This is a genomic window from Dechloromonas sp. CZR5 (genome assembly GCF_008711155.1).
GTDB lineage: Bacteria > Pseudomonadota > Gammaproteobacteria > Burkholderiales > Rhodocyclaceae > Azonexus.
Window position 1 is genome coordinate 1 of sequence record NZ_VUYQ01000005.1, and the last position, 57,671, is coordinate 57,671.

Annotated in this window: 49 protein-coding genes and 1 pseudogene (1 of these 50 running past the window's edge); 26 read left to right on the forward strand and 24 right to left on the reverse strand. The window is 62.9% G+C overall.

Features of this window, described 5'->3' with window-relative positions; all coding sequences use genetic code 11:
- From F1002_RS13700 to F1002_RS13720, 5 genes and pseudogenes are all read left to right on the forward strand, one after another.
- Window positions 1-168, forward strand: a pseudogene (locus tag F1002_RS13700) (electron transfer flavoprotein subunit alpha/FixB family protein); the annotation flags it as partial.
- A 27-nt stretch (window positions 169-195) separates the two neighbouring features.
- Window positions 196-1,974, forward strand: a complete 1,779-nt coding sequence (locus F1002_RS13705; protein WP_150429621.1) for an acyl-CoA dehydrogenase C-terminal domain-containing protein — start codon at window positions 196-198, stop codon at window positions 1,972-1,974.
- A gap of 3 nt (window positions 1,975-1,977) precedes the next feature.
- Complete coding sequence (locus F1002_RS13710; RefSeq protein ID WP_150429622.1) at window positions 1,978-3,621, forward strand: electron transfer flavoprotein-ubiquinone oxidoreductase; 1,644 nt, start codon at window positions 1,978-1,980, stop codon at window positions 3,619-3,621.
- A 110-nt stretch (window positions 3,622-3,731) separates the two neighbouring features.
- Window positions 3,732-4,046 (forward strand): DUF485 domain-containing protein, encoded by a 315-nt coding sequence (locus F1002_RS13715; RefSeq protein WP_150429623.1) that lies wholly within the window; start codon window positions 3,732-3,734, stop codon window positions 4,044-4,046.
- Entirely contained in the window at window positions 4,043-5,710 is a 1,668-nt protein-coding gene (locus tag F1002_RS13720) for a cation acetate symporter (protein ID WP_150429624.1), read from the forward strand. The genes F1002_RS13715 and F1002_RS13720 overlap by 4 nt, the downstream gene beginning before the upstream one ends.
- Window positions 5,711-5,796: 86 nt before the next feature.
- Here the strand turns inward: F1002_RS13720 and clpX are convergent, their stop codons facing one another.
- From clpX to F1002_RS13760, 8 genes are all read right to left on the reverse strand, one after another.
- On the reverse strand, window positions 5,797-6,789 hold the full coding sequence (clpX, locus tag F1002_RS13725) for an ATP-dependent Clp protease ATP-binding subunit ClpX (RefSeq protein ID WP_150429625.1): 993 nt from the start codon (window positions 6,787-6,789) through the stop codon (window positions 5,797-5,799).
- A 76-nt stretch (window positions 6,790-6,865) separates the two neighbouring features.
- Window positions 6,866-7,123, reverse strand: coding sequence for a cell division topological specificity factor MinE (gene minE / locus F1002_RS13730; RefSeq protein ID WP_150429626.1), 258 nt, complete (start codon window positions 7,121-7,123; stop codon window positions 6,866-6,868).
- A 1-nt stretch (window position 7,124) separates the two neighbouring features.
- Window positions 7,125-7,940, reverse strand: coding sequence for a septum site-determining protein MinD (gene minD, locus F1002_RS13735; protein ID WP_150429627.1), 816 nt, complete (start codon window positions 7,938-7,940; stop codon window positions 7,125-7,127).
- A 39-nt stretch (window positions 7,941-7,979) separates the two neighbouring features.
- Complete coding sequence (minC, locus tag F1002_RS13740) at window positions 7,980-8,759, reverse strand: septum site-determining protein MinC (protein WP_191090411.1); 780 nt, start codon at window positions 8,757-8,759, stop codon at window positions 7,980-7,982.
- An 86-nt stretch (window positions 8,760-8,845) separates the two neighbouring features.
- Complete coding sequence (locus F1002_RS13745; protein WP_150429629.1) at window positions 8,846-9,085, reverse strand: DUF2789 family protein; 240 nt, start codon at window positions 9,083-9,085, stop codon at window positions 8,846-8,848.
- Window positions 9,086-9,182: 97 nt separating this feature from the next.
- A complete protein-coding gene (gene fumC / locus F1002_RS13750) occupies window positions 9,183-10,619 on the reverse strand; it encodes a class II fumarate hydratase (protein ID WP_150429630.1) in 1,437 nt (478 codons plus the stop codon).
- Between the two features lie 68 nt (window positions 10,620-10,687).
- Complete coding sequence (locus F1002_RS13755; RefSeq protein ID WP_150429631.1) at window positions 10,688-11,257, reverse strand: DUF1415 domain-containing protein; 570 nt, start codon at window positions 11,255-11,257, stop codon at window positions 10,688-10,690.
- Between the two features lie 122 nt (window positions 11,258-11,379).
- Window positions 11,380-11,721 (reverse strand): amine oxidase, encoded by a 342-nt coding sequence (locus tag F1002_RS13760; RefSeq protein ID WP_150429632.1) that lies wholly within the window; start codon window positions 11,719-11,721, stop codon window positions 11,380-11,382.
- A gap of 287 nt (window positions 11,722-12,008) precedes the next feature.
- Here F1002_RS13760 and gpmI point away from each other — a divergent pair, with 287 nt between their 5' ends.
- The 6 genes from gpmI (at window position 12,009) to F1002_RS13790 (ending at window position 17,896) form a co-directional block, all read left to right on the forward strand.
- A complete protein-coding gene (gene gpmI, locus F1002_RS13765) occupies window positions 12,009-13,649 on the forward strand; it encodes a 2,3-bisphosphoglycerate-independent phosphoglycerate mutase (RefSeq protein WP_150429633.1) in 1,641 nt (546 codons plus the stop codon).
- 28 nt (window positions 13,650-13,677) lie between these two features.
- A complete protein-coding gene (locus F1002_RS13770) occupies window positions 13,678-14,553 on the forward strand; it encodes a YihY/virulence factor BrkB family protein (RefSeq protein ID WP_150429634.1) in 876 nt (291 codons plus the stop codon).
- Between the two features lie 171 nt (window positions 14,554-14,724).
- On the forward strand, window positions 14,725-15,522 hold the full coding sequence (locus F1002_RS13775) for an amino acid ABC transporter substrate-binding protein (protein WP_150429635.1): 798 nt from the start codon (window positions 14,725-14,727) through the stop codon (window positions 15,520-15,522).
- 93 nt (window positions 15,523-15,615) lie between these two features.
- On the forward strand, window positions 15,616-16,269 hold the full coding sequence (locus F1002_RS13780; protein ID WP_150429636.1) for an amino acid ABC transporter permease: 654 nt from the start codon (window positions 15,616-15,618) through the stop codon (window positions 16,267-16,269).
- 4 nt (window positions 16,270-16,273) lie between these two features.
- A complete protein-coding gene (locus F1002_RS13785) occupies window positions 16,274-17,026 on the forward strand; it encodes an amino acid ABC transporter ATP-binding protein (protein WP_150429909.1) in 753 nt (250 codons plus the stop codon).
- A gap of 111 nt (window positions 17,027-17,137) precedes the next feature.
- Window positions 17,138-17,896, forward strand: coding sequence for a TerC family protein (locus tag F1002_RS13790; protein WP_150429637.1), 759 nt, complete (start codon window positions 17,138-17,140; stop codon window positions 17,894-17,896).
- 6 nt (window positions 17,897-17,902) lie between these two features.
- On the opposite strand, the gene F1002_RS13795 is transcribed toward F1002_RS13790, so the two are convergent.
- From F1002_RS13795 to F1002_RS13810, 4 genes are all read right to left on the reverse strand, one after another.
- The gene (locus tag F1002_RS13795; RefSeq protein WP_150429638.1) at window positions 17,903-18,454 is read right to left on the reverse strand and encodes a DUF1439 domain-containing protein; all 552 of its coding nucleotides are present in this window, start codon (window positions 18,452-18,454) and stop codon (window positions 17,903-17,905) included.
- 32 nt (window positions 18,455-18,486) lie between these two features.
- On the reverse strand, window positions 18,487-21,483 hold the full coding sequence (locus F1002_RS13800) for a hybrid sensor histidine kinase/response regulator (protein WP_150429639.1): 2,997 nt from the start codon (window positions 21,481-21,483) through the stop codon (window positions 18,487-18,489).
- Window positions 21,484-21,486: 3 nt separating this feature from the next.
- The gene (locus F1002_RS13805; RefSeq protein WP_150429640.1) at window positions 21,487-22,317 is read right to left on the reverse strand and encodes a phosphate/phosphite/phosphonate ABC transporter substrate-binding protein; all 831 of its coding nucleotides are present in this window, start codon (window positions 22,315-22,317) and stop codon (window positions 21,487-21,489) included.
- Between the two features lie 95 nt (window positions 22,318-22,412).
- Window positions 22,413-23,426, reverse strand: a complete 1,014-nt coding sequence (locus F1002_RS13810) for an AraC family transcriptional regulator (RefSeq protein ID WP_223879610.1) — start codon at window positions 23,424-23,426, stop codon at window positions 22,413-22,415.
- Between the two features lie 196 nt (window positions 23,427-23,622).
- On the opposite strand from F1002_RS13810, the gene icmF reads away from it, so the two are divergent.
- The 3 genes from icmF to F1002_RS13825 all read left to right on the forward strand — a co-directional run bounded on the left by icmF (window position 23,623) and on the right by F1002_RS13825 (window position 31,305).
- Window positions 23,623-26,886: a fused isobutyryl-CoA mutase/GTPase IcmF gene (gene icmF / locus F1002_RS13815; protein ID WP_150429642.1), complete on the forward strand. Its 3,264-nt coding sequence runs from the start codon at window positions 23,623-23,625 to the stop codon at window positions 26,884-26,886.
- Between the two features lie 184 nt (window positions 26,887-27,070).
- A complete protein-coding gene (locus F1002_RS13820) occupies window positions 27,071-29,863 on the forward strand; it encodes a cache domain-containing protein (RefSeq protein WP_150429643.1) in 2,793 nt (930 codons plus the stop codon).
- A 113-nt stretch (window positions 29,864-29,976) separates the two neighbouring features.
- Complete coding sequence (locus F1002_RS13825) at window positions 29,977-31,305, forward strand: M48 family metalloprotease (protein ID WP_150429644.1); 1,329 nt, start codon at window positions 29,977-29,979, stop codon at window positions 31,303-31,305.
- 63 nt (window positions 31,306-31,368) lie between these two features.
- On the opposite strand, the gene F1002_RS13830 is transcribed toward F1002_RS13825, so the two are convergent.
- Window positions 31,369-32,043 (reverse strand): Crp/Fnr family transcriptional regulator, encoded by a 675-nt coding sequence (locus F1002_RS13830; protein ID WP_150429645.1) that lies wholly within the window; start codon window positions 32,041-32,043, stop codon window positions 31,369-31,371.
- A 177-nt stretch (window positions 32,044-32,220) separates the two neighbouring features.
- Here F1002_RS13830 and F1002_RS13835 point away from each other — a divergent pair, with 177 nt between their 5' ends.
- The 8 genes from F1002_RS13835 (at window position 32,221) to F1002_RS13870 (ending at window position 41,185) form a co-directional block, all read left to right on the forward strand.
- Window positions 32,221-34,188 carry a long-chain fatty acid--CoA ligase gene (locus tag F1002_RS13835; RefSeq protein ID WP_150429646.1) on the forward strand — a complete coding sequence of 656 codons (1,968 nt, stop codon included), beginning with the start codon at window positions 32,221-32,223 and terminating at the stop codon, window positions 34,186-34,188.
- Between the two features lie 14 nt (window positions 34,189-34,202).
- Window positions 34,203-34,985 carry an ABC transporter ATP-binding protein gene (locus F1002_RS13840; protein WP_150429647.1) on the forward strand — a complete coding sequence of 261 codons (783 nt, stop codon included), beginning with the start codon at window positions 34,203-34,205 and terminating at the stop codon, window positions 34,983-34,985.
- A 12-nt stretch (window positions 34,986-34,997) separates the two neighbouring features.
- Window positions 34,998-35,927, forward strand: coding sequence for a branched-chain amino acid ABC transporter permease (locus tag F1002_RS13845; RefSeq protein WP_150429648.1), 930 nt, complete (start codon window positions 34,998-35,000; stop codon window positions 35,925-35,927).
- Between the two features lie 18 nt (window positions 35,928-35,945).
- Complete coding sequence (locus tag F1002_RS13850) at window positions 35,946-37,022, forward strand: branched-chain amino acid ABC transporter permease (protein ID WP_150429649.1); 1,077 nt, start codon at window positions 35,946-35,948, stop codon at window positions 37,020-37,022.
- Between the two features lie 56 nt (window positions 37,023-37,078).
- A complete protein-coding gene (locus F1002_RS13855) occupies window positions 37,079-38,410 on the forward strand; it encodes an ABC transporter substrate-binding protein (protein WP_150429650.1) in 1,332 nt (443 codons plus the stop codon).
- 53 nt (window positions 38,411-38,463) lie between these two features.
- Window positions 38,464-39,279: an ABC transporter ATP-binding protein gene (locus tag F1002_RS13860; RefSeq protein WP_150429651.1), complete on the forward strand. Its 816-nt coding sequence runs from the start codon at window positions 38,464-38,466 to the stop codon at window positions 39,277-39,279.
- Window positions 39,280-39,431: 152 nt separating this feature from the next.
- Complete coding sequence (locus F1002_RS13865) at window positions 39,432-40,661, forward strand: phenylacetate--CoA ligase family protein (RefSeq protein WP_150429652.1); 1,230 nt, start codon at window positions 39,432-39,434, stop codon at window positions 40,659-40,661.
- Between the two features lie 14 nt (window positions 40,662-40,675).
- On the forward strand, window positions 40,676-41,185 hold the full coding sequence (locus F1002_RS13870) for a hypothetical protein (protein WP_150429653.1): 510 nt from the start codon (window positions 40,676-40,678) through the stop codon (window positions 41,183-41,185).
- Window positions 41,186-41,212: 27 nt separating this feature from the next.
- On the opposite strand, the gene F1002_RS13875 is transcribed toward F1002_RS13870, so the two are convergent.
- The gene (locus F1002_RS13875; RefSeq protein WP_150429654.1) at window positions 41,213-42,400 is read right to left on the reverse strand and encodes a CaiB/BaiF CoA-transferase family protein; all 1,188 of its coding nucleotides are present in this window, start codon (window positions 42,398-42,400) and stop codon (window positions 41,213-41,215) included.
- A 130-nt stretch (window positions 42,401-42,530) separates the two neighbouring features.
- Between F1002_RS13875 and F1002_RS13880 the strand changes: the two genes are divergently transcribed.
- Window positions 42,531-43,100 (forward strand): hypothetical protein, encoded by a 570-nt coding sequence (locus F1002_RS13880; protein WP_150429655.1) that lies wholly within the window; start codon window positions 42,531-42,533, stop codon window positions 43,098-43,100.
- A gap of 38 nt (window positions 43,101-43,138) precedes the next feature.
- Here the strand turns inward: F1002_RS13880 and F1002_RS13885 are convergent, their stop codons facing one another.
- From F1002_RS13885 to F1002_RS13895, 3 genes are all read right to left on the reverse strand, one after another.
- Window positions 43,139-44,083: an FHA domain-containing protein gene (locus tag F1002_RS13885; RefSeq protein ID WP_150429656.1), complete on the reverse strand. Its 945-nt coding sequence runs from the start codon at window positions 44,081-44,083 to the stop codon at window positions 43,139-43,141.
- A 151-nt stretch (window positions 44,084-44,234) separates the two neighbouring features.
- Window positions 44,235-45,095, reverse strand: a complete 861-nt coding sequence (locus F1002_RS13890; protein ID WP_150429657.1) for an SPFH domain-containing protein — start codon at window positions 45,093-45,095, stop codon at window positions 44,235-44,237.
- 25 nt (window positions 45,096-45,120) lie between these two features.
- Window positions 45,121-45,564, reverse strand: coding sequence for an NfeD family protein (locus F1002_RS13895; protein WP_150429658.1), 444 nt, complete (start codon window positions 45,562-45,564; stop codon window positions 45,121-45,123).
- A gap of 107 nt (window positions 45,565-45,671) precedes the next feature.
- Between F1002_RS13895 and F1002_RS13900 the strand changes: the two genes are divergently transcribed.
- On the forward strand, window positions 45,672-46,568 hold the full coding sequence (locus F1002_RS13900) for an AEC family transporter (protein ID WP_150429659.1): 897 nt from the start codon (window positions 45,672-45,674) through the stop codon (window positions 46,566-46,568).
- A 50-nt stretch (window positions 46,569-46,618) separates the two neighbouring features.
- Here the strand turns inward: F1002_RS13900 and F1002_RS13905 are convergent, their stop codons facing one another.
- Window positions 46,619-47,113 (reverse strand): PhaM family polyhydroxyalkanoate granule multifunctional regulatory protein, encoded by a 495-nt coding sequence (locus F1002_RS13905; RefSeq protein WP_150429660.1) that lies wholly within the window; start codon window positions 47,111-47,113, stop codon window positions 46,619-46,621.
- Between the two features lie 168 nt (window positions 47,114-47,281).
- Between F1002_RS13905 and F1002_RS13910 the strand changes: the two genes are divergently transcribed.
- Window positions 47,282-47,947, forward strand: a complete 666-nt coding sequence (locus F1002_RS13910; RefSeq protein WP_150429661.1) for a response regulator transcription factor — start codon at window positions 47,282-47,284, stop codon at window positions 47,945-47,947.
- Here the strand turns inward: F1002_RS13910 and F1002_RS13915 are convergent.
- From F1002_RS13915 to F1002_RS13940, 6 genes are all read right to left on the reverse strand, one after another.
- A complete protein-coding gene (locus F1002_RS13915) occupies window positions 47,917-49,716 on the reverse strand; it encodes an ATP-binding protein (RefSeq protein ID WP_191090412.1) in 1,800 nt (599 codons plus the stop codon). The two genes, F1002_RS13910 and F1002_RS13915, sit on opposite strands and share 31 nt — an antisense overlap.
- A gap of 36 nt (window positions 49,717-49,752) precedes the next feature.
- A complete protein-coding gene (locus F1002_RS13920) occupies window positions 49,753-50,022 on the reverse strand; it encodes a hypothetical protein (protein WP_150429663.1) in 270 nt (89 codons plus the stop codon).
- Window positions 50,023-50,028: 6 nt separating this feature from the next.
- Window positions 50,029-50,778, reverse strand: coding sequence for a trans-aconitate 2-methyltransferase (locus tag F1002_RS13925; protein ID WP_150429664.1), 750 nt, complete (start codon window positions 50,776-50,778; stop codon window positions 50,029-50,031).
- Between the two features lie 9 nt (window positions 50,779-50,787).
- Window positions 50,788-54,231, reverse strand: coding sequence for an indolepyruvate ferredoxin oxidoreductase family protein (locus tag F1002_RS13930; RefSeq protein WP_150429665.1), 3,444 nt, complete (start codon window positions 54,229-54,231; stop codon window positions 50,788-50,790).
- 121 nt (window positions 54,232-54,352) lie between these two features.
- Window positions 54,353-55,738, reverse strand: a complete 1,386-nt coding sequence (locus F1002_RS13935; RefSeq protein WP_223879611.1) for an FAD-binding oxidoreductase — start codon at window positions 55,736-55,738, stop codon at window positions 54,353-54,355.
- The gene (locus tag F1002_RS13940; protein WP_150429667.1) at window positions 55,735-57,033 is read right to left on the reverse strand and encodes a GNAT family N-acetyltransferase; all 1,299 of its coding nucleotides are present in this window, start codon (window positions 57,031-57,033) and stop codon (window positions 55,735-55,737) included. The genes F1002_RS13935 and F1002_RS13940 overlap by 4 nt, the downstream gene beginning before the upstream one ends.
- A 122-nt stretch (window positions 57,034-57,155) precedes the next feature.
- On the opposite strand from F1002_RS13940, the gene F1002_RS13945 reads away from it, so the two are divergent.
- On the forward strand, window positions 57,156-57,671 hold the beginning of the coding sequence (locus tag F1002_RS13945; RefSeq protein ID WP_150429668.1) for a branched-chain amino acid ABC transporter substrate-binding protein. The gene runs 891 nt beyond the window's last position; 516 of the gene's 1,407 nt are visible here — the first part of the coding sequence; it begins with the start codon at window positions 57,156-57,158; the stop codon falls past the right edge of the window.

Here is a 57,671-nt window from a genome sequence, read left to right on the forward strand (position 1 = left end):
ATCGCGGTCGGTATCTCCGGGGCCATCCAGCACCTGGCCGGCATGAAGGACTCCAAGGTCATCGTCGCCATCAACAAGGACCCCGATGCTCCGATCTTCCAGATTGCCGATTACGGGTTGGTCGCCGACCTTTTCGAAACCGTTCCCGCCCTCGTGGCAGCCGTCTAAACCAAGAACATCCAGGAGATAACCCGTATGAGTACCTATATCGCCCCGATCCGCGACATGCAGTTCGTCCTCAATGAAATCGCCGGTCTTGAAGAAATTTGTGCCCTGCCGGGCAACGAGGAGTGCTCGGTCGAACTCGTCGAGTCCATTCTCGACGAAGCCTCCAAGTTCGCCACCGGCGTGCTCGACCCGATCAACAAGGTCGGCGACCAGACCGGTCACGTCTGCAAGGACGGCGTCGTCACTACCGCACCGGGCTTCAAGGAAGCCTACAAGCTGTTCGCTGAAACCGGCTGGATGTCCATGCCCTTCGACCCGGAATACGGTGGCCAGGGTCTGCCGGCCGTGGTCTCGATGGCCGTCAATGAAATGTGGAAGGGCGCCAACATGGCCTTCGGCCTGTGCCCGATGCTGACCGGCGGCGCCATCGAAGCCATCGCCCACCACGCTTCGGACGAACTGAAGCAGAAGTACCTGCCGAAGATGGTCGAAGGTACCTGGACCGGCACGATGAACCTCACCGAGCCGAACGCCGGTTCCGATCTGGCCGCCATTTCCTCGAAGGCCAAGGCGGTTGGCGACGGCACCTACCTGGTGAGCGGCACCAAGATCTTCATCACCTGGGGCGAACATGACGTCGCCGAAAACATCATCCACCTCGTGCTGGCCCGCCTGCCGGATGCCCCGCCGGGACTGAAGGGCATCTCGCTGTTCCTGGTGCCGAAGTTCCTGGTCAATGACGACGGTTCTCTCGGTGCCCGCAACGACCTGATCTGCGCCTCGATCGAACACAAGCTCGGCATCCACGGCAGCCCGACGGCGGTCATGTCCTACGGCGAGAAGGAAGGCGCCATCGGCTACCTGATCGGCGAAGAGAACAAGGGCGTCGGCTACATGTTCACGATGATGAACCATGCCCGCGTCAACGTCGGCCTGGAAGGCGTCGGCATCGCCGAGCGCGCTTACCAGCATGCCCTGTGGTATGCCCGCGAACGTGTGCAGGGCGCCATCATCGGCGACAAGTCCGGCGAGAAGAAGACCATCCTGCATCACCCGGATGTCCGTCGCCTGCTGATGGACTGCAAGGCCCGCACCGAAGCCATGCGCACGCTGGCCTACTACGGCGCCGCCAACATCGACAAGGCGCATGCCGGCGACGCCGCCGCGCAGGCTCGTATCGACCTGCTGACCCCGGTCATCAAGGGCTGGAGCACGGAGCAGGGCGTCGAACTGTCGTCGACCGCGCTGCAGGTCTTCGGTGGTGTCGGCTTCGTCGAGGAAACCGGCGCCGCCCAGTACTACCGCGATTCGCGCATCACCACCATCTACGAAGGCACGACCGCCATCCAGGCCAACGACCTGGTCGGCCGCAAGCTGGCCCGCGAGAAGGTGCCGGGCGCCGCGATGAAGACGCTGATCGCCGAAATGTCGGCCGATGCCGACGCCATTGCCGCCAACCCGCAGCTGGCCAACATCGCCGCCAACCTGAAGGCCGGCATTGCTGCGCTGAACAGCGCCTCTGACTGGATCCTGGCGACCTATGCCAACGACCCGGCTGCTGTACATGCCGGCTCCGTGCCCTTCCTGAAGCAGACCGGCATCGTGGTCGGTGGTTGGCTGATGGCCAAGTCGGCAGCGATTGCCGCCAAGCATCTGGCCGATGGCAGCAGCGACGACTTCTACAAGGCCAAGCTGGCCACCGCCGAGTACTTCGCCACCCACCAGCTGCCGTTCGCCGCTGCTTATGCCGCCGAAGTCATGGGCGGTGCGGCATCGACCCTCGGCCTGGCCGAGAACCTGTTCTAAGCCATGACGATGCGTACCGATCGCGATGCGATGGAATACGATGTCGTGATCGTCGGCGGCGGCCCCTCGGGGCTGTCGGCGGCGATCCGCATCAAGCAGCTGGCCGAGCAGAGCGGCAAGGAAATCTCGGTCTGCCTGCTCGAGAAGGGCTCCGAGATCGGTGCCCACATCCTGTCCGGCGCCGTGCTGGAGCCGCATGCCCTGAACGAGCTTTTCCCGGACTGGCAGGAGCGCGGTGCGCCCCTGAACACGCCGGCCGGCGAGGATCGCTTCCTGTTCCTCACCGAAAGCGGTTCGTTCAAGCTGCCGACCCCGCCGCAGATGTCCAATCACGGCAACTACATCATCAGCCTGGGCAATCTGTGCCGTTGGCTGGGTGAGCAGGCCGAGGCGCTGGGCGTCGAGATTTACCCGGGCTTCGCCGCCGCCGAGGTGCTCTATCACGAGGACGGTTCGGTCAAGGGCGTCGCCACCGGCGACCTGGGTATCGGCAAGGATGGCCAGCCCGGCCACAATTTCCAGCCGGGCATGGAACTGCATGCCCGCCAGACCATTTTCGCTGAAGGCTGCCGTGGTTCGCTGACCAAGGAGCTGTTCGGCAAGTTCAACCTGCGTGACGGCATCGATCCGCAGACCTACGGCATCGGCATCAAGGAACTGTGGGAAATTGACCCGGCCAAGCACCAGCCCGGCCTGATCGTGCATACCGTCGGTTGGCCGGTGGATTCGGCGACCTACGGCGGTTCCTTCCTCTATCACCTGGAGAACAACCTGGTGGCGGTCGGCTATGTCGTCGGCCTCGACTACAAGAACCCGTGGCTGTCGCCGTACGAGGAATTCCAGCGCTACAAGACGCATCCGGCCATCCGCGGCTTTTTCGAAGGCGGCCGGCGCATTTCCTACGGCGCCCGCGCGCTGTCGGAAGGCGGTTACCAGTCGGTGCCCAAGCTGCATTTCCCGGGTGGCCTGCTGGTCGGCGATACCGCCGGCTTCCTCAATGTGCCGAAGATCAAGGGCACGCACATGGCCATGGAGTCCGGCATCGTCGCCGCCAAGGCGGTGTTCGAGCACCTGTTCAAGGAAGGCGCCGGGGCCGAGGTCACTGAATACGGCGAGCAGATCAAGCAGAGCTGGCTGTGGGCCGAACTGTACAAGGTCCGCAATATCCGCCCGGCCTTCAAGTGGGGCCTGCTCGGCGGTCTGGCCTATGGCGCGATCGACACCTTCCTGTTCGGCGGCAAGGCACCGTGGACCATGCGTCACCACGACGACCACAGCCAGCTGGGCGACAAGAACGCCTATCCGAAGATCGACTACCCGAAGCCGGACGGCAAGATCAGTTTCGACCGCCTGTCCTCGGTGTTCCTGTCAGCCACCAACCACGAGGAAAACCAGCAGACGCACCTGCGTCTGAAGGATGAGTCGGTGGCGATCTCGGTCAATTACGCCAGGTACGGTGCGCCGGAAACGCGTTATTGCCCGGCCGGCGTGTACGAAATCCTCGGCGAGGACGAGGGCAAGCCGCGACTGCAGATCAACGGCCAGAACTGCCTGCACTGCAAGACCTGCGACATCAAGGACCCGACCCAGAACATCAACTGGACGGTGCCCGAAGGTGGCGGCGGGCCGAACTATCCAAACATGTAAGACCCGACAGGGTGACTCCGGGACATCCGGGTCGCCCGGTCAAAACATATAAAACCAAGAGAACAGCAAACAACTTTCATTCCTATTCATTGGGGTTTCGAGGAGGATTCATGTCTCAACAAAATATCCAGGCGAAGATTCGGAGCAATCCGAAATTTGCCGAACTGGTCGGCAAGCGCACGCGCTTCGCGATCATTCTTTCGCTGGTGGTGCTGGTGCCGTATTACAGCTTCATGATGGTCACTGCCTTCAATCCCGGCCTGCTGGCCAAGCCGCTGGCCGAGGGGTCCGTGATGACCTGGGGCTGGCCGCTGGCCGCCCTGATGGTGGTCGGCGGCTGGCTGCTGACCGGCGTTTACATCAGCCGTGCCAACGGCGAATTTGACGACCTGAACCAGCAGATCCTGAAGGAGGCCCAGAAATGAAGCGCTCCCTCATCGCCCTGTCCGCCGGCCTGCTGATCGCCGGCCTGGCCATCGCTGCCCCGGGTGCGCTCGACGGCGTGCAGAAGCAGCCGCTCAACGTCAGCGCCATCGCCATGTTCATGGTCTTCGTGATTGCCACCCTCGGCATCACCAAGTGGGCGGCCGGCCGCACCAAGTCGACGGCCGATTTCTATACGGCCGGCGGCGGCATCACCGGCTTCCAGAACGGCCTGGCCATCGCCGGTGACTACATGTCGGCGGCGACCCTGCTCGGCCTGACCTCGCTGGTCTACGCCAAGGGCTTCGACGGCTTCATCTATACCGTCAGCTTCTTCATCGGCTGGCCGATCATCCTGTTCCTGATGGCGGAGCGCCTGCGCAACCTCGGCAAGTTCACCTTCGCCGACATCGCCTCCTACCGCCTCGACCAGAGCCGCATTCGCACCTTCGCCGCCTTCGGTTCGCTGACCGTCGTCTGCTTCTACCTGATCGTGCAGATGGTCGGCGCCGGCCAGCTGATCCAGCTGCTGTTCGGGCTGGAGTACAACATGGCCGTGGTCTGCGTCGGCATCCTGATGATGGTCTACGTCACCTTCGGCGGCATGGTCGCCACGACCTGGGTGCAGATCATCAAGGCCTGCCTGCTGCTCGGTGGCGGTACGGCGCTGATGCTGCTCGCCTTTAGCCAGTTCGGCTTCTCCTTCGAGAACCTGTTCGGCCAGGCGGTCGCCGCCCACAAGGCCGGCATCAAGATCATGGCGCCGGGTTCGCTGATGGCCGATCCGGTATCCGCCGTGTCGCTGTCCTTCGCGCTGCTCTTCGGCACCGCCGGCCTGCCGCACATCATGATGCGCTTCTTCACCGTGCCGAACGCCAAGGAAGCCCGCAAGTCGGTCTTCTACGCCACCGGCTTCATCGGCTTCTTCTTCCTGGTGGTGATCATCCTCGGCATCTCGGCCATCGTCATCGTCGGCCAGAACCCGGCCTTCTTCGAAGGCGGCCAGGTCGGCGGCAAGCTGATCGGTGGCGGCAACATGCCGGTCATGCACCTGGCGAAGTCGGTCGGCGGCGACATCTTCCTCGGCTTCCTGTCGGCCGTGGCGTTCGCCACCATCCTGGCCGTCGTGTCCGGTCTGGCCCTGGCCGGTGCTTCGGCCATCGCCCACGACCTCTACGCCCGCGTCATCAAGAAGGGCGAGGCGACCAGCGCGCAGGAAATGAAGGTTACCAAGATCGCTTCCGTCGGTATCGGCCTCACCGCCATCGCCCTCGGCATCCTGTTCAAGGACCAGAACATCGCCTTCCTGGTCGCCCTGACCTTCGGCGTTGCCGCGTCGGTCAACTTCCCGGTGCTCATCCTGTCCATGTACTGGAAGGGCCTGACTACCCGCGGCGCACTGTGGGGCGGCATTGCCGGCCTGGTGTCCGCCGTCGGCCTGGTCGTCCTGTCGCCGGCCGTCTGGGTCAAGGTCCTGGGCAATGCACAGGCCGTGTTCCCGTACGACCATCCGGCCATCATCTCGATGACCCTGGCTTTCGTCGTCACCTGGCTGGGTTCGGTGACCGACAAGAGCGCCCGTGCGGCCAAGGAAGCCGAGGCTTTCGAGGAGCAGTACATCCGCGCCCAGACCGGGCTCGGCGCTGCCGGCGCGCACGCGCACTAAACGACTCTGCGGGAGAGACTTCGGAGAACAGCACCGTTGTCTCATACCTTTCGGGAGCCTTCGGGCTCCCTTTTTTTTGCCCTGCGCTAGGCGCTCAGTTTGGGCGGTTCGAACAGCGAGTTGATCGTCACCCGCTTGATTGCCGGGTGATCCGGCACGGCGTACATCACATCGACCATCATTTCCTCGAAGATGCCGCGCAGGCTGCGGGCGCCGGCCTTGTATTCGATGGCCAGCCCGGCGATCTGGGCGAAAACCGGCGTTGCCACCTCCAGCGTCACGCCGTCGGCTGCCAGCATGGCTTGGAACTGCCGGTAGATGGCGTTCTTCGGCTCGGTCAGGATGCGCACCAGCATGTCCTGCGTCAGATCGTGCAGGCGGGTGACGATGGGCAGGCGGCCGGCGAATTCCGGAATCAGGCCGAACTCCAGCAGGTCGGTCGGCTTGATGCGGGCATTCAGGCGTTCGAGGATTTTCTGGTCGTCGCCGCCCTGGGTGGCGATGAAACCGAAGGTGTGCGTCCTGGTCAGGATGTGGTCGAGGCCGACAAAGGCGCCGCCGCAGATGAACAGGATGTGCGTGGTGTCGATGTGCCGGCCGTCCTTGAGCTTGACCGGCGCCCCTTCCATGATCTTGAGCAGGGCATGCTGGACGCTTTCGCCGGAGGTGGCGCGGCTCTGGCCGTCCACCGCCTTCAGCTTGTCGACCTCGTCAACGAAGACGATGCCTCGCTGGGCCTTGGCGAGGTCGCCGCCGGCCCGGTCGAGCAGGCGATGCAGGATGGCCTCGATCTCGTCGCCGACGAACTGCGTCTGGGCCAGCGAGGTGGCGTCGGCGGTGACGAAGGGCAGATCGAGGATGCGGGCCAGCGTTTCGCAGAGCAGGGTCTTGCCGGTGCCGGTTGGGCCGATGAGCAGGATGTTGCTCTTGGTCAGTTCGACGCTGTCCGGGTTGCGGCCGGCCATGCGCCGGAAATGTCCGTAGATGGCGACGGCGAGCGTTTTCTTGGCCGTCTCCTGGCCGATCACGTGTTCGTTGAGGCGGGCGACGATTTCGCTGGGCTTGAGCGCAATGGACATCGGGGCATTCCTTGACGGTAATGCCCCGATGCTATGCCGGTTTGGGTCGGCGGGTAAAGACGCCGGCGCTTTTAGATCAGCTCTTTTCCGGCAGCTCGATCTTCACTTCGAGCACTTCATAGCGATCCTGCTTTTCCAGCGAAACGCGGATGTCGTCCGGATTGACCTTGACGTACTTGGAGATCACGGCGATCAGTTCGCGCTGCAGGTCGGGCAGGAAGTTGGGCGTGCTGCCGCCGCCGTCCCGTTCGTGGGCGATGATCAGTTGCAGGCGTTCCTTGGCGACCTGGGCCGTTTTCGGCTGGTTGCCGAACAGTTTCTGGAGCCAGGACATGTCACTTGCCTCCGAACAGGCGCTTGAGCAGGCCCGGCTTGACGTAATCGACGAAGCGCAGCGGCTGCTCCTCGCCGAGGAAACGGGAAATCACGTCATGGTAGGCTGCGGCGGCATCGGTATCCTTCTGGTGGATGACCGGCGAGCCCTGGTTCGACGCCTGCAGCACTTCCTCGGATTCCGGGATGACGCCGATGATGGGCACCCGCAGGATTTCCTGGATGTCCTTGTACGACAGCATTTCGCCGGCCTCGACGCGGGTCGGGTTGTAGCGGGTGATGAGCAGGTGCTCCTTGACCGGCTCGCGGCCCTCGATGGCGCGCCGCGACTTGGCCTGCAGGATGCCGAGGATGCGGTCGGAGTCGCGCACCGAGGAGACTTCCGGGTTGGTCACGACCAGCGCCTCGTCGGCGAAGGTCAGGGCCATCACGGCACCCGATTCGATGCCGGCCGGCGAATCGCAGACGATGTAGTCGAAGCCCTGGTGTTCGAGTTCCTTGAGCACCTTCTCGACGCCTTCCTCGGTCAGCGCGTCCTTGTCGCGCGTCTGCGAGGCGGGCAGCACGTACAGGTTGTCGCAGTGCTTGTCCTTGATCAGCGCCTGGGTCAGCGTCGCTTCGCCGTTGATGACGTTGATCAGGTCATAGACGACGCGGCGTTCGCAGCCCATGATCAGGTCGAGGTTGCGCAGGCCGACGTCGAAGTCGATAACGGCCGTCTTGAAGCCGCGCTGCGCGAGGCCGGTGGAAAAGCTGGCGCTGGTGGTGGTCTTGCCGACCCCGCCCTTGCCGGAAGTCACGACGATGATTCGGGTCACGTTGGGTTCTCGCTGGGAAGTTATTGGATTGGGATAATTTTACCTGAGCGCCAGCGGATCGACTCTCAGGGTCGGTTCGTCGTCGCCGCTCAGGCTGACGGTGGCCGGCTGGCGGGCCAGTTCAGGCGGCACGCCGGCTTCGAAAGTGCGGTACAGGCCGGCCACGGAGACCAGTTCGGCCTCCAGGCTGGTCGTGAAGATGCGGGCGTTGCGGTCGCCGCTGGCGCCGGCCAGGGCGCGGCCGCGTAACGGGGCATAAACGTGGATGTTGCCGTCGGCGATCACTTCGGCACCGGCGCTGACCATGGCGGTGACGATCAGGTCGCTGTCCTTGGCGTAGAAGCGCTGGCCGGAGCGCAGCGGTTTGTCGAGGGTTACCGTGCGCGGCACGGCTTGCGGCGCGGGCGGCGGTGCAACGGCCTGAACGGGCACGGCGACCGGCGGCGGAGCCGGGACCGGTTCGGGCGCGGGTTCGGGGGCCTTGGCACGCGTCGGGCGGCTCAGGGCGCCGGCACTGATTGCCGGCAGCCCGGCCTGTTCGGCGGCGGCGGCCAGTTCGTCCGGCAGACCCAGCGTGGCTGCAGCGTGCAGGCCGGAGGCGCGCAGCAGCTGGCGGATGGCGCCCCAATCTGCCGCCGCCGGCAGGTTTTCGGCACCGCTGAAATCCAGCACGGCGAGGTCGTTTTCGAAAAAGTCCGGGCTATTGCCGGTCAGTTCGGCCAGCGCGGCATGCAAGGCGGCGATTTCGGTGGTGCGGATTTGCGCCTGGATGATCTTGAGCGCGGTGCCCTTGAATTGAATCGGTGAATCTTTGGCCATGCCTGCTGCTTGTGCTGCGAAAGGGAGTGGATTATCCCACAGGCGTGGACCGAGATGTTTTTTCGGCGCTGGGCGGGGTGCCGCAGCTAATGGCGGGTGTGCAGCTCGGTATTCAGCACATCGACGATTGCGGCCCATTCCGCGTCGTCGAGGATGGCTTCGCGCAGGAAAGTGGCCTGCGAGGCACTCCAGAAAGCCGCTTCGTGCAACAAGGTCGCGCCGGGCAGCGGGCTATGGCTTTCGATGAAGCGGGCAATGGCCGGCATGTCGTCGGCTTGGCCCAACTGGGCAAACAGGCTGGGCATGTCGAGGGGCGAGCGGTTCATGGCGGTCTCCTTTTCCAGTGGGCATGTCGCCCGTTTCCATGGAGATCAGAGTCCATTGACGTCGAGTGGTTCAGCGTGATTTTGTGCAAACCACCGGTTATGCCTCAGGGGGCTTGCCGAGCATGGCGGTCGGATCGAGCCAGCGCCCCAGTTCCGCTTCCGTCGCGTAGCCAAGGGCCAGGGCGGCTTCGCGCAGCGTCCGGTTTTCGCGGTGCGCCCGTTTGGCTACCTCGGCCGCCCGCTGGTAGCCGATATGCGGCACCAGTGCGGTGACCAGCATCAGCGAGCGTTCGAGATTTTCGGCGATGCGCGCCGGCATCGCCTCGATGCCGCGGGCGCAATGCCGGTCGAAGCTGCGCATGCCGTCGCCAAGCAGGCGGATGCTTTGCAGCACGTTGTGGGCGATCAGTGGCTTGAACACATTCAGTTCGAAATTCCCGGATGCGCCGCCCAGGCCGATGGCCACGTCATTGCCGATGACCTGGCAGCAGAGCATGGTCAGCGCTTCGCATTGGGTCGGATTGACCTTGCCCGGCATGATCGAGCTGCCCGGCTCGTTTTCCGGGATGCTTAGTTCGCCCAGCCCGGAACGCGGGCCGGACGCCAGCCAGCGCACGTCGTTGGCGATCTTCATCAGCGCCACGGCCAGCGTTTTCAGCGTGCCGTGCACGGCAACCAGCGCGTCGTGGGCGGCCAGTGCGGCGAATTTGTTGCCGGCGCTGGTGAAAGGCAGTCCGCAGTCGCCGGCGAGGATGGTGGCGACCCGGTCGCCGAAACCGGATGGCGTGTTCAGTCCGGTGCCGACTGCCGTACCGCCGATGGCCAGCGGGTACAGCGCGGGCAAGGTGGTGGCGATCAGCGTCCGGGCCTGCTCGAGCTGGGCGGCGTAGCCGGAAAACTCGTCGCCGAGGGTAAGCGGGGTGGCGTCCTGCAAATGCGTGCGGCCGAGCTTGACGATGCCGGCGAAGTCCTGCGCCTTGCCGGCCAGGGTCGCCTGCAGGTCGGCGAGGGCGGGTAGCAACTGCCGGTTGATGTCGAGCGCGGCTGCGACGTGCATGGCGGTGGGAAAGACGTCGTTCGACGATTGCCCCCGATTGACCTCGTCATTGGCGTCGAACAGGCGCTGCACCCCACGTTCGCCGCCGAGCAATTCGGAAGCGCGGTTGGCCAGCACTTCGTTGAGATTCATGTTGGTCTGGGTGCCGGAACCGGTTTGCCAGACGGCGAGGGGAAATTCGCCATCATGCCGGCCGGTGAGGATTTCGCCGGCCGCCGTGGTGAGCGCCGCCGCCTTGTCCGCTGGCAGCAGACCCAGTTCGCCATTGACCCGGGCGCAGGCGCGCTTGACCAGAGCCAGGGCATGGATCAGGTTGCGCGGCATGCGCTCGCTGGAAATGGCGAAGTGTTCGAGCGAGCGCTGGGTCTGTGCGCCCCACAAATGATCGGCGGGGACTTCTATGCTGCCGAAACTGTCACGTTCGGGGCGGGTTGCACCGGGGTGAGCGATATTGCTGGCGGTCGGGTAGTGACGCATGGAGCGGCTCCTCGCGGTGATCGGCATACTTCACCATAGTCGCTCGCCTCGGCGCCGGCCATGCCGGTTTACCCCAACCAGAGCTTGCGCCAGCCTTCGTGGCCGAGCTTTTCCATGGTTTCGATATTGCGCTCGAAAATGTCGGCTGCGTCGGGAAAAGCAGCCACGGCGCGGTCGATGCTGCTTTCGCGCAGCAGGTGCAGCATCGGGTAGGGCGCGCGATTGGTGTAGTTGGCAACATCGTCCGGCTCGCTGCCGGCGAACTCGTATTGCGGATGCAGGCTGGCGATCTGGAACACGCCGTCGTAGCCGTTGTTGCGGATCAGCGCCTCGGCTTCGGCTAGGAAGAAATGGTAGTCGAGGAAATCGCTCATCACCTGCGGGTGGATGAGCAGCGTGGTGTCGAGTTGATCGGCGTCGGTATTCGCCAGCAAGGCCAGTTCGTTTTCCAGCTCGGCCAGTAATTCGTCGGCGCTCATCGCGGTGCTCAGCGCATAGCGGATTTGTTTCTTGACGAAGACGCTCTTGGCGAAGGGGCAGAGGTTGAGGCCGATCACCGCCCGTTCAAGCCACAGGCGCGTGGCAGAGAGAATGGGTTCGGCGGCATCTTCGGCGCACGGGAAAAGGACAGCGGACATGACAGGGCTCGGCTCAGCGCTTGATGAAGGCCGGAGTCTAGCAGTTGGTACAGGCTTCCGTGTGCCGCCGGAAAGACAAAAGCCCCGGACCGGGTCCGGGGCTTTTGTCGGGGTGTGCTTGCTTAGCGGGTGACGGGGGCCGGCGAGGCTGCCGGTGCGGGGGTAGCAGCCGGCTTGGCTTCGCTCTTTGCGCCGGCCTTTTCGACCTTGGCCATCTTGTGGGTGTGCTTTTCATGCTTCTCGTGAGCGGCATGCTTTTCGGCCTTGGCTTCGGTCTTGGCAACTTCTGCCTTCACCGGTTCGGCGGCCTTCGGTGCCTCGACCTTCTTTTCGGCCGTAGCCGGTGCCGGGGCGGTGACCTTGGCTGCCGGGGCAGCGGTAGTGGCCGGTGCGGCGGCGCCTTGAGCAAAGGAGGCGGAAGCGAAGCCAGCAGCAACAGCCAGAGCGATAACGGTCTTGATCATTTTGAATCTCCTAAACAGGTTGTTGTTTCGTTTTCAGGTGCTGCGACATTGCAGCGCCATGAGCCGAATAACGCGCCCTGTTGGCGTTCGGATGTCAGTGCGAATGTAAGGCTGTGTATCGCTGCGTGACCGAGTTGTTTCCAGCCCTGTTACATGTGCTGAGGCTACTCGCCGGGATTGGCTGGCGTCGCCTGGTTCACGATGCGGTGCGGTGCGACGAGGTAAAATAAACGTTTTCCCAACACGCCGCCGTCATGTCCGGCCGGCTTTTTTGCAGGAAACACGCCATGTTGCAGAAGCTCTCCACCTTCGCCGGCATTCAAGGCCCGGTCGTCACCATCGTGATGGACGGCTACGGCCTGCCCAAGACCGATGTCGGCAGCGCCATCGCCGCCGCCCGGAAGCCGACTCTCGACCGCCTGTTCGCCAACTACCCGAACATCCGCCTGCGCGCGCATGGCACGGCCGTCGGCATGCCATCCGACGACGACATGGGCAACTCGGAAGTCGGCCACAACGCCATCGGTGCTGGCCAAGTCTATGCGCAAGGTGCTGCACTGGTGTCGAACGCCATCGGCAGCGGCGACATCTGGCAAGGCTCGGCCTGGCAGGAAATCGTCGCCGGCGCCAAGGCCGGCCGCAGCGTGATCCATTTCATCGGTCTGTTCTCCGACGGCAACGTGCATAGCCACATCGACCACCTGAAGGCCATGGTCGAGCGGGCCAAGGCGGAGGGTGTCAAGACCGTTCGCATCCATGCCCTGCTCGACGGTCGCGACGTACCGGAAACCAGCGCGCTGGACTACGTGGTGCCCTTCGAGGCCTTCCTCGCCGAGATCAGCAGTGGCGGCTTCGATGCCCGCATCGCCTCCGGCGGCGGCCGCCAGTACATCACCATGGACCGCTACGACGCCAACTGGGCGATGGTCGACAAGGGCTGGAAGACGCACGTGCTGGGGCAGGGCCCGCAGTTCGCCAATGCCACCGAGGCGGTCAACGGCATGCGCGAACGCCATCCGGGCACCATCGACCAAGACCTGCCGGAATTCGTCATTGCCGACAACGGCCAGCCGATCGGCACCGTCGAGGACGGCGATTCGGTCGTTTTCTTCAACTTCCGCGGCGACCGCGCCATCGAAATCACCCGCGCCTTCGTCGAGGCCAGCTTCGACAAGTTCGACCGTGTGCGCTACCCGCAGGTGACCTTTGCCGGCATGCTGCAATACGACGGCGACCTGCAATTGCCGAAGCGCTTCCTGGTCGCCCCGCCGGCGATCAAGGACACCTCCGGCGAATGGTTCAGCAAGCTGGGCATTGCCCAGTACGCCTGCTCGGAAACCCAGAAGTTCGGCCACGTGACGTATTTCTGGAACGGCAACCGCTCCGGCAAGTTCGAGGGCGAAACCTGGGAAGAAGTGCCGAGCGACGTGGTTCCCTTCGAGCAGCGGCCGTGGATGAGGGCCGCCGAGATCGCCGACGCGATGATTGCCGCCATCCAGTCCGGCCGGTACAAAACCCTGCGCTGCAACTTCGCCAACGGTGACATGGTCGGCCATACCGGCAACTTCGAGGCGGCACGCATCGCCGTCGAGGCCGTCGACCTGTCGCTGGCCCGCGTCCTCAAGGCCATCGATGCAGCCGGCGGCGTGGCGCTGATCACTGCCGACCATGGCAACGCCGACGAAATGTTCGAACTGGACAAGAAGACCAAGCAGCCGGCGATGAACAAGGACGGTTCGTTCAAGGCCAAGACGGCACACACGTTGAACCCGGTGCCGCTGATCCTTTACGACAACGTGTCGGGCGGCAAGCTGGGCCTGACGCAGACCGAAACCTGCGGCCTGTCGAACATCGCGGCGACCATCGCCAACCTGCTCGGCTACGAGAAGCACGCGGCTTGGGACGATAGCGTGCTGGCGATCAAGTAAGGCGGTGCTTGACGAGGGCGGCGCGGCCATGAAGGAAGCTTCCGAGCACGACCGGGTGGTGCACGTGGTCCGCCACCCGGTCGCTTTCGGACTGCGGGTGCTCAAGGCTTTCATGGCCAATCAGGGTCTGTTGCTGGCTGGTGCGGTGGCCTATTACGCGCTCCTGTCGCTGGTGCCGCTATTGATCCTGACCGTGTTCGCGCTGTCGCATGTGGTCAGCGAGGCCGATCTCTTCACGGTACTCGGCCGTTATCTCGAATGGCTGGTGCCCAGCCAGTCGCAGGCGGTCTTGGCCGACGTGTCGGCTTTCCTGAACAACGGTCTTGGCGTTGGCGTGCTGTTGATCGGGACCATGATCTTCTTCAGTTCGCTGGCTTTCTCCGGGCTGGAGAAAGCGATGTGCATCATCTTTTCGCATCGCGGCCGGGAAAAACCGCGCCATGCGCTGGTATCGGCCATCCTGCCCTACTGTTTCGTGCTGCTGCTCGGCGTTACCTTGCTGGCGGTCACGCTGGCCTCGGCCATGGTGCAGGCCGTGGCGCGGGAAAGCATTGATCTGTTCGGCCACCGCTGGAGCCTTGGAGGGCTCTCCGGCACCCTGTTCTATGCGCTGGGTGTGCTGATCGAAACGCTGGTCCTGGCCGGTCTTTACCTAGCCATCCCGGTCGGCCGCACGCGCATCAGCCATGCACTGATCGGCGGCTTCAGCGCCGCCATCCTGTGGGAAATCCTGCGCCACCTGCTGGTCTGGTATCTCGCCCATCTATCCAAGGTCAGCATCGTGTACGGCTCGCTGACGACCGCTGTCGTCGCGCTGTTCTCGATGGAGTTGGCGGCCACCCTGCTCTTGCTCGGGGCGCAGGTGATCGCCGAATACGAGCAGTTGCAGAAATCGCCAGCCTGATTCATGACGGTGCCATGCAAACGGCCCGTGACCGGCGGGCCGGTGAAATTCGATAAGGGTTTTTACGGTTGTAAGGCCGAGGCGATCGCGGGAAAATGCTTCTTTGGCTTCGCTGCGGCGTGATCGATATGAAGCAGGCAAGCCGACCAACACATACTGGATGAACCGCCCATGAAAAAGACCTTTTCCCTGCTGCCCCTTGTTTTCGCCCTGGCCCTGAGCGCTTGCGGCAAGAAGGAAGAAGCGCCGGCCGCTGCCGCGCCCGCGCCGGCTCCCGCTGCGGTCGCCAAAATTGTCGTCGGCCTCGACGACAATTTCCCGCCGATGGGCTTCCGCGATGAAAAGGGTGCGCTGGTCGGTTTCGACATCGACCTCGCCCGTGAGGCCGCCAAGCGCCTTGGCGCCGAAGTTGAGTTCAAGCCGATCGACTGGAACGCCAAGGAAGCCGAACTGGGCGGCAAGCGTGTCGACGTGTTGTGGAATGGCCTGACCATTACCGAACCGCGCAAGGAAAAGATTGCCTTCACCGCGCCTTACCTGGAAAACCGCCAGATCGTCATCGTCACCGCCCAGTCCGCCGTCAAGACCAAGGCCGATCTGGCCGGCAAGGTGATCGGTGTGCAGGAAGGCTCCAGCGCTGTCGAGGCCATCGACAAGGACCCGGCCGGCAAGACCGTCAAGCAACTGAAGAAATTCGGCGACAACGTCACCGCCCTGATGGACCTGACCGCCGGCCGCCTCGATGCGCTGGTCGTCGATGAAGTCGTCGGTCGCTACTACACCGCCAAGAAGCCGGGCGAATACGCCATCCTCGACGAACATTTCGGCACCGAGGAATACGGTGTCGGCGTGCGCAAGGGCGATGCCGAACTGCTCGGCAAGATCCAGAAGGCCATGGACGAGATGAAGAAGGACGGCGCGGCCGCCCGTATTTCGAACCAGTGGTTCGGCAAGGATATTGTCAAGTAAGCGTCAAACAAACACGCTCCGCAGGCCCGGCCGGTGATTCCGCCGGGCCCTTCCGGGTAGCCTGCGGGTCGCCCGATTCACTGGCGACAGGCCATGGATTACATCTTGAACATCATGGGTCCCCTGCTGGAGGGGACGGCGGTCACGCTGCAGGTCTTCGGCGCGACGCTGGTGCTGGCCGTTCCGCTCGGGCTGGCGCTGGCGCTGATCCGGCTTTCCCGCTTCCGTGCCGCGAGTACGGCGGTGGCCGGCTACGTCTGGCTGATGCGCGGCACGCCGCTGATGCTGCAGATGCTTTTCATCTACTTCGCGTTGCCCTTCGTGCCGGTGATCGGCATCCGCCTGCCGGACTTCCCGGCCGCCATCGTCGCCTTCGTGCTCAACTACGCTGCCTACTTCGCCGAGATTTTCCGTGCCGGCATCCAGTCGGTCGGGCGCGGCCAGTACGAGGCGGCGCAGGTGCTCGGCATGAGCCGGGCGCAGACCATGCGGCGCATCATCCTGCCGCAGATGGTCAAGCGCATTCTGCCGCCGATGAGCAACGAGACCATCACGCTGGTCAAGGACACCTCGCTGATCTACGTGCTGGCCATGAACGATCTGCTGCGCGCCGCACGCGGCATCGTTCAGCGCGATTTCACGACCATGCCGTTCGTGGTCGCCGGCGCGTTTTATCTGGTCATGACCCTGCTGCTGACTTGGGGTTTCATGCGTCTGGAGAAGAAATATGCCGTCTACGACGACTGAACCGATGATCCGCGCTGCCCACCTGCACAAGCGCTTCGGCGATCACGAAGTCCTGAAGGGCGTTTCGCTGGAAATCGGAAAGGGCGAGGTCGTTGCCGTGATCGGTCCCTCCGGTTCCGGCAAGAGCACCTTCCTGCGCTGCCTGAACCAGCTGGAGCGCATCGACCGCGGTGAAATCGTCATCGAAGGCGAAACCCTGGTGACGACGGATGCGAGCGGCCGCTGCCGCTATGTGCCGGACAAGGAAGCACGCCGCATCTGCGCCAAGATGGGCATGGTTTTCCAGCACTTCAACCTGTTCCCGCACCTGAGCGTGCTCGGCAACCTGATCGAGGCGCCGATGACGGTCAAGGGGCTGTCCCGCGAAGCGAGCGTGCCGGTGGCCGAGGAACTGCTGCGCAAGGTCGGGCTGTTCGCCAAATGTGACGCCTATCCGTCGCAGTTGTCCGGCGGGCAGAAACAGCGCGTGGCCATCGCCCGTGCCCTGGCCATGGCGCCCGACATTATGCTGTTCGACGAACCCACCTCGGCGCTCGACCCGGAACTGACCGGCGAAGTGTTGCGCACCATGCGCCAGCTGGCCGACGAGCACATGACCATGCTCGTCGTCACCCACGAAATGGCCTTCGCCCGCGACGTGTCGACCCGCACGGTGTTCATGGATGGCGGCGACATCGTCGAGGCCGGCGCACCCGGCGATCTGTTCGGTAATCCGCAGCAGCCGCGTACACAGGCTTTCCTGAACCATATGCGCTGATTCTTGAAAACACTTCGAGATTTTCGAAGTGTTTTTTTATGTCGGACAGGCTGTGTCGGACGCTTCCTGTCCGCATAAAATGCGCGGGTTCCCATTCAGGCCATTCCCGCCATGTTCGAATTTCTGCTCTCTCCCGAAATCTGGATCGCTTTCTTCACGCTGACTGCGCTGGAGCTGGTCCTCGGTATCGACAACATCATCTTCATCTCCATCCTGGTCGACAAGCTGCCGAAGGAAAAGCAGGAGATCGCCCGCAAGATCGGCCTGTTCCTGGCGATGTTCATGCGCATTGCCCTGCTGCTCGTGTTGTCGTGGATCGTCGGCCTGACCGAACCGGTGCTGACCCTGTTCGGCTACGGCATTTCCGGGCGGGACATCATCCTCATCCTCGGTGGCCTGTTCCTGATCTGGAAAAGTACCGGCGAGGTGCACCAGCTGCTGGAAGGCGAAGAGGGCAGCGAGTCGGCCAAGGTCGCTTCCAGCTTCGCCGGCGTCATCGCCCAGATCATCGTCATCGACCTCGTTTTCTCGCTCGACTCGATCATTACCGCTGTCGGCATGGTCAGCCAGGTGGGTGTCATGATCGCCGCCGTCATCGCCTCGGTCGGCCTGATGATGGTGTTCGCCAAGTCGATCGGCGACTTCGTGTCCAACCACCCGACGATCAAGATGCTTGCCCTGTCCTTCCTGGTCGTTGTCGGCGTCGTGCTGATCGCCGACGGTTTCGGCCACCACGTACCGAAGGGCTACATCTACTTTGCCATGGCCTTCTCGGTCGGCGTCGAGATGCTCAACATCCGCATGCGCAAGAAGACGGTCAAGCCGGTCGACCTGCGCGAGCCGTATGCGCGGGAGATGGGTGTCGACTGAGGTCGTTCAGACCGGGGAGAGAACTGCCGTCACTCGCCCCGGTTCGATGCGGATGGAGCGCAGCAGCCAGCGCGCCGCCTTTTCCTGCAGTGAGCCGTCTTCGCGCAGGACATAGACCGGCTTGCTGCGGAAGTAGGCGGTCATCAGCTGGGTGATGGCCTGGCGGGCCATGGGTTCGGCTTCGCGCGAGATGCCGACCGATTGCACCGAGTTGGCGACCGGATTTTCCAGATAGAAGGCCTTGGCGTTGTCGTCGTAGCGCAGGCCGGAAGTGCCGAGCACATCGACCGGAACCGGCGGGTTGCCGAGCAGGGAAATCTTGAGGCGCGCTGCGACGCTTGCCTTGCCTTCTGGTTCGCCGAGGTGGATTTTCGGCGCTTCGATCAAGGCGACGACGATCATGCCGTTACCGTAGCTTTTCTGCATGCCACCGCTTTTGTCGACCTGCGCCTGGATGTCGGCCTCGGAGAAGTGGATTTCCTTTTCCAGCAGCCCGGCACTCCAGACGGAGCCAGCGGCCAGCAGCGCTGTCGCGAACAGGGTGAAGCGGAGTTTCATGCCTTCAACGTCGAGGAGGGAGGAGATGCCGCTCAGTCTACCTCAGGGAGCAGGGCGAGTGCCTTTTCGAATTCGAAGTTGCCGATCAGTTGGCCCAGCTTGTTTGCCGTCGCCTGTCCGAGGATATCCTTCAGCGCGGCGTGGTGTTCGCTGACGTAACGCTGGGCGCTCATTTCCCCCGTCGATAGCTGCAAACGGAGTTTTTCCAAGACCCAACGATTGTTTGCCTCCACGGGTCTTTCGCTGCTATCGGACTCGCGGCGTTCGGCATGAAGGAGCGAGTCGAGCTGGGCGGTCAGTGCCTCCTGCGATGACTGCAGATAAGGCAGCAACTGGCGCGCAACCAAAGGCGCATCCGGTTGTTGCAGTTTGAGCGGAAGTTCGATGGCGTTGGCAATCTTGTTGACCTGCGTGGCGCCGATATTCGCCGATGCGCCTTTCAATGCGTGGGCGATGTTGCGCGCATCTTCCTGATTGCCGTTGTCCAGCGCCTCGGCTATCCGATGGGCGTCGTCAGCATGGGTGGCGATGTACAACTCGAGCAGACGTCTGTAAAGCGTCAGTTTTCCGGATACGACGTGAAGGCCGGCCGGAACGTCCAGTTCGTCGATTCGATCCAGAAGCGCGCGGAATTGCCCTTCGTCGGTTAACGCCGCCGCTGGCGGAGCATCGGATGGCATCTTTGCCCGTATCGGGGTGCGAATCCAGTGGCATAGCGTCGCATAGAGCTTCGCGGGATCGATCGGCTTGGCGATATGGTCGTTCATGCCGGCGCCGAGACAGGCATCGCGATCTTCGTTGAAGGCGTTGGCCGTCATGGCCAGTATGGGTGTCGCAGTCCGTTCCGGCAGCAGGCGGATGGCGCGCGTGGCTTCAATGCCGTCCATCATCGGCATCTGGATGTCCATCAGGATCAGGTCGTAGTCGTTGGCGGTTGCCAGCTTGATGGCCTGGCAACCATCCTCGGCGATGTCGACCAGAATACCGACATCCTCGAGCAGTTCCCGCGCGACTTCCTGATTGATCGGATTGTCTTCGGCAAGGAGGATATGGCGCCCACGGAGGAGGCCGGCTGCCGGCGTCTCGTCCTGTTGCTCCGGCTCGAGGCTGGGTGGATGCTCGCCGAGCAGTGCTTCGAGCAGTGCGGCTTCAAGTTCGGACGGCGTTACCGGTTTGTTGATCTGGCAAACGATGCCTGCCTCGCGCAGGCGTTCCATCGGCCATTCGCGGCCGTAGGCAGTGACCAGCACGATGCGCGGCGGTTTACGGGTCATTGTGCGAATGCGCCGACTGGTTTCTATGCCGTCCATGCCCGGCATGGCCCAGTCAGTCAGAACCAGGTTGAAATGATTTCCCTTGGCCAGGGCTGCCTGCATGCATTGCAACCCGGCCTCGCCCGAACTGGCGGTGGTGACGTGCGCATCGTAGGCGGTCAGCATGTGACTGATGGCTTCCAGAGCGTTGGGGTCGTCATCGATGACCAGAATGTTGATCGTTTCCGGCATGCTGTTGCGCCGTGGCCGATCGTCATTTTTGCGTGCGATCCGCAGCGGCAACTCGCACCAGAATGTGCTGCCTTGCCCCTGGACGCTGTCGACGCCGATACGACCGTTCATCAGTTCCGTCAAGCGTTTGCTGATGGCGAGACCAAGGCCGGTGCCGCCGTACTTTCGTGTTGTCGAGGTGTCGGCCTGCTCGAAGGGAAGGAAGAGGTGCCCGAGTTGTTCAGGGGCCAGACCGATGCCGGTGTCGGTGACTTCGAAGCGGACATGCAGGCAGTTGCTTTCCCGCGAGAGCAGGCGCGCACTGAATATGACGCTGCCCCGCTCGGTAAATTTCACCGCATTGCTCGCGAAATTGGCCAGGATCTGACCGATGCGGCTGCGGTCCCCGTAGACGAAATACGGAATCTCGGGGTCGACCCGGTCGATGATTTCGAGCCCCTTGTCCATCGCCTGTGGGCTGACCAGCGCATTGAGTTGCAGGAATAGCTGTTCGAACTCGAAATCGCTTTCGTCGATGATCAGCTTGTCGGCTTCGATCTTCGAGAAATCCAGGATGTCGTTGATGATGCCGAGCAGGTGGTGTGCCGCCATGGCGATCTTGTCCAGGTGCTTGGCATCCTTGGAATTGCCGGCGCCTTTTCGCAGGAGATGAGTCAGGCCGACAATGGCGTTCATCGGCGTACGAATTTCGTGGCTCATGTTGGCGAGAAAGGCGCTCTTCGCGCGACTGGCCGATTCGGCCTCTTCCTTGGCGGTAAGCAATTCCCGGGTTCGTTCGCCGACGATTTCCTCGAGTCGGGTCTGGTGTTCACGCAGGGCTTCGGCCGCCCGGATGCGCTGATCGATCTCCCGCACCAGGGTGTTTTGCGAGGTCTGCAATTCGGTGCGCATGCTGGCGAAATTGTCGACAAGATGCCCAATCTCGTCATTGGTTACCGGCGGCAGGGGGGTCTCGAAGTGGTTCCGTGCCAGATTGCTGGCGGCGACGGCCAACCGATGGGTGGGACGGATGACCGTGAATTCGAGAATCGCCACCATGATGCCGGTCAATGCGGCGAGCATCGCCAGCAGCAGGTGCATCAGGTCCCGGTGGTAGTCGAGGTTGCCGGCAATGAACGGGCTCAGGTCGATCATCACCTCCAGTTTTCCCAGTTCGGTGCCACTGTGGGCAATCGGGCGGGCGAGGAGTCTGTATGCCCCGGACACCGGCTCGGCCGCCGGAGAGGAACCCAGTCGCCGGAGGGGGTAGAGTTGTTGCCCATTCGGGTTGGTCAGCCTGACCTGATGCCATTCGGCATTGCGCCGTTCGAGCGCACGGAGGTTTTCGTAGATATTGGCCAACTGCCCGGAAAGGAGGAGGGGAATCAGGCTCTCGACCACACTGTCGAGGTGCCGTTCGATCAGCCGAAGATGGGTGTCCTCGGCACGGTGGATCGATTCCGGAATCCAGACGAACTGCAGCAGACAGCCGAGAACGATACTGATCAGGACCAGCGGCAGCAGAAATTTTTGTCGGAGTCCCATGATTTAAGGTTCGACCCAATAGTTCGACAGTCCCCAGTCGCGCATCGGTGCGTAATCCTTCATCGAGGCTGGAACGACTGCCTGGATAGGGACTTCGCGCAGCAGCTTGCGCCCTTCCTCGCTGCCGTCCAGCGCCATGATGGCTTGCCTGACGGCCTGTTGAACCTTCAGGGGAACGCGGGGATGGGCGGCGATCGGGTGGGATGGCATTTCCCGGGTGGCGTACAGCACCCGCAGCAGGTCGCGTACAGCCGGTTCCTGCTCCTGCAGGGTCTTTTCGACGCCGCCGCCGGCCGGAATCAGGCCATTGGCGACGTAGAGATAGACTGAGCTGTGGGTTTTCACGTTGACCGGATTGACCCTGACCTTGAAGAGCTGTGCCAGATCCGCCCGAAGCAGGAGGCTTGCCCCCAGGGCGTTGAATGAGGGAATGGCCATTTGCTGGCCATCGAGGTCGGCCGGGGTTTTGAACGAACTGTCCCTGGCGACGACCAGAATTCCGCGCAGCGGTGTCTTGTCACGAACCAGCGGGATGTAACCCTGGCGGGACTCCTCGCGCAGGACATGGTAGGGGTTCGCGTAGACGAAATCGAAACTCCCTTTCGACAGCTCCCGTTCGAACTCGGGCACGGTGAGCGTGGCAACCAGGTTCAACTGAATGCCGGTACGTTTGCTGACGTTCTCGATGATGGGTTTCCAGATCGTGAACAGCTTGCGTTGATCGAACTGCGGAACGACGGCAAAACTATAGGTGTCGGTCGCTTCCGCGGAGAGCACGGAGAGCAGCGTGCCGAATACGACAAGGAATTTTGCCAGATAGCCCGGATGGTTCATGCTGGGCTCCGTCATTGTTGATGATTTTGATGAATATAGTATCCATCATAAACCCTGAAATTACTAAGGGTATTTTTTGCTTCCTGCGCGACCGGTCATTTTTTTGCGGCCCATTGCCGGCGATAGTGAATGGGGGCCATGCCGGTCCACTCGACGAAGGCGCGATAGAAGGCCGAGGTGTCGGCATAGCCGAGATCGGCGGCAACCTTGGCGATGGAGTCCCGCGTCTTGGTCAGGCGGGCCAGCGCCATGTCGCGGCGCAGGGCGTCCTTGATGCCGCGGAAGCTTGATCCTTCTTCCTCCAGCCGGCGATGGACGGTGCGCGGCGACAGGTGCAGGCGGCCGGCGATGTCGTCCAGGCCCAGGGTGTCGGGCAGGGCGGCGCGCAGCAGGTCGCGGACGCGGATGACCATTTCCCGGTCGCGCCGGTAGAGCATGGTGATCTTGCCCGGGGCGCCGTCGAGGAAGGTGGTTAGCGCCGCCTCGTCGCGGCGGATGGGCAGTTCGAGCAGGTTGGCGTTGAAGCTGGCGACCAGCGTGCCCATGCCGCCCGGCACGGTCGGCGCAAAGCGCGAGTCCTCGGTGAAGATCAGGGGGTAGTCGCCGAAGTGGGCTGGCTTGCGGTAGGGAAAGATCACGTTGTCGAGGCCGATGCCGCGTCCGGCCAGCCAGCAGGCAAGGCCGTGCAGCAGGCGGAGCAGCCATTCGAAGGCGAAGATGCGCCCCGGATCTTCCGGCTTGTCGGATAGCCGCCGTGTTTCGGCGATGACCAGTTCGGCATGGCCGTGCGAGCGGCGGACGCTCACCGCCAGGTCGGGCAGCACGATGTGCAGGAAGCGGCTGGCGCGGGCCAGCGCTTCGGCCAGGGTCGGGGCACTCAGGCAGCCGCGACACAGGAATTCGAAACTGCCGACACGCATCGGCTGGGCGAAGAGATTGAAGGCTTCGTCGTCCAGCTGCCGGTTAAGCCGGTTGTAGAGCGCTGCATAGCGATCGATGGGAACTCGGCTGGCCGTGTCTGCAATATCAATATCCAGCGCCGCAAGAAGGGGCGACGGGTCGATCCGGCGGCGGGTCATGCCGGCCAGCATGCCGGTAACAAATCCCATTGCGACAGTGGCTTGCGTTCTGGGGGGCGAGCTTGTGATCGTGCGGTGCACCATTTTTTGGGAGGGCTAGGTGGTGGTCAGCTTACTTTAACACCTTGGCGGAATTTGCACGATTATCGTCATTCGCCACAATGGCCGTACGGTCAAAGCGGCCTACCATGAACGCCTTTCCTACTTATTCGATGAGGCAGGCGTCATGACCGATTTGTCCGTAGCCAAGAAGTTGTCCCCGTACAAGCCCAAGAACAAGGTGCGCTTCGTCACCGCTGCCTCGCTGTTCGACGGACATGACGCATCGATCAACATCATGCGCCGCATCCTGCAATCGACCGGCTCCGAAGTCATCCACCTTGGCCACAACCGCTCGGTGCAGGAAATCGTCAATGCGGCACTGCAGGAAGACGTGCAGGGTATCTGCATCACTTCCTACCAGGGCGGCCACGTCGAATTCTTCAAGTACATGATCGATCTGCTCAAGGCCAACGGCGGCGAGCACATCAAGGTCTTCGGCGGTGGCGGCGGCGTTATCGTGCCGTCGGAAATCAAGGAGTTGCACGCCTATGGCGTGACCCGCATCTACGCCCCGGAAGACGGCGTGCACATGGGTCTGCAGGGCATGATCAACGAAGTCGTGCAGCATGCCGACTACGATGTCGCCGATCAGGGCGTGCCGACCGCCGAACAGGCCTTGGCCGGTCTGCAGGCTGGCGACAAGCGCCTGCTGTCACGCATCATCACGCTGCTTGAGAACGGCGAGGCGCCGGCGCTCAAGGAGCCGTTGCTCAAGGCGGCTGCCGCGCTGGAAACGCCGGTGCTCGGCATTACCGGTACCGGCGGTGCCGGCAAGTCGTCGCTGACCGACGAGCTGGTGCGCCGTTTCCGTCTCGACCAGGGCGACAGCGTCAAGATCGGTATCGTCTCCATCGACCCGTCGCGCAAGCGGACCGGCGGCGCACTGCTGGGTGACCGTATTCGCATGAATGCCATCGAGCATCCGAACATCTTCATGCGTTCGCTGGCCACGCGCGACACCGGCAGCGAAATCTCGACCGCGCTGCCCGAGGTCATTGCCGCCTGCAAGCTGGCCGGCTTCGATCTGGTCGTCGTCGAAACCTCCGGTATCGGCCAGGGCAACGCGGCCATCGTGCCTTTCGTCGATCTGTCGCTGTATGTGATGACGCCGGAGTTCGGTGCCGCATCGCAGCTGGAAAAGATCGACATGCTCGATTTCGCCGACTTCGTTGCCATCAACAAGTTCGACCGCAAGGGCGCCGAGGATGCGCTGCGCGACGTGCGCAAGCAGTACCAGCGCAACCGTGAATTGTTCACCACGCCGACCGACGACATGCCGGTGTTCGGTACGCAGGCGGCCCGCTTCAATGACGACGGCGTAACCGCCCTGTACCAAGCGCTGGTTCCCGCCCTTACCGAGCGGGGGCTCAAGCTTGGTCAAGGCAAGCTGCCCATCGTCACCGTCAAGCAGTCGTCCAGCCAGCGCGCCATCGTGCCGGCCCAGCGCGTCCGCTACCTGGCCGAGATTGCCGACAGCGTGCGCGGCTACCATGCCCACACCGAAGAGCAGGTGAAGATCGCCCGCGAACGCCAGTCGCTGCGCATCGCCAAGCAGATTTTTGCCGGCTGCGACAAGAACGTGGCTGACTTTGACGAAATGCAGGCCTTCAAGGACAGCCAGCAGGACCCGAAGGCCAGGAAGCTGCTCGACATGTGGCCGCAGACCGTAGAAGCCTACAGCGGCGACGAATACGTCGTGAAGATTCGCGACAAGGAAATCCGCACCAAGCTGGTTTCCGAGTCGCTGTCCGGCACCAAGATCAAGAAGGTCATCCTGCCCAAGTTCGGCGATGACGGCGAAACCCTGCGCTTCCTGATGCGCGAGAACGTTCCGGGCTCCTTCCCCTACACTGCCGGCGTCTTCGCCTTCAAGCGCGAGGGTGAAGACCCGACCCGGATGTTCGCCGGCGAAGGCGATGCTTTCCGCACCAACCGCCGCTTCAAGCGCGTCTCCGAAGGCATGCCGGCGCATCGCCTGTCCACCGCCTTCGACTCGGTCACGCTGTATGGTTGCGACCCGGATGAGCGCCCGGACATCTACGGCAAGATCGGCAATTCCGGCGTCTCGATTGCCACGCTGGACGACCTCAAGGTTCTCTACGACGGTTTCGACCTGCTCGCCCCGAGCACCTCGGTATCGATGACCATCAACGGTCCGGCACCGATCATCCTGGCCTGTTTCTTCAACACCGCCATCGACCAGCAGATGGCCAAGTTCGAGAAAGAGAATGGCCGCCAGCCGACCGAAGACGAAGCCGAAAAGATCCGCGAGTGGGTGCTCAAGTCCGTGCGCGGTACCGTGCAGGCCGACATCCTCAAGGAAGACCAGGGCCAGAACACCTGCATTTTCTCGACCGAATTCGCGCTGAAGATGATGGGCGATATCCAGGAATTCTTCGTCCATAACCAGGTGCAGAACTTCTACTCGGTGTCGATCTCCGGTTATCACATCGCCGAAGCCGGAGCCAACCCGATCAGCCAGCTCGCCTTCACGCTGTCCAACGGCTTCACCTATGTCGAAAGCTACCTGGCGCGCGGCATGCACATCGACGACTTCGCCCCGAACCTGTCGTTCTTCTTCTCCAACGGCATGGACCCGGAATACTCGGTGATCGGCCGCGTCGCCCGCCGCATCTGGGCCGTGGCGATGAAGAACAAGTACGGTGCCAACGAGCGCAGCCAGAAGCTGAAGTATCACATCCAGACTTCGGGCCGTTCGCTGCACGCCCAGGAAATGGACTTCAACGACATCCGCACCACGCTGCAGGCGCTGATCGCCATCTACGACAACTGCAACTCGCTGCACACCAACGCCTACGACGAAGCGATCACCACGCCGACGGAGGAATCCGTGCGCCGCGCCATGGCCATCCAGCTGATCATCAACCGCGAATGGGGCGTCGCCAAGAACGAAAACCCGAACCAGGGCGCCTTCGTCATCGACGAACTGACCGATCTGGTCGAGGAAGCCGTGCTCAAGGAATTCGAAGCCATCGCCTCGCGCGGCGGCGTGCTCGGCGCCATGGAAACCGGCTACCAGCGCGGCAAGATCCAGGAAGAGTCGATGTACTACGAGCACAAGAAGCACGACGGCTCGTACCCGATCATCGGCGTCAATACCTTCCTCAATCCGAAGGGCATGGCCCAGCAGGAAATCGAACTGGCCCGCTCGACCGATGACGAAAAGCAGTCGCAGATCAACCGTCTGCGCGCCTTCCACGCCCGCAATGCGGCTACTGCCCCGGCCATGCTCGAGAAGCTGAAACAGACCGTGATCGAGGACGGCAACGTCTTCGCCGTGCTGGTCGATGCGGTCAAGGTCTGCTCGCTGGGCCAGATCAGCTCGGCGCTCTACGAAGTGGGCGGCCAGTACCGGCGCAGTATGTAAAACAGCAGGAAAGACTCCTTAGAGGGAGAACAGCAAACCCGAACCCGTAAGGGAGGAGGAGTCAATAAGACGGCGAGGCTATGTACCTCGCCGTTTTTCTGGCAATCCGGGGGCGGGGCACCGCTGTAAAAGTATCAGCCCGGCGTTAAAATCCGAAAAGTCACACAATTTCCAAGGATATGTTTTGCCAACACTGATCGCGAATGAAAAAAATGTCCCGCGTGCCCATCTGATCGGGACGTTGGTCATCGTTCTGCTGATCACCTTGGGGCTGGGGGCATTTTTCAGCTGGCGACAGCTGACCGAGCGGCGGGCCGCGTTGTCGCGGGTTGAGCAGGCCGCCGGCGAGAAGATCAGGGCCCGCCTGCGGGGCGAGATGGACAGCGCCATCAGCTTTCTGGAATACACCCGTTTGCGCACCGAGGACGTGCTGAAACGAAGCCTGGCGGAGAAGGTCGACAGTGCACTCCAGAGTGTCGAGGCGATCCATGCGCGAGAGTCCGCGCGGCGTCCGGCGGCCGAGGTCAAGCGCCTGATCGTCGAGGCCCTGCGTCCGATACGCTTCTACGATGGTCGCGGCTACTACTTCATCGACGACATGAGCGGTCAGTTCGTCCTGCTGCCGACCGCCCCGCAACTGGAGGGGAAGACGCTGCTCGACAACCGGGACGACACCGGGCACTACATCATGCGCGGCCTGATCGAGGCGGCGCGCAAACCTCGCGGCGAGGGCTTCTCGGCCTATCGCTGGTATTCGCCGGACAATCCGAAACAGATGTCGGAAAAGCTTTCCTACGTCCGTTACTTCGCGCCGTATGACTGGTTGCTGGGCGCCGGCGACTACCTCTACAAGTGGGAGCAGATGCAGCAGCAGGAGGCACTGGCCCGCCTCCGTTCCCTCCGTTTCGGGCGTGAAGGCTATTTTGTCGTCATTGATGGCGATGGAAAGGTACTGCTGTCTCCAGCGAACACCTTGCTCGAAGGGGTCAACGTTCGCGATATTCCCGAGCCGCACCGGACAAGCGTGCTGAAGCTCTTTCAGGCCGGAACGCCGGGGGGGCGCTTCGTCGAATATCCGTTCTGGTACAAGGAGGGCGGCGAAGCCCGCCAGAAAACGGCATTGGTCGAGAAGGTCCGTCCGTGGAACTGGGTCGTCATGGTGACGATCTTCAATGACGAGGTGAGCGAACTGGCGGCCGAAGAGGTACGCCGTCAATCCACGCTCGATGGCTCGCAGGTGCTCAATCTGGTGATTGCGGCCCTGGGGGCGCTGGCACTCGGGGTGGTTGCCTCGCTGGCCTTTTCGCGCTGGTCCAGGCGATTGTTCGCGGCCTATCACAGCCAAAACGAGGCTCAGCAGGAAGCCTTGCGTGCCAGCGAGGACAAGCTGGGGAGTATTCTCGACAGCGTTGAGGCCTTCATCTACATCAAGGGCACGGACTACGCCTACCAATACACGAACGCCCGGGTGTGCGAGTTGTTCGGCGCGCCGCTGGAACAGATTATCGGGAAGGACGACTATGCGTTTTTCGATCGTGCGACCGCGGACAATCTGCGCCGAAACGACTGGCGCGTGATCGAAGGGGGCGAACGCGTGGTCGAGGAGGAGGTGAATACCTCCGAGGATGGAAAGATCACCAAAGCCTTCCTGTCGATCAAGATACCCCTGCGTCGCCCCGATGGCTCGATCTACGCCCTGTGCGGTATTTCAACCGACATCACGCAGCGCAAGTACCAGGAGCTTGAACTCGAGACTTACCGCCACGGTCTGGAGGCGCTGGTCGCCTCGCGTACCGCCGAGCTGGCCGAGGCCAAGGATGCCGCCGAGGCCGCCAGCCGGGCCAAGAGCCTTTTTCTGGCCAACATGAGTCATGAAATTCGCACGCCGATGAATGCGATTCTTGGCATGGCCTACCTGTTGAACAAGGAAACGATCGACGACAAGGCGCGCGAACGCCTGGACAAGATCACGACCGCCGCCAACCACCTGCTCGGCGTCATCAACGACATCCTCGACTTGTCGAAGATCGAGGCAGGGAGTCTTGTTCTGGAGGATCGCCAGTTCTCTCCCCGCGATCTGGTGGACGATATCCTGCTGATGGTCGGAGAACGTGTACGCGAAAAAGGATTGTCGATTCGGACCGTGATTGGCGACGATGTGCCGAAGGTGTTGCGCGGCGACTCCGTTCACTTGGGCCAGGCTTTGCTCAATTTTGTCGGGAACGCGGTCAAATTCTCCGAGCGCGGGGAAATTCGCGTGGCACTGCGTCTCGAGGCCGACGAAGGAAGTCATGTCGTGCTGCGCATGGAGGTGGCGGATCAGGGCATCGGTATCAGGCCAGATCAACAGGCACGCTTGTTCAAGGCGTTCTCGCAGGCCGATGAATCGATCACCCGGAAATACGGCGGCACCGGCCTTGGGCTGGCCATCAATGGTCATCTGGCCCGCCTGATGGGAGGCGACATCGGCGTCCGCAGCGAGGAAGGTGTCGGTAGCTGTTTCTGGATGACGGCCCGGCTGGCCTGTGTCGAGGCAGCCTGCGGTGCTTCCGCCCTGCCTGTCGAGCAAGCCGGTCTCTTGCCGGAACAGGAAATCGCCCGTCGCTATTCAGGTCGCCGCATCCTGCTGGTGGAAGACGACGAGATCAATCAGGAGGTCGCCCGCGAACTGCTGGAGATAGCCGGGCTGGCAGTCTCGGTGGCCGGCAATGGGGCGGAAGCGGTGGAGCGCGTGCGCGACGACGAGCCCTATGCCCTGGTCCTGATGGACATGCAGATGCCGGTCATGGGCGGTATCGAGGCAACACGTCGCATCCGCGAGCTGCCCGGCCGGGAAAACCTGCCCATCCTGGCGATGACTGCCAATGCCTTCGACGAGGACCGCCGCGTCTGTGTCGAGGCGGGGATGAACGACCATATCGGCAAGCCCGTCGAGCCGGATATCCTCTACGCGACCTTGCTCAAGTGGTTGCGTTGAGCGGAGCAGGGCAGGGCGAGGCGGCCTGCCCCGTTAGCCGAAGAAAGGCTCTTTTTCCGTTGGCATTTCTGCCGCAAAATGCATCTTCTGAAGATGGATGACCCGGGATGCCCATGAATATCAACGACGATCTTGCCGCCAACCTGCAACGCAACCGCATCAGCCGCCGTCAGGTACTGTGGCTGCTGGGCGCCAGCGCCCTCTCCGGCTGTGCTTCGTCGCCGGTGGGAGGCGGTTCGATCCTGGTCGGCATGAGCGAGGAAGAGGAAAAGGCCGTCGACCAGAAAGTCGCGCCGCAACAGTTCTCGCAGGATCTCGGCGCGGTTCAGGATGCACAGATCAATCAATACCTGACGGAAATCGGGCGGCGACTGGACGGCAAGTCCCACCGGCCGCAAATGCCTTATTCGTACCGCGTGCTCAACGCCAACTACGTCAATGCCTACACCTTCCCCGGGGGAGCCATGGGCGTGACGCGGGGCATCCTGGTCGATCTCGACAACGAAGCCGAGCTGGCCGGCCTGCTCGGCCATGAGCTGGGGCACGTCAATGCCCGCCACGCCGCACAGCGCCAGGGGCAGGCCATGGTTGCCTCGGTGGCGGCCACCGGCATCAACATCATCGGTTCGGCGGCCGGCTTTGGCGGACTGACCGACATCGGCACCCAGCTCGGGGCCAGCGCGCTGCTTTCCAGCTATTCGCGCGACAACGAGCGCGAGGCTGATGCCTTGGGCCAGGAGTACATGGTGCGTGCCGGTTATCCGGCGAACGGCATGGTCGGGTTGCAGCAACTGTTGGTCAATCAGGAGAAGGAGTCGCCGGGCATGCTGCAGACCATGTTCTCGACGCATCCGATGAGCAGCGAGCGCCGCGATACGGCGCGGCAGATGGCCGAAGGCAAGTACGCCGCCAGCAACCAGCGCGATAGCGGCCGCGAACGCTTCATGGACAGTACGGCCTCGTTGCGCCGTATCAAGCCGACCATCGAGGCTTGTCAGAAAGGTGAGATCGCCCTGTCACGCAAGGATTTCGGCAAGGCCGAAGGCAGTTTTCGCAGCGCCCTGGCGGCGACGCCGCGCGATTATGCAGCGAATGTCCTGATGGCCAAATGTCTGTCCGCGCAGGACAAGGACGCACAGGCCCTGGAGTACGCGCAGGCGGCAACCAAAATTTATCCGCAGGAGGCGCAGGCCCAGAAAATGGTCGGCGTTCTGGCGCTTGCCCAGAAGGATCCGGCCAAGGCGTACGAGCATCTCGACCGTTACGACCGCCTGATTCCGGGCGATGCCGGCGTGACCTTCCTCAAGGGCGTCTCGCTGGAAGGGATGGGGCGCAAGCAAGATGCGGCGAACCAGTATGCGGCGTATTTGCGGCGCACCCAACGAGGCAAGGCGGCCGAATACGCCTACAGCCGTTTGCAGGGCTGGGGTTACGTCAAATGAGGCAACGGCCCGGGTAGTCCCGAGGCCGTTCCGGATCGCTTCGCCCGCCTGCCGAGCGGCAAGCTAGTCGCCGAAGCGGCGCAAGCCGTCGAGATCGACGATGTGGATACCGCCGTACTCGCTGCGCACCAGCCCGGCATCCTCGAGTACCTTGAGTGCCTGGTTGGCGCGCTGGCGGGAAACGCCGGCCAGATAGCCGAGCTCTTCCTGCGAAATCTGCAGCAGGCGATTGGTTCCCGGGTAGAGGACGGGATTGAACAGTGCCGCCAGCCCGCGCGCGATGCGGGCGTCGGTGTCCAGCATGCGTTCGTTTTCCATCATGCCGATGAACTGGCCCAGGCGTTCGTTGAGTTGCGCGATCAGGTAGCGGTTGAAGGGGATGCTGTGATCCATCAGCCACAGGAAGGTTGCCCGGTTCATGAAGGCGACGCGCGTCTCGCGCAGGGCCATGACGTCGTAGCGGCGGGTTTCCTTTTTGAGCAGGGAGCCTTCGCCAAACCAGCCGCCCGAACTGATGCCGGTCAGCGACGTGGTCTTGCCGGTGGTCCAGTGGCTGGCCATCTTGCCCAGGCCGTCGATGATGCCCATCCAGTATTCGACAGGCTCGCCCTTCATGCAGATGAAGGCGCCAGGGGCAAAAGTGCGTTCCGTGGTTCCGGAGAGCGCCTTGTCCAGCTCCGGCTCGGTCAGCGACTGCCCCCACAGGGAGCTTCGCAGCAGTTCCTCAGCGTTATTCAAAATATTTTCCGGATTGTCTGCCGAGCGACAATTATACGTCCGCAATGTGCATACACTGCGGGACAAGCTCAGTGATTGTGGCTGAGGGTTGCAAGGTTTGCGTAAGCCAGCAATCCTCACAATGAATCAAACGAACGTTAGACCGCGAACGATGAGTCGCGGCGGAGGAGACGAGAAATGCCCACGCAGGTGAATTTCGATTCGCTGGACGGTTTGCACACCTTCCCGCGGCTGCTGTTTCATCACGCCAAGGTCCGGCCCAATGCGCCGGCCATGCGCGAGAAATATCTCGGCATCTGGCAGACCTGGACCTGGTCCGATGTCGCGGAGCGCGTTCGGGCCTTGGCCTGCGGCCTGGCTTCGCTGGGCTTCAAACGCGGCGACAACCTGGCCATCGTCGGCGACAACCGCCCGCATCTCTACATGATGATGAGCGCGGCCCAGTGCCTGGGTGGCGTGCCGGTGCCGCTTTACCAGGATGCGGTGGCGGCCGAGATGCTGTTCGTGTTGCAGGATGCCGGCGTCCGCTTCGCCATCGTCGAGGATCAGGAGCAGGTCGACAAGCTGCTGGAGATCAAGGACCAGCTGCCGTCGCTCGAACACATCGTGTACGACGACCCGCGCGGCATGCGCCACTACAACCAGCCTTTCCTGCACGACGTGCATGAACTGATGGAGATGGGGCGCATTCACGACCGCAATCATTCCGACTTCCTGAACGCCGAGGTCGAAAAAGGTCACTATGACGATGTTTCGGTGATGCTCTACACCTCCGGCACGACCGGCAAGCCGAAGGGGGTCTGCCAGACGCATGCCGCCTTCATCGCTGCGGCCCAGGGCGGTGCACAGGTCGACAAGCTGGGCGCCGACGGGGATATCCTCTCCTACCTGCCGATGGCCTGGGTGGGCGACCATCTGTTCTCGTTCGCGCAATCGCTGGTCTGCGGCTTCACCATCAACTGCCCGGAGTCCGGCGAGACGGTGATGACCGACCTGCGCGAAATCGGGCCGACCTACTATTTCGCCCCGCCGCGCGTCTTCGAGAGCCTGCTGACCTCGGTGCAGATCCGCATGGAAGACGCCGGGCAGCTCAAGCAGCGGCTGTTCCATCATTTCATGGCAGTCGCCAAGCGCTGCGGCGGCGACATCCTAGACGGCAAGCCGGTTTCTTCCGGCGATCGCCTGCAGTACTGGCTGGGCAACCTGCTGATCTACGGCCCGCTGCGCAACGTGCTCGGCATGAGCCGGATCAAGGTCGCCTACACCGCCGGCGCCGCCATCGGCCCCGAACTGTTCAGCTTTTATCGCTCGATCGGCATCAACCTCAAGCAGCTCTACGGGCAGACCGAGACCTGTGCTTACGTCTGCCTGCAGCCGGACGGCCAGGTCAAGGCCGATACGGTCGGTGCGCCGGCGCCCGGCGTCGAGATCCGGATCGCCGACAACGGCGAAGTGCTGGTCAAGGGCGCGATGCTGCTCAAGGAATACTACAAGCGGCCGGATGCGACCGCCGAGTCGATCAATGCCGACGGCTATTTCCTGACCGGCGATGCCGGCTTCCTCGACGAGGACGGCCACCTGAAGATCATCGACCGTGCCAAGGATGTCGGCAAGCTGTCGAATGGCGCGATGTTTGCCCCGAACTACATCGAGAACAAGCTGAAGTTCTTCCAGTTCGTGAAGGAATCGGTCTGCTTCGGCCACGACCGCGACATGGTCTGCGCCTTCATCAACATCGACGTCGGCGCCGTCGGCAACTGGGCCGAACGTCGCAATATCGCCTACTCGGGCTACACCGACCTCGCCGGCAAGCCGCAGGTGCTGGAGATGATCAAGTCGTGCATCGAGGAAGTGAACGCTTCGCTCGCCCACGACGCCATGGTCGCCGATTCGCAGGTGCATCGCTTCCTCGTCCTGCACAAGGAACTGGACCCCGACGATGACGAGCTGACCCGCACCCGCAAGGTGCGCCGCAATTTCATCGCGGAAAAATACAAGGTACTGATCGATGCCCTCTACGGAGACAAGGGCAACCAGTACATCGAAACCGAGGTCAAGTTCGAAGACGGGCGTCGCGGTAAGGTATCCGCCGACCTCAGGATCATCGATGTCAAGACCTTCCCGATCGCCAAAAAAGCGGCCTGAAGGGAGAGAGAACCATGAGTAGAAAAATCGGCGACGTCATCCTCGACCTGCAGAACATTTCGCTGCGCTTCGGTGGCGTCAAGGCACTGACCGACATTTCCTTCGATATCCGCGAGCACGAAGTGCGCGCCATCATTGGCCCCAACGGTGCCGGCAAGAGCTCGATGCTCAACGTCATCAACGGCGTCTACCACCCGCAGGAAGGCAAGATCTTCTACCGCGGTGCCGAGCGCAAGAAAATGGAGCCGCACATGGCGGCCAGCACCGGCATCGCGCGGACTTTCCAGAATATCGCGCTGTTCAAGGGCATGAGCGTGCTCGACAACATCATGACCGGCCGCACGCTGAAGATGAAGAGCAACATGCTGCTCCAGGCCATGTGGTTCGGCCCGGCGCAGAAGGAAGAGCTGGCGCACCGGCGCAAGGTCGAGGAAATCATCGACTTCCTCGAAATCCAGCACATCCGCAAGACGCCCGTGGGTCGTCTGCCCTACGGCTTGCAGAAGCGCGTCGACCTTGGTCGCGCCCTGGCCATGGAGCCGCAGATCCTGTTGCTCGACGAGCCGATGGCCGGCATGAACGTCGAGGAAAAGCAGGACATGTGTCGCTTCATCCTCGACGTGAACGACCAGTTCGGCACCACCATCGTGCTCATCGAACACGACATGGGGGTGGTCATGGATATTTCCGATCGCGTGGTCGTTCTCGACTACGGCAAGAAGATCGGCGACGGCCTGCCGGATGAAGTGCGTTCCAGCCCCGAGGTCATCAAGGCCTATCTGGGCGCCGGTCACTAAGCGGAGAGCGACATGGGATTTTTTATCGAAACACTGATTGGCGGCCTGATGGCCGGCATGCTGTACTCGCTGGTGGCGCTCGGCTTTGTACTGATTTTCAAGTCTTCCGGCGTCTTCAACTTTGCGCAGGGGGCGATGGTGCTGTTTGCCGCGCTGGCCATGGCACGCTTTTCCGAGTGGGCCAATGCGGCCCTCGGCGGCAACAGTCTTTTCCTCGCCAACCTGATCGCCTTTGTCGGCGCCGGCGCAACGATGTGGCTGGTCGCCTGGGTGGTCGAGCGCTTCGTGCTGCGCAAGCTGGTGAACCAGGAGGGGGCCACCCTGCTGATGGTAACGCTCGGCATCACCTACGTCCTCGAAGGCGTCGGCCAGACCATTTTCGGCAGCGAAATCTACAACATCGACGTCGGCATGCCGAAAGAGCCGGTAATGATGTTCGAGAATCTGTTCGAAGGCGGCATCCTGATCAACAAGGAGGACTTCATCGCCGCCCTCATTGCCGCCCTGCTCGTCGGCCTGCTCACGCTGTTCTTCCAGAAGACGCCGGTCGGCCGCGCCCTGCGCGCGGTGGCGGACGATCACCAGGCGGCCCTGTCGATCGGCATTCCGCTCAATCGCATCTGGGTCATTGTCTGGCTGGTTGCCGGTGTCGTCGCCCTGGTCGCCGGCATCATCTGGGGTTCCAAGCTGGGCGTGCAGTTCTCGCTGGCGACGGTTGCCCTGCGCGCCTTGCCGGTGGTGATCCTGGGCGGTCTGACCTCGGTGCCGGGGGCCATCGTCGGCGGCCTGATCATCGGTGTCGGCGAAAAGCTCTCCGAGGTCTATATCGGACCGATGGTCGGCGGCGGTATCGAAATCTGGTTCGCCTATGTCCTCGCCCTGGTTGTTCTGCTGTTCCGGCCGCAAGGCTTGTTCGGCGAGAAAATCATCAACCGCGTCTGACCGTCAGGGAGAAAAAACGTGCTTTATCGTGAAAACGGCCAGTTCAAGACCACCTACGCGGCCGACCAGCAAATCTTCACCATCGCCCAGGACAAGTGGTTCGTCCTCGGTATCGTTGCCTTCGCCTTCCTCGCCGTGCCGATGCTGGCCGACGAGTACATGTTCCGCGCCATCCTCATTCCCTTCCTGATCCTGTCGCTCGCTGCACTCGGGGTCAACCTGCTGGTCGGCTATTGCGGCCAGATCACCCTGGGGGCAGGGGCCTTCATGGCGGTTGGGGCGTATGCGGCGTACAACTTCCTGATCCGTATCGACGGCATGCCGCTGATCGGGGCGCTGCTGCTCGGCGGCCTGACCTCGGCCGGCATGGGCATCCTGTTCGGGATACCCAGCCTGCGGGTACGCGGCCTCTACCTGGCCGTGGCCACGCTGGCGGCGCAGTTCTTTTGCGATTGGGCCTTCCTGCGCATCAAGTGGTTCACCAACGATTCGTCGTCGGGTTCGGTTTCCGTCTCCGATCTCAGCGTCTTCGGTTGGGTGATCGACTCGCCGGCCGAAAAATACCTCTTCTGCCTCGGATTCATCGTCGTCTTCGCCGTGATCGCCAAGAACATGACGCGCGCCACCATCGGTCGCCAGTGGATGGCCATCCGCGACATGGACGTGGCCGCCGAGGTCATCGGCATCCGCCCGATGTACGCCAAGCTCTCGGCCTTTGCCGTCAGTTCCTTCTTCGTCGGCGTTGCCGGCGCCCTGTGGGGCTTTGTGCACCTCGGCTCCTGGGAGCCGGCGGCCTTCTCGGTCGACCGTTCCTTCCAGTTGCTGTTCATGGTCATCATCGGCGGCCTCGGTTCGATTCTCGGCAGCTTCGTCGGTGCCGCCTTCATCGTCATCCTGCCCATCTTCCTCAACCAGTTCCTGCCGGCGCTCGGCGGTTTGCTCGGGTTACATATCTCGACAGCCGCGGTGTCGCATGCAGAACTGATCATCTTCGGTTCGTTGATCGTCTTCTTCCTGATCGTCGAACCGCACGGCCTGGCTCGCCTGTGGGCGATCGCCAAGGAAAAACTGCGTCTGTGGCCTTTCCCCCACTGACGCGGAGACAGCAAAATTTCACGATTCATAACCTGATCAACAGGAGGAGACAAACCATGAAATTCCGCGCTCTCGCACTTGCTGCAGCCGTTTCAGCCGTCGGCCTGACTTCGGCAACCGTATCCACCGCGGCCTTTGCCCAGGCCAAGGAGCAGTTCTTCCCGGTCCTGGTGTATCGCACCGGTGCCTATGCCGCCAACGGCAATCCCTGGGCCAACGGCTACGTTGACTACCTCAAGCTGGTGAACGCCAGGGGCGGCGTCAACGGCGTCAAGCTCTCCTTCGAGGAGTGTGAGTTCGGCTACGCCACCGACCGCGGGGTCGAGTGCTACGAACGCCTGAAGGGCAAGGGTGCCACCGTCTTCCAGCCGCTGTCGACGGGCGTGACCTTCGCGCTGACCGACAAGGCGCCGGTCGACAAGATTCCCCTGGTGACCGCCGGCTATGGCCGCAGCGAATCGCAGGACGGCTCGGTGTTCAACTGGAACTTCCCGCTGCTCGGCACCTACTGGGTTGGCGCCGATGTCGCCATCCAGCACATTGCCAAGCAGGCCGGCGGTCTCGACAAGTTGAAGGGCAAGAAGATCGCGCTGGTCTATCACGACAGCCCGTTCGGCAAGGAACCCATCCCGCTCCTGCAGGAGCGCGCCAAGCTGCATGGCTTCGAGCTGATGCTGCTGCCGGTCGCCCATCCGGGCGTCGAGCAGAAGGCGACCTGGCTGCAGATCCGCCAGGCACGTCCGGACAACGTCCTGCTCTGGGGCTGGGGCGTCATGAACTCCACCGCGTTGAAGGAAGCGCAGGCCACCGGCTTTGCCCGCGAGAAGATGCTCGGCATCTGGTGGGCGGGTGCCGAACCCGATGTCAAGGACGTCGGCGCGGGTGCCAAGGGTTATGCCGCACTGACCTTGCAGCACTCGGCCGAACCGAACTCCAAGGTGGTCAAGGACATGCTCGAGATGGTGCATGCCAAGGGGCAGGGCACCGGGCCGAAGGATGAAGTTGGTTCCGTGCTCTACATGCGTGGCCTGATCTCCTCCATGGTCGCCGTCGAGGGCGTGCGCAAGGCACAGGAGCGCTACGGCAAGGGCAAGGTCATGACCGGCGAGCAGGTGCGCTGGGGTCTGGAAAACATGAATCTCGACCAGAAGACGCTGGACGGCATGGGCTTCGCCGGCGTCATGCGCCCGGTGCAGACTTCCTGCCTGGACCACATGGGTTCGTCGTGGGTTCGTATCCAGACCTGGGACGGTACCAAGTGGGTTCCGGGTACCGACTGGTACCAGGCTGACGAGAAGCTGCTGCGCGGCATGGTCCTGAACGCTTCGCGCAAGTATGCCGAAGAGAAGAAGATCACGCCGCGTACGCCGGAACAGTGCAAGCAATAAGGTGAACCGCAGCTCCCGCGCTCCGGCGCGGGAGCCTTTCACGAGAGTCGAACATGAGCGCCACCCCGAATACCTTCCTCAGTGTTAACAACATCGAGGTTATCTACAACCACGTCATCCTCGTCCTCAAGGGTGTCTCGTTTTCCGTGCCGGAAGGCAGCATCGTCGCCTTGCTCGGCGGCAACGGCGCCGGCAAGACGACGACCCTGCGTGCCGTCAGCAATCTGCTGCACGGCGAGCGCGGTGAAGTGACCAAAGGATCGATCGAATTGAAAGGCGAGCGGGTCGAGTCGCTGACCCCGGCTGACCTGGTGCAACGTGGCGTCGTCCAGGTCATGGAGGGCCGCCATTGCTTCGGCCACCTGACCATCGAGGAAAACCTCCTCACCGGCGCCTATACGCGTACCGACGGCAAGGCCGCCGTCCAGGAAAGCCTGGAAAAGGTCTACAACTTCTTCCCGCGCCTGAAGACACGGCGGACCAGCCAGGCCGCTTACACCTCGGGCGGCGAGCAGCAGATGTGCGCCATCGGCCGCGCCCTGATGGCCAATCCGAAGATGGTCTTGCTCGACGAACCGTCGATGGGCCTGGCGCCGCAGATCGTCGAGGAGGTGTTCAGCATCGTCAAGGAGCTGAATGAGAAGGAAAAAGTCACCTTCGTTCTCGCCGAGCAGAACACCAGTATCGCGCTGCGCTATGCCGATTTCGGCTACATCCTGGAAAACGGGCGCGTCGTGATGGAAGGGTCGGCAGCGGATTTGCGCGATAACGAGGACGTCAAGGAGTTCTACCTCGGGCTGTCGTCGTCCGGGCGCAAGTCCTTCCGCGAAGTAAAGCACTACCGCCGCCGCAAGCGCTGGCTTTCGTAATGGCAGTGCGCCGCTCATGGCGGCGTTGTCGGCGGGCTTGTTTGCAATAGCAAACGGCGCCCGTCTCCGCCTTGCCCTGAGCGGCTACTTTGCCATTCCGGGTGCAGGGCGGGATTGCCGTGGTCAACCCGGAACAAACGGAGATATTTGAAATGAGCTATTACGACCCGCTCGAGACCCGCGATCCGGATGAGCGCGAGGCGGACTTGATGGACAAGCTGGCGCGCCAGGTGGCGCATGCCAAGGAAACGACGCCTTACTATTTTCAGAGCCTGGCGGGGGTCAATCCGTTCGATTGCGCGACACGCGAGGCGCTCTCCAGGTTGCCGCTGACCCGCAAGCGCGACCTGATCGAACTGCAGAAGAAACACCCGCCGTTTGGCGGCCTGAATGCCTTGGCCCGCCACAAGGCCAAGCGGGTATTTGCCTCGCCGGGGCCGATCTACGAGTTGCAGGGGATGGACATGGATCACTGGCGGATGGCCCGCGTGCTTTACGCAGCCGGCTTCCGCAGCGGCGATCTGGTGCACAACTGTTTTTCCTATCATTTCACGCCGGGCGCCTTCCTGATGGAAGGGGGGGCACGCAAGCTGGGTTGTGCGGTGTTTCCCGGCGGGGTAGGTCAGACCGAGCAGCAGGTACAGGCCATGGTCGATCTGCGCCCCGACGGCTATGTCGGGACGCCCTCCTTCCTGCGCATCATCGTCGAGAAGGCCGAGGAGCTGGGGGCCGATATTTCGTCGCTCAAGAAGGCCCTGGTTTCCGGCGAGGCTCTGCCGGGCGTCACCCGCAACTGGCTCAACGACCGGGGCATCACGGTGCGTCAGTGCTACGCGACAGCCGACATCGGGGCCATTGCCTATGAAACCGACGCCGAGGAAGGCCTGGTTGTCGAAGAAGGTCTGCTGGTCGAGATCGTTCGTCCCGGTACCGGTGATCCGGTCGAGCCGGGCGAGGTCGGCGAAGTGGTTGTGACCACCTTCAATCCCGATTATCCGTTGATCCGCTTTGCCACCGGCGATCTGTCTGCCGTCATGCCCGGATGTTCGGCCTGCGGGCGGAGCAATATCCGCCTGAAGGGCTGGATGGGGCGCGCCGATCAGACGACCAAGATCAAGGGCATGTTCGTGCATCCGGAGCAGGTTGCCGAAATCGCCGTGCGCCATCCGGAAATCCATCGCATGCGCCTGGTCGTGGACAACCCGGGAGGGCAGGATCGCATGGTTCTCCATTGCGAGATCGAGGCCGGTCACGAGGCGCTCGACAAGGCCCTGGTCAACAGCCTGCGGGAAGTGACCAAACTGCGTGGCGAAGTTGCTTTTGCGGCGCCGGGGGGCTTGCCCAACGATGGAAAGGTGATCGAAGATAGCCGGGTCTATTGATCCGGAACGCTTCCATGCGATACCTCCTTGCCGTGCTCGCCGTCCAGGCCTTCCTGGCCCTCAACGCACAGGCCGACGACGCGCCGTTGCGGCCTTCGGCGCGCCTGCTTTTCAAACAGCCGGAAATGCTCCGTTCCGGGCAGTGCGTGCGCTATGAGGAAGGCGGGGCTGGCTGGGTGGTGACCGATCCGGTTTTCTACCTGAAAGGCGAAGTACTCGCCAGCGAGGTGCGGACTCGTCGCCTGGCCCGATGCCCGTTGGTGCCGGGCAAGAATATCGAGCAATACACCCGGGCCGAGTTCAATCGCCATGCACTGGCCTATCCCTGCGTCGCTCAGGGCGTTCCCGAGCGCGACGAGCAGATCGGCATGGTTCGAATCCGGGTCAGCGACTGGGAAACACCGCACGCCCGCAAGGCGGAAAATGCCGGGCGCCTCTATCGTGGCGCCTATATCGACCGCCGCCTGGAAAAAGGCATGGAGATCGAGCTCGAAGCCGACCTGCTTGGCATCTGCGAGCGCTGAAGCGATACGGTATGGCGCTCCGCCGCGTCAGGTCTTGCGCGGCAGGCTCACTGCCCCGGCCGCGACGAGGCGGTCGATCTCTTCTTCCGACAATCCCATCTGCAGCAGGCATTCGCGGGTGTCTTCCCCGAGCAGGGGCGGCGGCCGCCGGATGGCGCCGGGGGTGCGCGACAACCGGGGGGCCGGTGCCGGCTGGGTGACGCCGGCCATCTCGACGAAGGTTTCCCGGGCCTTGTTGTGAGGGTGCTCGGGGGCTTCCCTCATGCTCAGCACCGGCCAGACGCAATCGTCGGTGTCAGCGAACAGCGATTCCCAATGGGCGCGCGGCTGGCCGCGGAAAATGCTTTCCAGTCGGATCTTCATGCCGGGCCAGCGTTGCGTGTCGTATTGCCGGCCGGCGAATGCCGGATCAGCGGCCAGACCCAGGCGCTCGACGAAGGTCTGGTAAAACTGGGGTTCGAGCGGGCAGACGCTGATCCACAGGCCGTCGGCACATTCATACACGTCGTAGAACGGGGCGCTCGAATCGATGGCGCATTGCCCCTGCCATTCGCCCAGCGCCTCTAGGTTGAACAGACCATGGGCCAGCAGCGCAGCGCCTTCGCACATGGCCGCATCGATGACCTGGCCGATGCCGCTGCGCTTGACCTCGAGCAGCGCACAGGCGATCCCCCAGGCCAGTAGCAGTCCGCCGCCGCCCATGTCGCCGACCAGGGTCGGAGGAGCCCACGGCGCGCCGCCATGGCGACGACCGGTATCGAGCACGCCGGCCAGCGCGGCATAGTTCGCATCGTGGCCGGCACGCGGGGCGAGCGGGCCGCTTTGCCCCCACCCCGTCATCCGGGCGTAGATCAGTTTCGGGTTGCGCGCCAGGCAATCCTCCGGGCCGAAGCCCAGTCGTTCCATGACGCCGGGGCGGAAACCTTCGAGCACGACATCTGCGTCGTCGGTCAGCCGCTGTACCAACTGCTTTGCATCCGGGTGCTTGAGATCGACGCACAGGGATTTTTTCCCCCGATTGGCGACGGCCTTGCGCCCCCCGCCAAACAGCTGCGAGGCGAAGGTGCCGCCGGCACGCTCCAGCAGGGTGACGTCCGCGCCCATGTCGGCGAGCAGCATGCCGCAAAAGGGGCCGGGGCCGATGCCGGCGAATTCGACGACCTTGATGCCGGCCAGCGGGCCGTTCTGTCGGGCTTGTGCGTGTGCTTTTTCCATGATGTCTCTAGGGGGCTGAGAGGGGAGGTGAGCCGGTCAAACGTCAAAGGGCTATTTTAGAGTGTGACGATGCTTTCCCGATCGGGCAAACTGCTGTCGTTTGGATTGTCCTCATCATGGATCGGGAGTCATGAACAAGCATGCCGACGAACTGCTGGCGCGAATTCGCGCCCTGCAGGATGAACTGGAAGAAGAGTACCGTGCGAAGCGCGAGGAATGGGCACAGAAAAGAGATGAACTGGCCGACGAGTTCCTGCGCCAGCAGCGTCGCTACAAGATCGGCCTGTTCCGCTTTCTCGTGCGCAGCCGCCTTCTGGTCGTCCTCAGCGCCCCGATCATCTATGCGGGCTGGATCCCCTTCCTGCTGATGGACCTTTTCGTGAGCGTGTACCAGGCCATCTGTTTCCCGATCTACCGGATACCGAAAGTCAAGCGTTCGGACTATCTGGTCTTCGATCGCGAAGACTTGCCCTACCTGAACCTCATCGAGAAATTCAACTGCTTCTATTGTTCCTACGGCAATGGCGTCGTGGCCTATGCACGGGAGGTGGCGGCACGGACGGAACAGTACTGGTGCCCGATCAAGCATGCGCGGCGTTTCCGGACAGCGCACGAGCGCTATCCGAAATTCTTCGATTATGGTGACGCGGAAGCCTACCGCCAGGGGCTTAAACGGCTGCGCAAGCAGTATGAGGATTGATGCCGGGCCGGCTTGTCCGGGCGGTGTGCGCCAAATGACTATGCGGGCTGGATAAGTTCGAATTCGAACGAATGCGGCGTGCCGGCTTCCCAGGTCTGGCCGAAACCTATCCTGCCCTTGCCGGAGAGCACGACCATGTTTTTCCGTATCCGTGATGCGGGGCACCCTTCAGGGTACAGATAGGTGCCGTTCGTGCTTGTGTCGATGAGCAGGTAATTGCCAAGCCGGTAAATGATGCGTGCATGATTGCGCGACACCTTGGCGCTGTTGATCGGCAGGTCGCAGACCATGTCCCGGCCAATCGCGATGACGTGTTGGCGTTTGTCGAAAACGAATTGCCGGGCGCCCTGGCGCAGCACGATGGAGCTGCCGGCCAGCGGGGCATGTTTTCCGGCTGTGCCGTTTTCCCGTGCGGAAGAGCGGGAAGGCGGCTGGGCCGGAACGGCATTCCAGTCGACGGAAAACGCGGCGATCGCCGAACCGTCGTTGGCGATCGGAGTAGATGCTTCCTTCAGTTCCCCGGGCAGGCTTTCCTTGACCTGTTCGGAGAAGACGATGCCGGCCTGGCCAAGTAGTGCGGAGAGTTTGGCTGCCGTCGCTTCCGCCGGGTCGACCGCGTGCCGGGTCAGGTGTTGCCTGATCGAGGCATGGATGCCTATCTTCAGCGACAAGCGGGTGTCGCCGAGCTGTGGGATGACGGCGCAGTGGCGCTGCATTTCGCAAGCTCCGATCAATGCTGCCTCGGCCGAGTCGAACCCCGCCACCAGGCCGCGGGGCAGGGACTTGGTGAGGAGGCCGCCATGGGCGCCGAGTACGCGCTCCAGCCTTTTCAGCCTGCGCTGTACCAGCTTCCCGAGTTGCCCGCTATCCAGGTGAGCGGACTGTTCGGTCGTTTCGTGCACCGTGCCGTACAGCAGATAGTCGTGACTCAGTGGCTGCGCCTGTTGGTCGGCATCACTGAGGGTGGGGTAGACATCCGGCATGGCTTGGATCGCGACACGTCAACGTTGGTTGCGGAGGGGACGAAACTGCCACAAGAGCTTATCAGCCGCCCGGACGTCAAATTGCAAAGATTTGTGGCAGCTCGCCAATGCAGTGCTGCCCCAATCGCCGGCCGGAGCGGCGATGGCATTCTCAAGCCTTGCGGCCGAACAGCCCGCGCACCGCTTCCTGCAGGTCGGCCGGCAGGACCACCAGCTTGGCGTTGTCCTTCTCGCCCATGCGTTCCAGCGCGGCGATGTATTTTTCGCCCAGCAGGTAGGACATCGGCCCGGTCTGTTCACCGATCGCACTGGTGACGCGGCGGATCGCCTCGGCAGACGCTTCGGCCAGCATGACCTGGGCGTTGGCATCGCGCTTGGCCGACTCCAGGCGGGCTTCCGCCTCAAGGATGGCGGACTGTTTCGCGCCTTCCGAACGGGTGACGACCGCCTTGCGTTCGCGTTCGGCTGCCGCCTGCATTTCCATCGCCTTCTGCATCGACTGGGAGGGCTTGATGTCCTGGATCTCGACCGACTTGACGGTCAGCCCCCAGTCCACGGCTTCGTCGGCGATGCTTTCGCGCAGCCGCGCCTTGATCTTGTCGCGTGAGGAGAGCGCCTCGTCGAGTTCCATCTCGCCGACAATGGAGCGCAGCGTGGTCATGATCAGGTTGCGGATGGCTTCGGAAAAATCGGTGACGCCATAGACGGCCTTGACCGGGTCGGTCACCTTGATGAAAGCGATGGCATTGGTCAGGATCACGGCGTTGTCGCGGGTGATGACCTCCTGTTCCTGAACATCGAGGATGATGTCCTTGGTGACGAGCTGGTAGGCGATCTTGTCGAGATAGGGAATGACGATATTGAGGCCGGGCTTCAGCGTGCCGTGATACTTGCCAAGGCGCTCGACGATCCATTCCTCTCCCTGCGGCACGATCCGGACACCTTTGGCGATGGTGACGGCGACGAAGGCCAGGAGGGCGAGAACGACGACGAATCCGGGACTGACTTCCATGTGTGACTCCTTGCGGTGAATCCGCCTAAACCTTGCTGACGGTGAGGAAACTGCCTTGAATGGCGACAACCTTTACCCGTTCGCCCGCCGCGATGGGGATATCGGCCATGCAAACCCATTCTTCGGAGCCGAGAACCGGGCGCTGGAAACGCACCTTGCCGCGTTCGAAGGGGGCGACCGCATTGACCAGCAGGCCGATTTCACCGACGGCCTCGCCGGTGGCCGTGCCGATCCGTGTCTTGTGAAAGCCCGGCTTGAAAACCTTGAACCAAAGCACGACCATGGCCAGCGAAGCGGCGGTCCAGATCGCCAGTTGCACGGTCAGCGACAGATCGGGGGCGAGGAGAGCGAGCAGCCCGACGAGCAGTGCGCCCAGACCGAACCAGACGACGAAAAAGGACGGAACGACCAGTTCGGCCAGGATAAGACCGATACCGCCGACCGTCCATACCCACCATTCAAGTTGCATAGCACTCTCCTTGTGGTACTGAGTATTTAGGGTTTGGCGCGGTGGGTCAAGGACGATTGTGGTTTGTCCGGATGTGTTCGACTGCCGGCCGGAATTAGAATGGCCGGGTGAATACCGCATTGCTTCTTCTCCCCGATTTCGCCCTGATCCTGCTCGGTGCCGCTATCCGGCGCTGGATGCACTTGGGCGACCATTTCTGGAGCGGCGTGGAGAAGCTTGTCTATTTCATTCTCTTCCCGGCGCTGCTCGTCAATGCCATCGTCAAGACCCGCCTCGATCTCGGCGCGGCGCTGCCCCTGCTCGCCACCGCGTTTGCCGCGATGGCCGGCGGGATGTTGCTCGGTCTCCTGCCCAGGCTGTTCGTGCGCATGCCGGCGCTGACCTATGCCTCGATGTTCCAGTGCGCCTACCGCTTCAATTCCTATATCGCGCTGGCGGTGGCCGGGATGCTCTTCGGCTCACCCGGTATCGCGACCATGGGATTGATCGTCGGCGCGGCGGTACCCTTTGCCAATCTGGTGTCGGTGTGGATGCTCGCACGCCACGGCGAGGTCGGGCTATGGCGCGAGGTGGCGCGCAATCCGCTGATCTGGGGGACGGCCACTGGTTTCCTTCTGAATCTTGCCGGCTTCATGCCGCCGGCACCGCTGCAAGCCTTCCTCGGTCGTCTTGCCGACGCTTCGATCGCTCTCGGCCTGATTACCGTCGGCGCCGCCCTGCGCCTGGATGGGGCTTCCGGGGTCAAGCTGTTCGCGAGTTGGCTGGTTGCCGTCAAGCTGCTGGCACTGCCGCTGATCGCGATTGGCGTGGCATCCCTGTTCGGCCTGTCCGGGCTCAATTTCCAGATCGTCGTGCTGTTCGCCGCCTTGCCGACGGCTTCCTCAGCCTACATCCTGGCCATGCGCATGGGCGGGGACGGGCGCAGCGTCGCCTGGCTGATTTCGGCGACGACCCTGGGTTCGATGCTGACCCTGCCCGGCTGGGCGGCCTGGCTATCGCGCTGAGACCCGGTACGCAAGGGCAGGCGCTTGGTGCCTGCCCGGCCGGATGGTTGCTACTTTTTGCTGCGCGACGATTTCGGCTTGGCGGCAGCCGCTTCCGCGGTGGCGGCTGTCGCAGCCTGTGCCGCTGCTTCGGCGTGTTGCTGCATTTGCTCGCGCATCTGCTGCATCATTTGCCAGGGCCACATGGCGGCATCGGAAAGCGTGCTGTGCGCCGGGTCGGCGACGCCCTGGAAAAAGTGGGGCTGGGAGGCAGGGGGCGGCTGCGGCGCATCGGGGGCCAGCGATTTCGCGGCGTCGGAAGCCATCTTGCCCATGGCCTGTACCGCGCCAACGGTCGTGCGCTGCATCTCGAGACCCTGGATCGTCATCTGCAGCATCGACAGGTTCATGCGCAGCCAACCCTCCACGGCCTTCATGTCCTTGATGCGCTTGTCGAGTTCTTCGACATCAAAAGTGGGTGCCACCATCCCGGGCAGGGAGAACCCCATGTTGCCCCACATGCTGCGCATGAAGTTGAGCGGGTCGTGTACTTGATCGTCAGCCATGTCAGTCTCCCTTCTTGTTGGACTTCCATCTTAAACCCGGATCGAAGCATTTGGGTGATATTGATGCGGCTCCGGCCGGGGCGCAGGGTAAAGTCGCTCGCAGGCGGTGATTTAGCTCGCGGGGTATGCGAAAATGATAAATTGGCATGCGGATAGATAGGGGGAAGTATGTTGAAGCTGTTGGTGGTTGAGGATCACGCGCTGGTTCGCGAAGGCCTTGTTCGCCTGCTCGGGCAGTTGGAGCCCGGGGTGTCGGTTCTGGAGAGCCCGGATTTCGAATCGGCACTCAATGTGCTCGACTCCGCGGGCGAGTTCGATCTGGTTCTGCTCGATCTGGCGCTGCCCGGTATCGACGGTTTTGCCGGACTCGATATTCTGCGTCGCCGTTACCCCGCCATGCCGGTTGCCGTGGTTTCAGCCTTCGATGATGTGCCGACCATTACCCGTGTCCTCAATCTCGGCGCCTCCGGCTTCATTCCAAAGGCTTTCTCCGGAGAAGCCCTGCTGTCGGCGGTCCGTGAAGTGCTGGATGGCAATATCTTCCGTCCCGCCGGGCAGTCCGCGGCGCCGACGCTGGATGCCGAAACGCCGATTCCGCCGGTCAAGAAGGGCGTGCGTCCGGACGAGGTCGGGCTGACCGATCGTCAGGCGCAGGTTCTGGCCTTGATGGTGCGCGGCCTGAGTAACCGTGAAATTGCCGATCAGCTGGGCTTGTCGGAGGGAACGGTCAAGATTCACGCGACCGCCGTGTTCAAGACGCTCGACGTCAGCAGCCGGACCCAGGCCCTGGTTGCCGTGGCTCGCTACGGCATCGATTTCGAGAGCGTTTTCTGAAGCTGGCCGATCAGCGCCCGTAGCTTGGCGGGCCGCACCGGCGTCGGTAAGGTGTGCACGCCGTCGGGCAGTTCCGGCACCGCCGTCTGCTGCTCGTCGAGCAGCACGATGAGCGGCATGCCGGGGGCGTGACCGCCGGGACAGAGCGCTTCGACCGCCGTCATGTCGGCGATCACGACGGCACGTTGCGACGACTGGCCGGTATCGTCGCCCGGCAGCATGCGTACCTCGTATTCCCAGCGTCCCGCGAGTTCGGCACAGTGTTGCAGTTCAGGTGAGCTGCCGATGCAATCGACTTTTTCGGCCGGTGCGATTTTTCTGGTCGCGGCTGGCAGAGGGGCGATCGGCCGGCAACCATCGACGTGGAGCGTGAAGCACGTCCCTTCTCCGGTGCGCGACTTCAGCTTGACCTCGATATCGAGCGCCTTGGATAGCCGGTCAACGATGGATAATCCCAGACCGAGGCCCTTGTTCTGCTCCCGGGCGGCATTGCCGACCTGATAGAACTCGGCAAAGATGGCCGCCTGGTGTTCGGGCGCAATCCCGATGCCGTTGTCCCTCACTTCAAGGGCGACTTCGTTGCCCCGTCGCCGTGCCGCCAGCAGTACGCAACCGCCTGGCGGCGTATAGCGCAGCGCATTGGACAGCAGGTTGGCGATCATCCGTTCCAGCATGACCGGATCGGTTTCGACCCAGAGCGGGGAGGGGCGAATGCGCAAGGTCATGTTGCGGTCGGCCGCTGCCCGACGAAAGGCATCGGCGAGGCGCTGAAAGATCGGTTGCAGCGGCGAGGGGCGCGGCTCCGGCTTGATGCCGGCCACATCGAGTCGTGAAATGTCGAGCAGCGAATCGAGCAATTCGCCCAGGAGCGCGGTCGAGGCGGATATCTGTTCGGCCAGATGGGGAAGTTCTTGCAGATTGGCACCGCGAATCTGGCGTTGCAGATCGGCGGCAAACAGGGAGAGGGCATGCAAGGGTTGCCGCAAGTCATGACTCGCTGCGGCCAGGAAACGACTTTTTGCCGTATTGGCACGTTCGGCGGCGTCTTTTTGCCCGGCCAGCTCCAGCGTCGCCTCCTGAACGCGTTCCTCCAGGTGTTCGTGGCTGGCCGCCAATTCTGCTGTCATCCTTGCCATCTCGCGAAACTGGCGCCGGGCGAGAACGGTGCTGACAAGAAGGACGATGATTACCAGTGTGGCGATGGTTCCCAGTTCGAACAGGCGGTTGTACCAGCTGGCGAGTACGGTGCTTTCGGGGATGGCGGTGAGGATGCGGAGATCGGGGAAGCCGGGGACGGCAACCAGCGAGACCAGCAGGCCTTTGTGGCGATTCAGGCCGAATTCGGCGAGCTGGCCCTTCAGGTTTCCCGCAAAAAGTGCGGATTCGGCCGTGGCCCCCAGAATGGGCGAGAGACGACTCAAGTCGGTTGGTCGGCAGGAAGCGGCAATCTCGCCCTTGGCGTTGATGAGAACCGACTCGAAATCGTCGGAGAGCCGGTTGGACCAGCAGAAATCCTGCAAATAGGCCGGTTCGATGGCACCAAATACGGCACCGCTGAACAGGCCGTTGTCGCCCGTGACACGGCGGGCGATGCCGTAGGTGTAGCGTGCCGAGTTGCGCCCGATGTAAGGGCCATAGGTTGCGCCTTCGGCGCCCCCCTCCAGTGCCGCGAAATAGGGGCGGTCGCTGATGTTGATCTGGGGGGCTGGGAAATAGGTTGAAATGAAACGCTGGTTGCCTTTTTCGTCAAAGATGATCAGGTCCCGCAATTGAGGCATCGCCCGCGAGTGGCGCTGGGCAATGTATTACCAACCCTTGCTGGCGTCCCATTCGCGCCAGTTGCGGCGGCCGTGCGACAGATCGGTTGCCGTTTCACGTAACAGGACATCGACCGCCTCGAAACTTCGCGCGGTGTGCTCGGCCATCATCAGGCTGAAGTGCTGCAAGCGGCGCTCGCCGGCTTCCTGGTCGCGGTGGCGGGCGACCACGAGATCAGCCAGGAAGAGCAGCAATACGATCAGCGTACCGATCAGCGAAATGCTCAGGGCGAGGGTTTCGGGCTTGCGCTTGGGCATGCTCTGCTAGCGCTGGTAGCAGTAGAGGGGGCGGGCCGGCGAACAGTCCACTTCGATCACGCGGTCCGGTGTGGCGCCGGGTATCGGAAAGCTGTTGCTGATAAACAGGCTGCCCGGTTTCATCTCGGCCTGCACCTTCTCCCAGAGGCGCGGCATGGGGGCCGGCGAGAGGAAGGCATAGACCACGTCGTAATCGCCGAGCCGGGCATTCCACAGATCATCCCAGCGCCAGGCGATGTTGGGGCGGCCGACACTGAGGAGGCGTCCGGCCAGCCAGGTCAGCGGAGCATTCTCGATGCCGGTGAAGTGGCTTTCCGGGAGCGCATCGGCCAGCGGGACAGTGGTGCTGCCGACCCCGGCGCCGAGGTCGAGAAAGCGGCTGTCGCCGCGTTCGGCCAGCAGGTTGGACAGGGCTTGCACCGTTTGCTTGTTGGACAGGTAAAGCGGCACCTGGCCGGTCAGTGCGCCGCGATAGACGAGCAGCAGCAGAATGGCGGCAAGCAGGAACCAGCCGGGGTCGACGGCCAGCGTGTGGGTAAACCAGACCAGCGGCATGAAACCGCCGTGGATGACGCGCCACCACCACGGCTGACGCGACAGGGTAGCGAAGAGCAGGGCGGCGGCGCCGATGGCCAGGCTGGTTTCCAGCCAGGGCATGGCCTCTCCCCGCAGGCCAAAATAAGGCCAGGCCAGGGAGAGGATCAGGATGGCGGCGGCGCCTTGCAGCGCCAGTTGGCGAAGCGGGGGAGATGACATCCCCCGATTTTATGCCATCAGCGCCTTTCGTGCCGTGTCCCTGCGGGCTTCGGCTTGCTCGGCGGCTGCCTGGCGTACCGGACCGTAGCCGCGGACCTCGGCCGGCCAGTTGGCCAGGGAGGCCGCTGCGGAAGGCTTGCCGGAGGATGCCAGAATCAGATCGAGATCCGCTTCATAGGCAGCCAGCAGTCGCCGGTCGACAGTCTTTTCCGGGCTGAAGCGGAAGGGGTCGAGCCAGCTGCCGCGTAGCGACCGCCACTTGGCCAGCAGCTTGAGCACCGGCAGCAGCCGGCTGCCGAAACGAATCTTCTTCGGCCGGCCGTCAGGGCCGGTTTTGGCCAGGAAGGGCGGAGCGAGGTGGAAACTGAGTTGCGGGTCGCCGGAAAATTGTTCGGCAAGGCGCGTCATGAAATCGCCTTCGACAAACAGCCGGGCGACCTCGTACTCGTCCTTGGGCGCCAGAAGCCGGGCGTACTGGGTGGCTACCGTGCGGCTGAGGGACTCGTCGCCGAGGCCCAGAACGGCGGCCATGCGTTGCCGATAGCGCTCGGCCAGGCGGGCGTCCTGGTAGGCGGTCAGGTGCTGGGCGCGATGTTCGATCAGTTCGCTCAGCGAGCGCTGCGGTAGCGGCGTGCCTGCCAGCGGACCGGTGATGGCGGCTACCTTGTCCGGGAACAGGGCTATCCGCCGGCCCCAGGCGAAGGCCTGCCGATTCGCTTCGACGGCGGCGCCGTTGAGCTCGATGGCCTTGTCGAGCGCAGCAGCCGATACGGGCACCAGTCCCATCTGCCAGGCGTGACCGAGGAGCAGCATGTTGGCGTAGAGCGCATCGCCCATCAGCCGGGTGGCCAGGTGCTGAGCGTCGATGAAGCGTACCTGGTCGGCACCGAGCGTATCAATCAGCTGGCGCTGCAGGCCGGCGAGCGGGAAATGCCAGTCGCGGTTGCGGGTGAATTCGGCGGTCGGCGTGTCGGTGCAGCTGACCACCGCCCGTGTCCGGCCCTCGAGCATTTTCGACAGGGCTTCGGTACTGGCGCTGACCACCAGGTCGCCGCCGAGGATGGCGTGGGCTTCGCCGGTGGCGATGCGGGCAGCGTGGATGTCTTCCGGCCGGTCAGCGATACGCAGGTGCGAGAAGACGGCGCCGTACTTTTGGGCAAGACCGGTCATGTCGAGGGTCGATATGCCCTTGCCGTCGAGGTGGGCGGCCATGCCGATCAGCGCGCCGAGGGTGATGACGCCCATGCCGCCGACGCCCGTGATGATCAGGTTGTACGGCTGGGTGGTGGCCGGCAGTTGCGGGGCCGGCAGGATGGGCCAGTCGGCATTGTCCACTGCAGCTGCGCTCTTGCGCGGTTTGGCGCCTTCAATTGTCACGAAGCTGGGGCAGAAGCCCTTGACGCACGAGAAATCCTGGTTGCAGGCGGATTGGTCGATCTGCCGCTTGGTGCCGAAGTCGGTTTCGACCGGCACCACCGACAGGCAGTTGGATTGCACCGAACAGTCGCCGCAGCCCTCGCAGACCGCTTCGTTGATCACCACACGCGTGCTGACCGGCGGCAGCTTGCCGCGCTTGCGGCGGCGCCGGGCTTCGGTGGCACAGACCTGGTCGTAGATGAGGATGGAGACGCCGGGGTATTCGCGCAATTCGCGCTGGACGCTATCGAGTTCGTCGCGATGGCGGACCGGTACATGCGGGGCAAGGTCGGTGATCTCGGCGTACTTGTCAGGATCGCTGGCCACGACGACCATTTTCTCGACGCCCTCGGCTTCCAGCTGGCGGGTAATCTGGGCGACGCTGAGGTTGCCGTCGACCGGCTGGCCACCGGTCATGGCGACGGCGTCGTTGTAGAGAATCTTGTAGGTGATCGGCACCTTGGCCGCCAGCGATTGGCGGATGGCGAGCAACCCGGAGTGGAAGTAGGTGCCGTCGCCGAGGTTCGCGAAGATGTGCTTTTCGGTGGTGAACGGCGCCTGACCGACCCAGGGCACCCCTTCTCCGCCCATGTGGGTGTAGGTGGCCGTGCTGCGGTCCATCCAGGTCACCATGTAGTGACAGCCGATACCGGCCACGGCGCGCGAGCCTTCCGGCACCTTGGTCGAGCTGTTGTGCGGGCAGCCGGAGCAGAAGTGCGGCTTGCGCTCGGCGAGTACCAGCGGCGTCTGCGCCGCCTTCTGCTTGGTGGCGATGACGTGCAGGCGGGCCTCAATGCTCGGTGACGTGAAGAAGCGGCCGATCCGCTCGGCGATGACGCGGGCGATGGTCGCCACCGGCAGCTCGCCGGTGGCCGGCAGCAGCCAGTTGCCTTCCGACCATTCGCCGATTTCGTCGAACTTGCCGATGACGCGGGGGCGGACATCCTCGCGCCAGTTGTAGAGCTCTTCCTTCAACTGGTATTCGAGCAGCTGGCGTTTTTCCTCGACGACGAGGATTTCCTCCAGTCCCTCGGCGAAGTGGCGGACGCCTTCCGGTTCCAGCGGCCAGACCATGCCGACCTTGTATAGGCGGATGCCGATTTCGGCCGCCAGCTTGTCGTCGATGCCCAGTTCGTCGAGTGCCTGGCGCACATCGAGGTAGCTCTTGCCGGCGGTCAGGATGCCGAGGCGAGGGGCTGGCGAGTCGATGATCACCCGGTTGAGCTTGTTGGCCCGGCAATAGGCGAGGGCGGCGTAGAGCTTGTGGTTGAGCAGTCGCGCTTCCTGCTGCAGTGGCGGGTCGGGCCAGCGGATATTGAGGCCGTCCGGGGGCAGGGTGAAATCGGTCGGGTAGACGATGTCCACCGCGCTCGGGTCGATGTTGACCGAGGCCGAGGTCTCGACCGTATCGGCCAGCGCCTTGAACGCAACCCAGCAACCCGAGTAGCGGCTCATCGCCCAGCCATGCAGTCCATAGTCGAGGTATTCCTGCACGTTGGCCGGGTAGAGCACTGGCATCAGCACGGCCTTGAAGACGTGCTCGGTCTGGTGCGGCAGCGTCGAGGATTTGGCAGCGTGGTCGTCGCCGGCGATGACCAGGACGCCGCCGTGCCGGGCGGTACCGGCGGCATTGGCATGGCGGAAGACGTCGCCGCAACGGTCGACGCCCGGCCCCTTGCCGTACCACATGCCGAAGACACCGTCGTAGCAGGCACCGGGGAACAGACCGACCTGCTGACTGCCCCATACGGCCGTCGCGGCCATATCCTCGTTGATCCCCGGCTGGAAGGTGACGTGATGCTCGGCAAGATGCAGCTTGGCTTTCCACAGGCCGAGATCGAGATTGCCGAGCGGGCTGCCGCGGTAGCCGGAAACGAAGCCGGCGGTATTCAGGCCGGCGGCCAGGTCGCGTTCCCGTTGCAGCATGGGTAGTCGGATTAGGGCCTGGGTGCCGGTCAGGAAGACGCGGCCGGTGCTACGGGTGTATTTATCGTCCAGCGTCGCGGCGAGCGCGGCTGGTAGAGCGAGGTTGCTCATTGTTGTCTCCGTTTTGTTCGCCTTGTGGGCGAGGTTTCATCGCCGCGTCGCCGGGGGTGGTGGCGACGCGGAGCTTGGAGATTTGAGTCTGGCCGAAAGCGAATGTTCCGGCAAATCGGGGTTAACCCGGAGGCAGGACTTTCCCGGGGTTGAGCCGGTTGTGCGGATCGAGCGCCTGCTTGATGGTGCGCATCACCTCGACGGCGACATCGCCATGCTCGAGCGGCAGGTATTGGCGCTTGCCGAGGCCGATGCCATGCTCGCCGGTGCAGGTGCCTTCCATGGCGATGGCCCGCTCGACGACGCGCTGGCTGATCCAGGCGGCTTCCTTCATTTCCTTGGGATTGTCGGTGTCTACCAGCACGACCAGATGGAAGTTGCCGTCGCCGACGTGGCCGAACAGGGCAATGGGGATACTGACCTGGGCAATGTCCGCCTGGGTGTCGGCTATGCATTCGGCCAATCGCGAGATCGGCACGCAGACGTCGGTCGGGAAGCTGCGGCAGCCCGGCTTCAGCTGCAGGCAGGCGAAATAGGCATCGTGGCGGGCTTGCCACAGGCGACTGCGGTCTTCGGGGCGGGTCGCCCATTCGAAATCGGTGCCGCCCAACTCGCCGGCAATGGCCTGTACAGTCTGTGCCTGCTCCTCGACCCCGGCCGGACTGCCGTGGAATTCGAAGAACAGGGTCGGTGCCTCGGCCAGCGTGGTTTTGCTGAACAGGTTGATCGCCTTCAGTGACAGGGCATCGAGCAACTCGATGCGCGCCACCGGGATACCGAGCTGGATGGTTTGAATCACCGTCTGCACAGCCGCCTCGATGCTCGGGAAGGTGCATACGGCGGCCGACATGGCTTCGGGTATCGGGTAGAGCTTGACCGTCAGTTCGGTCATCACGCCGAGCGTGCCCTCCGAGCCAACGAGCAGGCGGGTCAGGTCGTAGCCGGCCGACGATTTGCGGGATCGGCCGCCGGTTTTCATCACGCGACCGTCGGCGAGGACGGTGGTCGTGGCCAGCACGTTGTCTTTCATCGTGCCGTAGCGCACGGCGTTGGTGCCGGAAGCACGGGTTGCCGCCATGCCGCCGAGCGTTGCATCGGCACCCGGGTCAATCGGGAAGAAGAGCCCCGTTCCTTTCAGCGCATCGTTCAGCTGCTTGCGGGTGACGCCGGCCTGGACGACGGCATCGCCGTCTTCGGCATGGATGGCCAATACCTCGTTCATGCCGGAGAGATCGAGCGAGATGCCGCCTTGCGGCGCCAGCACGTGGCCTTCGACGGAGCTGCCGACGCCGTAGGGAATGACCGGTATGCCATGTTGGGCGCACAGGCGGACGACGGTGGCGACTTCGGCGGTGCTTTCCGCCATCACCACGGCGTCAGGCGGTTGCGGTGTATGGACGGATTCGTCGCGTCCGTGCTGCAGGCACTGGGACTCGCCTTGGGAGAATCGTTGCTGGAACTGCTGCTGCAGGGAATGGATCAGGGTTTCGGGAAGGGAGTGGCTCACGTCAGGAATCGGGTTGCTTGGTCGAGATCCGTGTGAGTATGCCCTTCATAGAGCGCCGTGACGAATTTTCTCCAGACCAGGTCGGGCTCTCCGATGCGGAAACCGCAGTAATGCTGGTCGTTTATTTCGGTTTCCTGGACCACCTGTACGGTGAGACGCGATACCTCGTTCAGCCCCAGCTGCACCGTCGCGTTGAGCCAGACTTCGGCCGGAATCTGCTGGGCGACCCGGGCGCGGAAGCCGTAGCGCGATACCTCGTTGACCTCGACCGGTATCGGGGCGCCGGCCAGCGGATTGTTGTTGGCCAGCCTGGCCGGGCATTTGACCGAGAAACGCTGGTGCTGGCGCACCTTCCGGGCGACCCCGTCCCCGGGCTGGGGCGGCAGGACCTTCTTGTATTCCGGGAGATCGTAGATGAGATGCAGCAGGGTTTTCTTGCGATCGCTGAGTTCGGCGAACACCTTGGTCCGCTTGTTGAAGAAATAGTCGATCAGAGCCGGCGTCATCACCGGGTCGTTGGTGGTGAAGAAACGGCGATGCGGAATCTGGATGTTGGGCAGCTTGGTCTCGACGAAGTAGCGATGGAGATTCCGGTTGGGCGGCTTGCTGGCGTAGGCCTTGCGCATGATCTCCGGTGCATGCTTCAGATCGAGCGTGGCGCCGACGGCCGGTGCGCCATTCACGAAATCGTAGTTCTCGACGGTATTGGCCGTCAGCCGCTTGAAGAAGAGCAGCGACTCGTACATCTCGATGTGCCGGGGATTGACGGCAATGACAAGGTGGCGCGTGTCGAAGAAGGTCGTGCAGTATTCGTACATGAACTTCATCAGCGGGAAGAGAATCGTCCCGCCGGTGCGCCGGAAGCGCGGATGTACCGCCAGCGCGGAAACCTCGGCGATCTGCCCTTCCTTCTCGCGCACATCGGTCAGGTCGAAGATGCGCTGCAGCGGAAAACCGATGGCGCTTTCACGGATCAGCGACAGCGTACCGACCACCTGGTCGTCGAACTTGGCGCAGAGCGTGGTGGTCGTCGGCAGGGCGTGATAGATCGTCACCCGCATGCCGGATGGATCGGGGGTCATGAAGCCGCTGCTGACGTAGGCGTCATGCAGGAGCTTGAAGCAGGCCTCAAGTTCCTGCTGGGTTTCGGCGATCTTGAGGACCAGACGTTTGTTGGGTTCCCGACAGTCTACGAACGAACGATAGACGTTGTGCCTGCTCTTCTGAGGCAGCATCGAGAACAGCTTGCGGGCCGTCTTGGCAACCAGGAAGCGTAATCGGGCAATTGCCGGCATCTGGCACTCTCATGGGGTGGCTACATTCCTTGATCATATCACCTAATGATTGACACGGATAAGATGCCTCCGGACAATCGCTTGGCCGTTGTCAACCCCCAGAAAAATCAGGAGATAAACCGATGCACGCGAAGCTTTCCATAGTAGCCCTCTCCATCGTGGCCGCATTTGCCTTTTCCGCCTGCGGTCAGAAAGAAGAGCCAAAGCCGGTCGCCGCACCGGGTGCGCCCGCCGCCAAGCCGGAAGTCGTGGTCAAACTGGGGCATGTTGCACCGATGACCGGTCCCCAGGCTCACCTGGGCAAGGACAATGAAAACGGTGCCGTACTGGCGGTCGAGGAACTGAATGCCCAGGGCCTCGAGATTGGCGGCGCCAAGATCAAGTTCCAGTTGCTGGCCGAAGACGATGCCGCCGACCCGAAGCAGGGTGCCATCGTTGCCCAGAAGCTGGTCGACGCCAAGGTCAATGGCGTGATCGGCCACCTGAACTCCGGCACCACCATCCCGGCTTCCAAGCTCTATGCCGACGCCGGCATTCCGCAAATTTCCGGTTCCGCCACCAACCCGAAATACACCCAGCAAGGCTTCAAGACGGCCTTTCGCGTGATGGCCAACGATGTCCAGCAGGGCAAGGTGCTC

Bases quoted from the DNA above. Each gene is read 5' to 3' on its own strand.
- F1002_RS13705 (WP_150429621.1), top strand. From the start codon at position 196: ATGAGTACCTATATCGCCCCGATCCGCGACATGCAGTTCGTCCTCAAT.
- F1002_RS13710 (WP_150429622.1), top strand. From the start codon at position 1,978: ATGACGATGCGTACCGATCGCGATGCGATGGAATACGATGTCGTGATC.
- F1002_RS13715 (WP_150429623.1), top strand. From the start codon at position 3,732: ATGTCTCAACAAAATATCCAGGCGAAGATTCGGAGCAATCCGAAATTT.
- F1002_RS13720 (WP_150429624.1), top strand. From the start codon at position 4,043: ATGAAGCGCTCCCTCATCGCCCTGTCCGCCGGCCTGCTGATCGCCGGC.
- clpX (WP_150429625.1), bottom strand. From the start codon at position 6,789: ATGTCCATTGCGCTCAAGCCCAGCGAAATCGTCGCCCGCCTCAACGAA.
- minE (WP_150429626.1), bottom strand. From the start codon at position 7,123: ATGTCCTGGCTCCAGAAACTGTTCGGCAACCAGCCGAAAACGGCCCAG.
- minC (WP_191090411.1), bottom strand. From the start codon at position 8,759: ATGGCCAAAGATTCACCGATTCAATTCAAGGGCACCGCGCTCAAGATC.
- F1002_RS13745 (WP_150429629.1), bottom strand. From the start codon at position 9,085: ATGAACCGCTCGCCCCTCGACATGCCCAGCCTGTTTGCCCAGTTGGGC.
- fumC (WP_150429630.1), bottom strand. From the start codon at position 10,619: ATGCGTCACTACCCGACCGCCAGCAATATCGCTCACCCCGGTGCAACC.
- F1002_RS13755 (WP_150429631.1), bottom strand. From the start codon at position 11,257: ATGTCCGCTGTCCTTTTCCCGTGCGCCGAAGATGCCGCCGAACCCATT.
- F1002_RS13760 (WP_150429632.1), bottom strand. From the start codon at position 11,721: ATGATCAAGACCGTTATCGCTCTGGCTGTTGCTGCTGGCTTCGCTTCC.
- gpmI (WP_150429633.1), top strand. From the start codon at position 12,009: ATGTTGCAGAAGCTCTCCACCTTCGCCGGCATTCAAGGCCCGGTCGTC.
- F1002_RS13770 (WP_150429634.1), top strand. From the start codon at position 13,678: ATGAAGGAAGCTTCCGAGCACGACCGGGTGGTGCACGTGGTCCGCCAC.
- F1002_RS13775 (WP_150429635.1), top strand. From the start codon at position 14,725: ATGAAAAAGACCTTTTCCCTGCTGCCCCTTGTTTTCGCCCTGGCCCTG.
- F1002_RS13780 (WP_150429636.1), top strand. From the start codon at position 15,616: ATGGATTACATCTTGAACATCATGGGTCCCCTGCTGGAGGGGACGGCG.
- F1002_RS13785 (WP_150429909.1), top strand. From the start codon at position 16,274: ATGATCCGCGCTGCCCACCTGCACAAGCGCTTCGGCGATCACGAAGTC.
- F1002_RS13790 (WP_150429637.1), top strand. From the start codon at position 17,138: ATGTTCGAATTTCTGCTCTCTCCCGAAATCTGGATCGCTTTCTTCACG.
- F1002_RS13795 (WP_150429638.1), bottom strand. From the start codon at position 18,454: ATGAAACTCCGCTTCACCCTGTTCGCGACAGCGCTGCTGGCCGCTGGC.
- F1002_RS13800 (WP_150429639.1), bottom strand. From the start codon at position 21,483: ATGGGACTCCGACAAAAATTTCTGCTGCCGCTGGTCCTGATCAGTATC.
- F1002_RS13805 (WP_150429640.1), bottom strand. From the start codon at position 22,317: ATGAACCATCCGGGCTATCTGGCAAAATTCCTTGTCGTATTCGGCACG.
- F1002_RS13810 (WP_223879610.1), bottom strand. From the start codon at position 23,426: ATGGGATTTGTTACCGGCATGCTGGCCGGCATGACCCGCCGCCGGATC.
- icmF (WP_150429642.1), top strand. From the start codon at position 23,623: ATGACCGATTTGTCCGTAGCCAAGAAGTTGTCCCCGTACAAGCCCAAG.
- F1002_RS13825 (WP_150429644.1), top strand. From the start codon at position 29,977: ATGAATATCAACGACGATCTTGCCGCCAACCTGCAACGCAACCGCATC.
- F1002_RS13835 (WP_150429646.1), top strand. From the start codon at position 32,221: ATGCCCACGCAGGTGAATTTCGATTCGCTGGACGGTTTGCACACCTTC.
- F1002_RS13840 (WP_150429647.1), top strand. From the start codon at position 34,203: ATGAGTAGAAAAATCGGCGACGTCATCCTCGACCTGCAGAACATTTCG.
- F1002_RS13845 (WP_150429648.1), top strand. From the start codon at position 34,998: ATGGGATTTTTTATCGAAACACTGATTGGCGGCCTGATGGCCGGCATG.
- F1002_RS13855 (WP_150429650.1), top strand. From the start codon at position 37,079: ATGAAATTCCGCGCTCTCGCACTTGCTGCAGCCGTTTCAGCCGTCGGC.
- F1002_RS13860 (WP_150429651.1), top strand. From the start codon at position 38,464: ATGAGCGCCACCCCGAATACCTTCCTCAGTGTTAACAACATCGAGGTT.
- F1002_RS13865 (WP_150429652.1), top strand. From the start codon at position 39,432: ATGAGCTATTACGACCCGCTCGAGACCCGCGATCCGGATGAGCGCGAG.
- F1002_RS13870 (WP_150429653.1), top strand. From the start codon at position 40,676: ATGCGATACCTCCTTGCCGTGCTCGCCGTCCAGGCCTTCCTGGCCCTC.
- F1002_RS13875 (WP_150429654.1), bottom strand. From the start codon at position 42,400: ATGGAAAAAGCACACGCACAAGCCCGACAGAACGGCCCGCTGGCCGGC.
- F1002_RS13880 (WP_150429655.1), top strand. From the start codon at position 42,531: ATGAACAAGCATGCCGACGAACTGCTGGCGCGAATTCGCGCCCTGCAG.
- F1002_RS13885 (WP_150429656.1), bottom strand. From the start codon at position 44,083: ATGCCGGATGTCTACCCCACCCTCAGTGATGCCGACCAACAGGCGCAG.
- F1002_RS13890 (WP_150429657.1), bottom strand. From the start codon at position 45,095: ATGGAAGTCAGTCCCGGATTCGTCGTCGTTCTCGCCCTCCTGGCCTTC.
- F1002_RS13895 (WP_150429658.1), bottom strand. From the start codon at position 45,564: ATGCAACTTGAATGGTGGGTATGGACGGTCGGCGGTATCGGTCTTATC.
- F1002_RS13905 (WP_150429660.1), bottom strand. From the start codon at position 47,113: ATGGCTGACGATCAAGTACACGACCCGCTCAACTTCATGCGCAGCATG.
- F1002_RS13910 (WP_150429661.1), top strand. From the start codon at position 47,282: ATGTTGAAGCTGTTGGTGGTTGAGGATCACGCGCTGGTTCGCGAAGGC.
- F1002_RS13920 (WP_150429663.1), bottom strand. From the start codon at position 50,022: ATGCCCAAGCGCAAGCCCGAAACCCTCGCCCTGAGCATTTCGCTGATC.
- F1002_RS13925 (WP_150429664.1), bottom strand. From the start codon at position 50,778: ATGTCATCTCCCCCGCTTCGCCAACTGGCGCTGCAAGGCGCCGCCGCC.
- F1002_RS13930 (WP_150429665.1), bottom strand. From the start codon at position 54,231: ATGAGCAACCTCGCTCTACCAGCCGCGCTCGCCGCGACGCTGGACGAT.
- F1002_RS13940 (WP_150429667.1), bottom strand. From the start codon at position 57,033: ATGCCGGCAATTGCCCGATTACGCTTCCTGGTTGCCAAGACGGCCCGC.